The 57,671-nt window shown below is 34.2% G+C and carries 48 protein-coding genes, 1 tRNA gene and 1 pseudogene (1 of these 50 running past the window's edge); 24 read left to right on the forward strand and 26 right to left on the reverse strand.

All coding sequences use genetic code 11. The annotated features are described in order from the left end of the window. A partial coding sequence (locus EKL96_RS14490; RefSeq protein ID WP_126462670.1) for a Fic family protein occupies nucleotides 1-616 on the reverse strand: 616 nt, incomplete at its 3' end. 271 nt (nucleotides 617-887) lie between these two features. On the opposite strand from EKL96_RS14490, the gene EKL96_RS11935 reads away from it, so the two are divergent. Continuing rightward, nucleotides 888-1,733 carry an RteC domain-containing protein gene (locus EKL96_RS11935; protein WP_126462673.1) on the forward strand — a complete coding sequence of 282 codons (846 nt, stop codon included), beginning with the start codon at nucleotides 888-890 and terminating at the stop codon, nucleotides 1,731-1,733. Between the two features lie 95 nt (nucleotides 1,734-1,828). Here the strand turns inward: EKL96_RS11935 and EKL96_RS11940 are convergent, their stop codons facing one another. Then, nucleotides 1,829-2,068, reverse strand: a complete 240-nt coding sequence (locus EKL96_RS11940) for a hypothetical protein (RefSeq protein ID WP_126462676.1) — start codon at nucleotides 2,066-2,068, stop codon at nucleotides 1,829-1,831. A 425-nt stretch (nucleotides 2,069-2,493) separates the two neighbouring features. Between EKL96_RS11940 and EKL96_RS11945 the strand changes: the two genes are divergently transcribed. The 7 genes from EKL96_RS11945 (at nucleotide 2,494) to EKL96_RS11970 (ending at nucleotide 8,024) form a co-directional block, all read left to right on the forward strand. Continuing rightward, a complete protein-coding gene (locus EKL96_RS11945; RefSeq protein ID WP_126462679.1) occupies nucleotides 2,494-4,128 on the forward strand; it encodes an AraC family transcriptional regulator in 1,635 nt (544 codons plus the stop codon). A gap of 569 nt (nucleotides 4,129-4,697) precedes the next feature. After that, nucleotides 4,698-4,985: a helix-turn-helix domain-containing protein gene (locus EKL96_RS11950; RefSeq protein WP_039107836.1), complete on the forward strand. Its 288-nt coding sequence runs from the start codon at nucleotides 4,698-4,700 to the stop codon at nucleotides 4,983-4,985. A 142-nt stretch (nucleotides 4,986-5,127) separates the two neighbouring features. Beyond that, the gene (locus EKL96_RS11955; RefSeq protein ID WP_126462682.1) at nucleotides 5,128-6,066 is read left to right on the forward strand and encodes a transcriptional regulator; all 939 of its coding nucleotides are present in this window, start codon (nucleotides 5,128-5,130) and stop codon (nucleotides 6,064-6,066) included. Next, nucleotides 6,050-6,709: an ATPase gene (locus tag EKL96_RS11960; RefSeq protein WP_126462685.1), complete on the forward strand. Its 660-nt coding sequence runs from the start codon at nucleotides 6,050-6,052 to the stop codon at nucleotides 6,707-6,709. Before EKL96_RS11955 ends, EKL96_RS11960 begins: the two co-directional genes overlap by 17 nt. 100 nt (nucleotides 6,710-6,809) lie before the next feature. Beyond that, nucleotides 6,810-7,481 carry a hypothetical protein gene (locus EKL96_RS11965; protein WP_126462688.1) on the forward strand — a complete coding sequence of 224 codons (672 nt, stop codon included), beginning with the start codon at nucleotides 6,810-6,812 and terminating at the stop codon, nucleotides 7,479-7,481. 152 nt (nucleotides 7,482-7,633) lie between these two features. Further along, a complete protein-coding gene (locus EKL96_RS14600; RefSeq protein WP_255416347.1) occupies nucleotides 7,634-7,762 on the forward strand; it encodes a hypothetical protein in 129 nt (42 codons plus the stop codon). A gap of 52 nt (nucleotides 7,763-7,814) precedes the next feature. Then, nucleotides 7,815-8,024 carry a hypothetical protein gene (locus EKL96_RS11970; protein ID WP_126462691.1) on the forward strand — a complete coding sequence of 70 codons (210 nt, stop codon included), beginning with the start codon at nucleotides 7,815-7,817 and terminating at the stop codon, nucleotides 8,022-8,024. Between the two features lie 184 nt (nucleotides 8,025-8,208). On the opposite strand, the gene EKL96_RS14705 is transcribed toward EKL96_RS11970, so the two are convergent. The 8 genes from EKL96_RS14705 to EKL96_RS12010 form a co-directional block, all read right to left on the reverse strand. Further along, nucleotides 8,209-8,340, reverse strand: a complete 132-nt coding sequence (locus EKL96_RS14705) for a helix-turn-helix domain-containing protein (RefSeq protein WP_126462693.1) — start codon at nucleotides 8,338-8,340, stop codon at nucleotides 8,209-8,211. Nucleotides 8,341-8,536: 196 nt separating this feature from the next. Further along, entirely contained in the window at nucleotides 8,537-9,808 is a 1,272-nt protein-coding gene (locus EKL96_RS11980; RefSeq protein ID WP_126462696.1) for an ice-binding family protein, read from the reverse strand. A 276-nt stretch (nucleotides 9,809-10,084) separates the two neighbouring features. Further along, nucleotides 10,085-10,573: a hypothetical protein gene (locus tag EKL96_RS11985; RefSeq protein ID WP_126462698.1), complete on the reverse strand. Its 489-nt coding sequence runs from the start codon at nucleotides 10,571-10,573 to the stop codon at nucleotides 10,085-10,087. Nucleotides 10,574-10,764: 191 nt separating this feature from the next. Further along, nucleotides 10,765-11,682: a hypothetical protein gene (locus EKL96_RS14330; RefSeq protein WP_199739624.1), complete on the reverse strand. Its 918-nt coding sequence runs from the start codon at nucleotides 11,680-11,682 to the stop codon at nucleotides 10,765-10,767. Nucleotides 11,683-11,687: 5 nt separating this feature from the next. Further along, complete coding sequence (locus EKL96_RS11995; protein ID WP_126462701.1) at nucleotides 11,688-12,173, reverse strand: T9SS type A sorting domain-containing protein; 486 nt, start codon at nucleotides 12,171-12,173, stop codon at nucleotides 11,688-11,690. Nucleotides 12,174-12,178: 5 nt separating this feature from the next. Beyond that, complete coding sequence (locus tag EKL96_RS12000) at nucleotides 12,179-12,619, reverse strand: response regulator (protein ID WP_126462704.1); 441 nt, start codon at nucleotides 12,617-12,619, stop codon at nucleotides 12,179-12,181. Between the two features lie 257 nt (nucleotides 12,620-12,876). Then, nucleotides 12,877-17,163, reverse strand: coding sequence for a PAS domain S-box protein (locus EKL96_RS12005; protein ID WP_126462706.1), 4,287 nt, complete (start codon nucleotides 17,161-17,163; stop codon nucleotides 12,877-12,879). Nucleotides 17,164-17,189: 26 nt separating this feature from the next. Beyond that, nucleotides 17,190-18,539, reverse strand: a complete 1,350-nt coding sequence (locus EKL96_RS12010) for a sigma-54-dependent transcriptional regulator (protein WP_126462709.1) — start codon at nucleotides 18,537-18,539, stop codon at nucleotides 17,190-17,192. Nucleotides 18,540-18,943: 404 nt separating this feature from the next. Here EKL96_RS12010 and EKL96_RS12015 point away from each other — a divergent pair, with 404 nt between their 5' ends. The 4 genes from EKL96_RS12015 to EKL96_RS12030 all read left to right on the forward strand — a co-directional run bounded on the left by EKL96_RS12015 (nucleotide 18,944) and on the right by EKL96_RS12030 (nucleotide 21,927). Continuing rightward, entirely contained in the window at nucleotides 18,944-19,291 is a 348-nt protein-coding gene (locus tag EKL96_RS12015; protein WP_126462711.1) for a hypothetical protein, read from the forward strand. 199 nt (nucleotides 19,292-19,490) lie between these two features. Beyond that, nucleotides 19,491-19,781 carry a helix-turn-helix domain-containing protein gene (locus EKL96_RS12020; RefSeq protein WP_126462714.1) on the forward strand — a complete coding sequence of 97 codons (291 nt, stop codon included), beginning with the start codon at nucleotides 19,491-19,493 and terminating at the stop codon, nucleotides 19,779-19,781. 191 nt (nucleotides 19,782-19,972) lie between these two features. Beyond that, entirely contained in the window at nucleotides 19,973-21,220 is a 1,248-nt protein-coding gene (locus tag EKL96_RS12025) for a type II toxin-antitoxin system HipA family toxin (protein ID WP_126462716.1), read from the forward strand. A 161-nt stretch (nucleotides 21,221-21,381) separates the two neighbouring features. Further along, nucleotides 21,382-21,927: a hypothetical protein gene (locus EKL96_RS12030; protein WP_126462719.1), complete on the forward strand. Its 546-nt coding sequence runs from the start codon at nucleotides 21,382-21,384 to the stop codon at nucleotides 21,925-21,927. A 347-nt stretch (nucleotides 21,928-22,274) separates the two neighbouring features. Here EKL96_RS12030 and EKL96_RS12035 read toward each other — a convergent pair whose 3' ends face one another. The 7 genes from EKL96_RS12035 to EKL96_RS12065 form a co-directional block, all read right to left on the reverse strand. Further along, nucleotides 22,275-24,002: a hypothetical protein gene (locus EKL96_RS12035; protein ID WP_126462722.1), complete on the reverse strand. Its 1,728-nt coding sequence runs from the start codon at nucleotides 24,000-24,002 to the stop codon at nucleotides 22,275-22,277. Nucleotides 24,003-24,051: 49 nt separating this feature from the next. Continuing rightward, complete coding sequence (locus tag EKL96_RS12040; RefSeq protein ID WP_126462724.1) at nucleotides 24,052-25,341, reverse strand: MFS transporter; 1,290 nt, start codon at nucleotides 25,339-25,341, stop codon at nucleotides 24,052-24,054. After that, nucleotides 25,341-26,399, reverse strand: coding sequence for a glycoside hydrolase family 130 protein (locus EKL96_RS12045; RefSeq protein ID WP_126462726.1), 1,059 nt, complete (start codon nucleotides 26,397-26,399; stop codon nucleotides 25,341-25,343). The genes EKL96_RS12040 and EKL96_RS12045 overlap by 1 nt, the downstream gene beginning before the upstream one ends. 47 nt (nucleotides 26,400-26,446) lie before the next feature. Next, a complete protein-coding gene (locus tag EKL96_RS12050) occupies nucleotides 26,447-28,153 on the reverse strand; it encodes a hypothetical protein (protein ID WP_126462729.1) in 1,707 nt (568 codons plus the stop codon). Nucleotides 28,154-28,316: 163 nt separating this feature from the next. Beyond that, nucleotides 28,317-29,792 carry a RagB/SusD family nutrient uptake outer membrane protein gene (locus EKL96_RS12055; RefSeq protein WP_126462732.1) on the reverse strand — a complete coding sequence of 492 codons (1,476 nt, stop codon included), beginning with the start codon at nucleotides 29,790-29,792 and terminating at the stop codon, nucleotides 28,317-28,319. A gap of 23 nt (nucleotides 29,793-29,815) precedes the next feature. Beyond that, nucleotides 29,816-32,911, reverse strand: coding sequence for a SusC/RagA family TonB-linked outer membrane protein (locus EKL96_RS12060; protein ID WP_126462735.1), 3,096 nt, complete (start codon nucleotides 32,909-32,911; stop codon nucleotides 29,816-29,818). Nucleotides 32,912-33,123: 212 nt separating this feature from the next. Continuing rightward, on the reverse strand, nucleotides 33,124-37,332 hold the full coding sequence (locus EKL96_RS12065; RefSeq protein WP_126462739.1) for a two-component regulator propeller domain-containing protein: 4,209 nt from the start codon (nucleotides 37,330-37,332) through the stop codon (nucleotides 33,124-33,126). 424 nt (nucleotides 37,333-37,756) lie between these two features. On the opposite strand from EKL96_RS12065, the gene EKL96_RS14710 reads away from it, so the two are divergent. Then, nucleotides 37,757-38,071, forward strand: coding sequence for a helix-turn-helix domain-containing protein (locus EKL96_RS14710; protein WP_126462742.1), 315 nt, complete (start codon nucleotides 37,757-37,759; stop codon nucleotides 38,069-38,071). A 603-nt stretch (nucleotides 38,072-38,674) separates the two neighbouring features. Here EKL96_RS14710 and EKL96_RS12075 read toward each other — a convergent pair. The 9 genes and pseudogenes from EKL96_RS12075 to EKL96_RS12115 form a co-directional block, all read right to left on the reverse strand. Beyond that, on the reverse strand, nucleotides 38,675-39,922 hold the full coding sequence (locus EKL96_RS12075; RefSeq protein WP_126462745.1) for a site-specific integrase: 1,248 nt from the start codon (nucleotides 39,920-39,922) through the stop codon (nucleotides 38,675-38,677). A gap of 270 nt (nucleotides 39,923-40,192) precedes the next feature. After that, a tRNA-Ser gene (locus EKL96_RS12080) sits at nucleotides 40,193-40,280 on the reverse strand. A 167-nt stretch (nucleotides 40,281-40,447) separates the two neighbouring features. Further along, nucleotides 40,448-41,581 (reverse strand): 3,4-dihydroxy-2-butanone-4-phosphate synthase, encoded by a 1,134-nt coding sequence (ribB, locus tag EKL96_RS12085; protein WP_126462748.1) that lies wholly within the window; start codon nucleotides 41,579-41,581, stop codon nucleotides 40,448-40,450. A gap of 8 nt (nucleotides 41,582-41,589) precedes the next feature. Next, entirely contained in the window at nucleotides 41,590-43,023 is a 1,434-nt protein-coding gene (locus EKL96_RS12090) for an LptF/LptG family permease (RefSeq protein WP_126462751.1), read from the reverse strand. A gap of 8 nt (nucleotides 43,024-43,031) precedes the next feature. Beyond that, nucleotides 43,032-43,709, reverse strand: coding sequence for a LolA family protein (locus EKL96_RS12095; protein WP_231507367.1), 678 nt, complete (start codon nucleotides 43,707-43,709; stop codon nucleotides 43,032-43,034). Between the two features lie 43 nt (nucleotides 43,710-43,752). Continuing rightward, nucleotides 43,753-46,200, reverse strand: a complete 2,448-nt coding sequence (locus EKL96_RS12100; RefSeq protein WP_126462757.1) for a DNA translocase FtsK — start codon at nucleotides 46,198-46,200, stop codon at nucleotides 43,753-43,755. A 17-nt stretch (nucleotides 46,201-46,217) separates the two neighbouring features. After that, nucleotides 46,218-46,592, reverse strand: a complete 375-nt coding sequence (locus tag EKL96_RS12105) for a diacylglycerol kinase family protein (RefSeq protein WP_126462760.1) — start codon at nucleotides 46,590-46,592, stop codon at nucleotides 46,218-46,220. A gap of 10 nt (nucleotides 46,593-46,602) precedes the next feature. Continuing rightward, entirely contained in the window at nucleotides 46,603-47,100 is a 498-nt protein-coding gene (tpx, locus tag EKL96_RS12110) for a thiol peroxidase (protein ID WP_126462763.1), read from the reverse strand. A gap of 186 nt (nucleotides 47,101-47,286) precedes the next feature. After that, a pseudogene (locus EKL96_RS12115) lies at nucleotides 47,287-47,484 on the reverse strand (DUF6952 family protein). Between the two features lie 1,010 nt (nucleotides 47,485-48,494). On the opposite strand from EKL96_RS12115, the gene EKL96_RS12125 reads away from it, so the two are divergent. From EKL96_RS12125 to EKL96_RS12175, 11 genes are all read left to right on the forward strand, one after another. After that, nucleotides 48,495-49,292, forward strand: coding sequence for a sulfite exporter TauE/SafE family protein (locus EKL96_RS12125; RefSeq protein ID WP_126462766.1), 798 nt, complete (start codon nucleotides 48,495-48,497; stop codon nucleotides 49,290-49,292). Nucleotides 49,293-49,649: 357 nt separating this feature from the next. After that, nucleotides 49,650-51,050, forward strand: coding sequence for an MBL fold metallo-hydrolase (locus EKL96_RS12130; protein ID WP_126462769.1), 1,401 nt, complete (start codon nucleotides 49,650-49,652; stop codon nucleotides 51,048-51,050). Between the two features lie 11 nt (nucleotides 51,051-51,061). Continuing rightward, the gene (locus tag EKL96_RS12135) at nucleotides 51,062-51,379 is read left to right on the forward strand and encodes a rhodanese-like domain-containing protein (RefSeq protein WP_126462772.1); all 318 of its coding nucleotides are present in this window, start codon (nucleotides 51,062-51,064) and stop codon (nucleotides 51,377-51,379) included. A gap of 273 nt (nucleotides 51,380-51,652) precedes the next feature. Then, a complete protein-coding gene (locus tag EKL96_RS12140; RefSeq protein WP_126462775.1) occupies nucleotides 51,653-51,961 on the forward strand; it encodes a DUF202 domain-containing protein in 309 nt (102 codons plus the stop codon). Between the two features lie 67 nt (nucleotides 51,962-52,028). After that, on the forward strand, nucleotides 52,029-53,243 hold the full coding sequence (locus tag EKL96_RS12145) for an MFS transporter (RefSeq protein WP_126462778.1): 1,215 nt from the start codon (nucleotides 52,029-52,031) through the stop codon (nucleotides 53,241-53,243). Nucleotides 53,244-53,303: 60 nt separating this feature from the next. Further along, nucleotides 53,304-53,873 carry a TlpA family protein disulfide reductase gene (locus EKL96_RS12150; RefSeq protein ID WP_126462780.1) on the forward strand — a complete coding sequence of 190 codons (570 nt, stop codon included), beginning with the start codon at nucleotides 53,304-53,306 and terminating at the stop codon, nucleotides 53,871-53,873. Between the two features lie 102 nt (nucleotides 53,874-53,975). Beyond that, nucleotides 53,976-54,539 (forward strand): YeeE/YedE family protein, encoded by a 564-nt coding sequence (locus EKL96_RS12155; protein WP_126463080.1) that lies wholly within the window; start codon nucleotides 53,976-53,978, stop codon nucleotides 54,537-54,539. A 10-nt stretch (nucleotides 54,540-54,549) separates the two neighbouring features. After that, the gene (locus EKL96_RS12160) at nucleotides 54,550-55,047 is read left to right on the forward strand and encodes a DUF6691 family protein (RefSeq protein WP_126462783.1); all 498 of its coding nucleotides are present in this window, start codon (nucleotides 54,550-54,552) and stop codon (nucleotides 55,045-55,047) included. A 6-nt stretch (nucleotides 55,048-55,053) separates the two neighbouring features. Next, nucleotides 55,054-56,145 carry a c-type cytochrome gene (locus EKL96_RS12165; RefSeq protein ID WP_197037197.1) on the forward strand — a complete coding sequence of 364 codons (1,092 nt, stop codon included), beginning with the start codon at nucleotides 55,054-55,056 and terminating at the stop codon, nucleotides 56,143-56,145. Then, nucleotides 56,142-56,567: a DsrE family protein gene (locus tag EKL96_RS12170; protein WP_126462786.1), complete on the forward strand. Its 426-nt coding sequence runs from the start codon at nucleotides 56,142-56,144 to the stop codon at nucleotides 56,565-56,567. The genes EKL96_RS12165 and EKL96_RS12170 overlap by 4 nt, the downstream gene beginning before the upstream one ends. A gap of 85 nt (nucleotides 56,568-56,652) precedes the next feature. Then, nucleotides 56,653-57,671, forward strand: the 5' portion of a protein-coding gene (locus EKL96_RS12175; protein WP_126462789.1) for a bifunctional metallophosphatase/5'-nucleotidase. It continues 676 nt past the right edge of the window; 1,019 of the gene's 1,695 nt are visible here — the first part of the coding sequence; its start codon is at nucleotides 56,653-56,655; its stop codon lies off the right edge, out of view.

A 57,671-nucleotide genomic window follows, 5' to 3' on the forward strand; every position in this document is an offset into this window, starting at 1 on the left:
CTTCAAATGGATGTATGGTAACAAACCACAAATGGGCAAAAGCGGCCTTCAATACAGGATCAAAATCTTGATTTGAATTAAACCAATCTAAAAAAACATTCATTTCTGTAGGTACTTTATCCGCGCTTGGTGCTTCAAAATGTATAGTTTCTTTTCCCATTGGACCAGAAGTAACCTGCATGACATCGTCTCGCCAAGCTGCAGTTTTTATTTTATACATTCCACTTCGCCCGGTCGGGAAAAGAGCAGCATGCCATCCAAACAAACGATCATCACTTAAAGGTTCTTCATATCGTTGCGTAGCGTCCAATAGCATTTCTACAACACCTTCAACATTGCGTTCCGCAGGAACAGCACCGGCTATTTCAATACCTAAACGCCTTGCAATTGAAGAACGAACCTGTTCTGGATTCAATTGTTCTCCTTCAATTTCGCTCGACTTTAGTACGTCCAAGGTCAATGTTTTAAGCACAGTCTCCTCTTGCAATCGAAATCCAAGTCCTTGCATCACTCCAAGTATTTTGCCTTGCCTGTGTCTGACGGTTCCTAGCAGGGGCGTAATCACATCTGCATCCCAAGCGAATTTTGGCCAATCATTTTTTTGATGAACATACATATCTACCGCATTTTTGCGGTAAATATAAAACTTATTTACCGCAAATAAAAAAATATGCGGTGATTACTTTCATTTATCACCGCAATTATGCGGTAAATATAAAACTTATTCACCGCATTAGTATCAAAAAACAAAGTATGCAATTCGGGAATTTCACTATTCAATTCGGGAATCGAACACCACACCATTTGCAACCCAAGCAACCATCAAATAGATTTGCCTCCGGATTCAAGTACTGAATCAGTCAAATTGTAAATCTAAAACAGACCTAATGAAATTGTTTACTGAATCCTTGATGTCCCAATTAGAACAGCAATTACAAGTAATCTATCTGCAAACAGAAAATCCAATTCAATCGGCCGAATTAGCCATTAAAAGTAGCGTTACTGCCTTAGAGAGGCTAAAATCCTTTTTCATAAAATATAAATCGTTGAACAAGAAAGAAGAAATAGAGTTCTTTCGCGACATCAAGCCAAAGTTTGCGGCTAAACTCATTTACTACAGCGAAATATATACTATTGAAACCAACAAGCCATTGGGATCCCATAAAACAATAGCTAAATATTATAACTCAGAACTTTTTAAATTAAAAGTTTTCTTCAAACAAAACCAGGAATTTTACCGCTACTGCCGCACGGCTAACAACTGTCTTGACAGCAAATATTATATACGCGAAAAATACGATCTTAAATTAATGATGGACAGTGTTTATTTCCAAATAGACCATCGATTCGCAACCTCTCACGACTATAAGATGGCTCGCATAATAGCGAACGATGAAATAAAAAATTTTCTGCTGGAGCAAATGGAAAAACTAGAAAGAAAGCCAATAACAACACAATCGCCTTACCCACTCTATAAAAGCCTAAAATGGACAGGATCAAAAGTAGATCTGATAGAATTAATTTATGCGCTGCATTCAGAAGGCGTTTTTAATAATGGAGCCACAGGGCTCAAAGAAGTCATATCCTTTTTCGAGTCTTCTTTAGGAATCGAATTAGGGCAATTCAACAGGGTCTTTCTGGAAATCCGCAACAGGAAATCCGATAGGACAAAATTTATGAATACACTCAAAAACAAACTCATAATCCGCATGGATGATGCAGATGAGAATTGAAAAAGGCTGCTCAAATTGAGCAACCTTTTTGTTTTAATTGCAAAAAACTCATACTGTAATAATAATTACCGAAGTAATGCGTATAATTCTGATGTTTAGTCCGTACTTCCAGAACCATCAATAATATGGCCAACAAGTATTTTCCAGTCAGGATCAACAGCCATTGCTGGTTCCTCTGTACTAGTGTTAGCCGATAAACTTTCCGCAGCGAGCACTGTATCCCCTTTTTTGGGATAATAATGAATTTCATTCTTTGTATCTGCCTTGCTTATGGTATCGCCAGATACAACAGGTGTATCGGCGGTACAGGAATCAAGTGTAAATAGAACGCACAAACAAATTAATGTGCTAAGACCTGAATAGAATTTTTTCATCTTTGATAATGTTTTTAAATATTACTGATTACTTTTTTTCATCAGTTCATTTCTCCCGGGGTAATCTGAACAATGTTGGTGTTGGTTTTACTCATAACAAAACCGTTTGAATTCAGGGCAAAACTAGTGGGACGTTTCCTCCCTGGCAAGCCAACGACTGTTCAATTCGGGAATCTACTATACGCAATTCCCGAATTGAACACAGAACATTTTCCAATAAATAACAACTATCCAATGAGTTACATTCAAGAAAATAAAAAAATCCTTTACTAGGGTAATTCTTGCATGAATTAAGTTATTTTAGTTACATTTAGTGCATAGGAATAAATCACCATAGTAACTAATACTGAATTTTCTAATCAGTAAGCCCCCAATCTCTTAGGAATATGACGAAAAACTACTTGCTTATACTATGGGTATGCCTGTATTATAATGTCCAGGCACAACAAAATAAATTTGTAATTTTGGACAGTCTTTCAGCTAAAAACTATGAATATTTTAGCAACAACATACTTTATGAGGAAAAGGACAGTATCAAAGAAAGGTTGTATGCACAGTCATGGTTAGCTAAAGCAAAAAGGGAGAAAAACTTCGGCCAAATGGCGTTGGCTTATAAAGTTTTAATTTACAAAAACGATAAAAAGTTACGGCTTATATATGCCGATAGTATGGTGACGGCAGCTAAACGAACAGCCGATATCGAATTAATTGGAGCCGTTTACATGACTAGAGGAGCAGTGTATTATGACCGTAAAGAGCTCATGAAAGCACTTGACAACTACCTGTTAGCAGATGAATACATTTCAAAAACAAGCAACCAGTACCAAATTTACAAAATAAAATATGGCATTGCTCAGATCAAATATTACCTCGGGTTTTACGATGAGGCAATAGCATTATTCAAAGAATGTCTTGGCTACTTCAAGGAAGAAAATAGCCGTGCCTATCTGAATTCACTTCATTCTTTAGGGCTTTCTTACAACCGCATAGGTAAATATAAACTATGCACCCAGATGAATCAGTTGGGACTGAGTGCAGGTCTGCGCTTTAAAAACCTAGAAATGCAGTCCTACTTCATCCATTCCGAAGGCGTAAACCAATATTTTAAACACAATTATCCCGACGCAATAAAAAAATTGACAAAGGCACTGCCTTCTATGAAAGTGAATAAAGACTTTACAAACGAAACGACCGCCTATTTTTACATAGGTAAAAGCTACTGGGCTCAAAAGGCACAGGAAAAGGCACTACCCTACTTAAAAAAGATTGATGAAGCGTTCCAAAAACAAAAGTACATACGTCCCGATTTACGGGAAGCCTATGAACTATTAATTGATTATTATCAGCAACAAAACGACAAAGAATTAGAGTTATATTATGTCACAGCCCTTTCAAAAGTAGACCAAGTCCTAATTAAGGATTATAAATACCTTTCAGGGAAAATACACAAAAAATACGACACAAAAAATTTAATTCAAACTCAAAGAAACATTGAACACTACTGGACCATTATAATTACCATAATGACAGTAATCATTGCAATACTAGTGTACAGACATTATAAAAATAAAAGATTATTTGAAGAATTAATGAATCGCAAACCCGAAATCATCCAATCATTGGTTTCAAACAATACCAGTAAAGAACTCGGTATCAATCCAGAATTGGTTATTGCAATTTTAAAAAATCTAGAAAAATTCGAGCGCAATAAAAAGTACCTCGTAAAAGACATGAATTTGGGAAAAATGGCTTCATTACTAAACACCAATACGAAATACGCTTCAAAAATTATTGCACGTTACCGCGACAAAGGAACCGTCGAATATATCACCTATTTGAAGATTGAACATATTGTAGAATTACTAAAAAACGAAAACATATACCGCAATTACAAAAATAAGGCATTAGCTGACGAAGCTGGTTTCGGCTCCACCCAAAACTTTACACGAGCGTTCAAAAATCAAACAGGCCTCTCTCCCACCTACTTCATCAATAAATTAAGAAGTCAACAACATTCATAATAACAAGACATCATCTGAAATGTCCTTTATAGTTACCATTCCAAAAATCGTGCTAACGAATTAAGCGTTGGCCGAAGGGAGTGATCCTAGAGTCGAGTTATAGAGCAAAATCCAAATAAACTTCCACTTCTCCTCGCCCTTAAATACAAAGCATAGAAAACAACGAAAAAGTGAAATGGCAGCACTCCGCGAGTTGAGTCCTGCGGACTCAACTCGCGGAGTGCGGAATGGAACTTTGAGGTAGTTTTCAAGCTTTTTATTTTCAGGCTTGATTTTTTGTTTCTTTTGTATCAAGACAAAAGAAAAGAATTTCGTAATAAACAAAAAACGTGTAACAACAGTATAGGCTTAATTTTTTGTTTCTTTTGAAATCAAAGATTGACTAACTCCAATAAATTATTAACTCGTGAGTTATCAAGACAAAAGAAAAAATTTAATAAAAAGAAGTCAATAACCACAGCCCCTTCAAAATAAAAACCCATTTTTTCTTTCACAACTTGTGAACCACTTGTGATATAAAAACAATCAATTACAACAATTTTGCACCATAACAATATAAACCGAAAGTTATGGCAATCGAAATCCTTACCAAAGCAGACCTCTGTGAATTCCGTAAATCTCTCTTAGAAGATATTACAAAAATACTTAAAGGCACAAACGAGCAATCCAAAAAATGGCTGAAATCAACAGAAGTCAGGAAATTACTCAACATTTCTCCCGGAACACTCCAAAACCTTCGTGTCAACGGCACACTGACCTATACCAAAATCGGTGGAATTATGTATTACGACCAAACTGATATAGAAAAACTTTTAAACGGAAATAAAGTAAATGCCCTGCCTACCCTTTTCAAGTAAAGTCATTACAAGTAACCAAACAATCTGTCTAACCTAGACAAAGGAGGACAAGAGGACTTTATTCGAATTAGAGGAATAATCTCATTAACTCCTTACAACTTGTGGTTAATCAAACTGAACACTAAAAACTGAACACTATCTCATGAACTACATCAAACACCTCACCGGATTTTTCAATAAAATCAATTATGAACCCAACCTAAATCCAACGCACATTTCGCTCTATTTGGCACTTTTCCAATGTTGGAACGTAAATCGATTCAAGAATCCAACAGGCATTTCTCGGGAAGAAATCATGAAAGCCAGCAAAATCAATTCAAAAGCAACGTATCATAAATGCATGAAAGAATTAGAGCTTTTAGGGTTTATGGTATACAATCCGACATTCAATCCACACTCTTGCTCCAACATCATTATGATCAATTTTTCTGAAAAAGAAAAAACAATTTCAAAAATACCACACTCAACCCATTCAAAAAATGAACCCGTTCACAATTTGACCGAATCAAAAAATGAACAAGTCATTGAACAGGTAAATGAACAGCTCTATATATATAATAAAAAACAAACACCTAAAAACAATTTAAACAATACAAAAATAGATATAGAAAAAATTTCAAGAAATGAACCAGTTCAAAATTTGAATCCTTTGATAAATCCAAAAGAGAAAGAAATAAAAACGGAGACCGGTCAGCAAATACTTCCAGTATTCGCTGCTACCAATAAAAAACAAACTGAAAGCGGGCAGCAAAAAGAAAAAAGTTGCGCCAAAAAAGAAAAAGCTGTTGAACTCGATTTATTTTTTGAAACCACAGTGCCATCACTCGAAATGATACTGGAATACTTCTCTTTCAAGGAAAGCTCCCAAATAGAAGCCAATAAGTTTTTCAATTACTACTCCAGCATCGGTTGGCTCATAGGCGGAAAAACAAAAATGAAAGATTGGAAAGCTGCAGCAAGAAACTGGATGCTCAACACAGCTAAGTTTGCAACAAACACTCCAAAATCCGATTACAACGCCCAACCAAAACCGATGCACTTGCACACGGCAACCCAAAAAAAATATGACGAACCATTGTAAATCAGTCCATGAAACCTTCTTGGTCTACAAAGGTTTCAAAGTGTACAATTTCCAGAAATGCTTGGAATATTTAGAAAACCAAGGAAAAATAACCTATGGAAGTTCGTTTCATATCAGCGAAATGGATTACCCTACCATCTACAAATTGTTGATTTATATGATAAAAGATGAGAAAGCTGCCATAAACCAAAATATAGACTTAACAAAAGGCATTTTAGTATCAGGTTCAATTGGTTGCGGAAAAACATACCTAATGAACTTAGTACGTCCTTTTACCTATCATGCGTCTGAGTACAAAATAAAAACATGCAGGGAAGTCTCGTTTGAATTTGCCAAAAATGGTTTTGAAGCCATCAACTGCTACACGCTAAAGCAAGCCAGTCAATCAAAACTAACCGGTTATTGCTTTGACGATTTAGGTGCCGAACAGCAAATAAAGCACTTCGGAAATGATTGTAACGTCATGGCTGAAGTACTAATAAGCCGATACGAACAATTTGTCGAAAACAAATCCGTCACGCACATCACCACCAACCTTTCCGCCTCCGAAATCGAAAACAACTACGGCAACCGCCTCCGCTCCAGAATGCGACAAATGTTCAATTTGATAACATTTGATAGTAGAACGAAAGACAAACGATAAAGTCATTGCGAGGAACGAAGCAATCTTATCACTTTGCGTAAAAATTGTATCGAGAAGCAACTTTAAACTTTTCAAACCTTAAACCTTAAACTTTTCTATCATGAAAAAAATCAACACTTTCTGGAACTGGTTCCAAGACAACAATCAAACCATCAAAAACCTCATCAACGAAACCCCTAAAAACCAAAAACACATCAGCTTTTGGATAAACAAAAACCTCGGTTATTATTGCAAGGAAATTGACTTTATGATTGTATATCCGAAAACCGCCAACGGAAAATGCGAGCTAATTTTAACCGCCAACGGCAACCAAGAATACTTTAATCACGTAATTGATTTAGTCGACAATGCACCGCAATTGAAAAACTGGAAATTCACCGCTTTCATCCAACCAATCGAAAGAATTGACAAACTCATGAAGGGTCTTGATGAACCTTACATCTTCCATGAGATTTCATTAAAAGCCAGCGAACTCACATTTTTACCTGTTGAGTATCATGAATTATCACATAAGTTAGACATTGTAGTTTTTTTAAAAAGTTACAATTTGTATTGTGATACAAAGACGTTACAACAAGCAATTTTCATCATCATACAAGACATAGTAGGAGAAAAATCCCTATACCAAAACATCAATTTTGTGCAGTTGGCACAAGTACCGGATAACAAGGACGGGTTGATTCAATTGTACGATTTTCAATTGTTTCTGGACAATCTAAATAGTGCAGAATTAAATAATTATTTTCTCAAAATGTGGGAAACCGTAAAGTAAAACAAAACCTAAAGATTATTTTTGATTTGTAATGACACTATTTGGGTATCGTTTACATAATAAAACAAATTAATCTGTATGTTTTTTGTGTAGGTTATTTCTTTAAAAAAGCATAGTTTTACGTTTCGCAAAATAACAAAAGATAATAATAAATGTCTACAAAGTTTTTTACCAACCAAAATGCAAACACATTATTGAATAAATTCAAAGGAATTTTTGAACACAATACAGACATAGAGCATTTTGATGAACTAGTTGGGTATTTCCGTACCAGAATTTAAAAAGGCTTTGTTAAAAGCACAAGAAAATATAATAATACAGTACAAAATAAAGTTGAGTGCAAAATTAACACGCTGTGAAATTCTGTTTTTAGGTCAGGAAGAACCTTCTGTCGATTTGCAATTTATTCAGTATCTAAAATTCCCGCAAGAGGAATCCGCTCTCAAAAAAGCCATAATGCATCTGACGGAACAACTTATGGAAGCACTGGACCAAAACAGGGTAGTTATAGTATTGTCCGATGAAACAATAATGTTAGAATAAATCGGAGCCATTGACCCTAAAATTCAACTCTAATTCAGGGGATCAAATAAAATTCGCTGTAGGATTGTTTATTCCCAAAGCCGAAGTATGGTGTAATAGAAAACGTTTACACTCTTCTTTGGGTTATAAATCTCCAGCATAAACGGAACAAGAATTTAACAAATTGAAAAATGTAGCATAGGTCTTAACTTTTTTGTTTCACTTTTTGTAGGAATTCCAGTATTGAGGCAATATAACTTTTAGACTTGTTTTCGTTTAAAAGTGTCTCAATAATTACCCTTTCATTAAGGGTTAATCTTTTACGGGATTTTTCCATAATTCAACAAAGATAAAATTATCATTTGTTGCATTAAGTTATTTAATTCTTCATGTATTGTGCTTGTATTTCTAGTATTTGGATTAAAAAGAATAGGAGCAGAAGAACTATAGGCCCGTTAGTACCTAAAATTTTATGTTGCGTGAAATTTTTTCATGCTGAATTTTCTTTTATATTTTAAACGAGTACCGTTTGGTTAGTTTCCTACTCTAATCAATGTTAAAATTCTATTAAGAACACTTATTTCGATACCATCAGACTTTTGTTCATCAATTTTCCATCTCACATCTATTGTGTCATCCACTTCAATTTTAGAAAGGGCTAGTAATGAAATGTCCGATGGTAATTCTACTCTTGTTCTGCTAGAATAAGGAATTAAGACGCCATTTTTATAAAGGCTAAAAGTAGCCATATGATTAATGGGGGTAACAAGCGTAGTTGATCCTGATTGAAAGATAGTTCCATTTACAGTTGCAGTTGCAGCAAAGCCTGTGATGGCACCTCCAGCTGTTCCAATATCTCCATTATATACTGAAGCACCAGTATTGGCAACTCCACCTGAACTGGTAAATATTACGAAATTAGACAAGCTCCTAAAATTTATAATGCTATTGCCTGTTGGCAAAGTAAGTGTACCTTCTCCGAAAGAAATTGCTCCCAATGTCGTTAATAATCGTCCGTTTACTGTGGTATTAGCCCCTGCAACAGCAGCTCCATGAGAAAATAAGGTTCCTGAGATATTTGTACTAGCACCGAGACCAACTGCTCCATCGGCAATCCAAAAAACATTTTTTGCGGTTGCTCCGTTTGTTAAAATTACATTAGTACCAGCCCCTGTATTAAATGCTCCTGCATTGGCTCTAACTATAAATATAGGGTTTATTTCATTATTACCATTTAGAGTAAGAGTGCCGGCAATTGATGCCGCGCCCGATACATTATAAACTCCAGGAAGAAGCGTTTCCCCACTTCCAAAAGTAAGTGCATGGGTACCGGTTACAGGTATTGCCATAATATCGTTATAAATTAAATTTAAATCTGCAGCCGCAGTAGCAGTGCTAAAACCAGTTGTATAATTAGCTGCGGGGATGTTTAATTGCCCATTAAAATGAATAGAATACATACCAGCCTCTACTAGAGTTTTAGTCATGTCTGTAATTACTACATCTGTAGTTGAAGTAGTTGAAATAATTGAAGAAGCAGTAACAGAACTATAACCAGCGGTGTTAATCAAGCTCAAAGATGCTGCGGCAGTGGTAATTGTTTCAGTGTAGATTATTTTTGTTTTTACCGCATACAATTTATCATTAGCTATATCATAAATTTGTGTACCAACGCCTAAATTAGCACCAAAGATAGTTGTTGCGTCAGGTATTTTCATTAATACTGAAGGTGCAACCAGCGCCTGTGGCGCCTGTGCAAACATCAGGGAAGGAAAAAACAGAAATAAAATAATTAAGTTTTTCATTTTAATATAACATTTAGTAAATCATTTATTTGAACACTATCAAAAGCAAATAAAAAAAAGATTCCTCTCTTCGGAATGACAAGACTTTTGATAGCAAATAAGGGAGAGCTGGCCTTACGATGAAATTGGAACGCTCGCTCTCCCTATATAAACCAAAATTGTTATTCCTAACAAAGTGAGGAATCTAAAATTTGTATTCCTTTATAATAAAACTTTAAAAACTCAATCTATGCTTCTGCAGGATAAAGAAAATCATCCTACAGAAACATAGCAATATTAATTGTTAGTATAAGTATAAGATACTACAAATTTATCATATTCTGATTGAGCAGAAATAATAGTTAGAACCTTCTCAGAACTAGTATAATCAGTTGTTGGCCTCAATGCCGCTCCATTCATCATAACAGTTATCGAAGTTGTAGGTAGCAACGGGAGATATGTAAGTGTGTACGTTCCTGGTGTAGCGGCTGCTTCAAATGATTGAACAAAGTAACTGACATTACTGTTAATTTTTACCAAATAATCTATGGGTGATGCTGCGGTTAATGCGGCTAATGCAGTGTCAATTGATAAAGCAGAAGGAATTCCGATTTTTGCTTGCCATAAAGTACGATCAGACACAACATAAATTTGCGTTCCAGCAGGCAGATTTTGGCCAAAAGCAGTTGTTCGATCTGCAACTCTCAATTGGGCTGTTGGTGTAGTTTGTGAAAATCCTAAATAGGAAATTGCAAATAATGCGATTGTTAGTATGTATTTTTTCATAATTTTACTCAGTTTATCTATACCACTGCAAGATGTTAATTGTTTATTTACTTTGTGTCAAGGTTGTTTTTCATTACAAATAAACCAACCCTGACATTTGGTTTATTGGTTTTATTTATTGGTTTTATTTATTGGTTTTTCATTTGTTTTCCCCAGTTTTTCTATACCACTGCAAGATTTTAGGTTAATATTTAATTTGTAACTGTTAATTTATCGTTTTGCCTTGTGTCAAGAATTAATGTTAAAGTAGTAAGACCAACTCCTGACCATTGATTTTTTCTTAGTAAAGTTCCATTATAATGAATTTTAGAAAAAACACCCAAAGAGAATGTTAAAGCAATACTATTTTCCCCGTCAGAAACTAACTCTTTTTCAAAATATTGCATTCCACCTGCTGCTGCGGTTATCGTAATATTTGCTGTTCCGTCAAACGGCACACCGTTGATTGTTCTTGCGGTCGCAAGCGCTGTGGCTGTTCCTGCATTTCCGGTTATGGTTGTTTGGTCACCTGTGTTTGTATTGCTTGTATTTCCAAGGACAGTTTGTTGAGCATTGGTAACATAGTTTTTATCTGCAGAAGCAGCAATACTTGCTGTAGTTGCGGGAACAGCCGAAACATTTGCACCATTTCCTGTTAATAACCCAGTTTGGGTTGTTGTTGTGGCTACAGTAATTATATTTGGACCGGCAGCGCCAGTTGAGCCAGCCGTTCCGTTTGCACTAAACAAAGCATAGGGCACACTCATTAATTCGTTTGTACCAGCAATGGTGTAAGCGGTTCCGCCTGTTGGGTCGGTTTCTGTTTTTATAAAATAAGGACCAGTTGCCCAGTTGATACCCGAAAATGTACCTGTTATAATTGTACCTGTTCCAATTTCTAAACTTACTAAACCATTGGAGTTGGTGCTTGGTGTTTGGGTTTCTACATACACAGCTGTGCCAGTTGATGAACTCTGCAATATGCTAATTTGCATTCCAATAGGTGTTGATGTTATTAATGCGTTACTATTGTTACGAATTACGGCTTGGTAACTCATTTTTTGTGGGGCTTGTGCAAATACGCTTACCGTTAATAAAAGCCCTACTATGATTAAATATAACTTCGTCACAGTTTTTATTTTTTAATGATTTTAAATGTTTTTACTTCTTTGTTATTGTTGACCACTTTCAAAAAATAAATGGCACTTGGTAAATTTTCCATACCAATTGTTTCGGTGCTGCTTACTATTTTTCGGCTTTCAATTAATTTTCCGCTGATGTCGTAAAGTTGAAATCTCAAAGTTGAAAGTTCGGCGTTACCTACATTAAGCGTTAAAAAATTGGTAGTAGGGTTTGGGTAAGCTGTTAATTCCAATTTAATGGAATTGTCTTCTATGCCCAACACAATAGAAATTATGTAGGATTGTTGCACGCCTTGTGCTACCGAACCGTTTGTACCTGTATTGGTGGTATAAACAACTTGCCCTACCGAATAAGCAACTGTTCCTCCGCTTCCAGAAGCATCGCCGCCAGTGGCAGTGATTGCTTGTTGTGCTTGTGCTGTTAGTAGCCCAAAGCCTAACAAGAATAATATAACTATTTTTATTTTTTTAATGTTCATATTACTTATTCTAAAGAAGGGTCTAAAAATTCATTTTTAGAGATTTCAATAAAAGTTGAGGTCGCTTTTTTCATCGAACTAATTTTATTGATAATAAGTGTCATTTTATCGTACACTAAATTGTCTTTAATTATATAATCATAGGCTTCATACTCATGAGCATCAACAGCTATTTTAATATTTTGCTGACCCGAAACCATTATTACATAAATGCTAGGATTGTAGCGTTTTATTTTTTTTAAAACTTCTAATCCTGTTATTCCATCCATGTTGTGATCCAAGAAAATAATGTCTGGATTTTGATTTAGATTATTTAGGCAATCATTCCCATTACTGAAACATTTAATATTGCTGTAGTTTAGGTTTAACAAATATTGTTCGTGCATTTTTGCACAAAAAACATCGTCGTCTACTATAAAAAATTTGAATGAATTTTGATTTTGCATATTATCTAACTATATTGTTAAGATCTAATCCAAAAGCAAGCCAAAAAGTTAAGTAGCTTATTATAAAGGTTTTAATAAAATAAAATGGTTTATTTTTTCCATTTTTTGGAAAGTATTCCAACTTTTGAAAAAAGCAAAATGATTGCTTTTTTCTATCCATGCGTCAGAGCTGCTGGAGATTACGCATCGGTAAGGAGATTACCGCAATGCGTTCGCAATGACAGATATAGCTATTATTTTCAATAAAAAAGAAAACTTTATGCGTTTAATTCATTTTTCTGAAGTTGGGAAATTACAAGTTGTAATGTTTTTTTTACCAAGATATAAATAGTTGTAATTTGCCCTTTATTTTGTGTTTCTTTTGCTATTTTTTCTAAAGTTTTCATTTCACTCTGAATAGACAGAACACCCATATGATCGGTGCTGGGTCTAATTTTATGGATTAATTGGCTAATTTCCAGAAAATTATTTGATTCCAACGCTGCATCTATTTTTTCAATAGTTGCTATTGTTTGTTCCACAAAGACACCGACCATTTTAAGCACAAATTCATTGTTGTTTCTGCTCAAGTTTTGTAATGTCGTCAAATTATAAAGTTTCTCAATCGAAGCTGTTTCTGGAAATTCTGGTTCAGCAACGGATGTTATTTTGTTCACGGTATATTTTGCAATGGTTTCAATTAAAATGTCTTCATCAAAAGGCTTGGCGACATAGTCGTTCATGCCTGCTTTTTTGCATTTATCAATTTCTGTTTTAAATGCATTTGCGGTAAGCGCAATAATCGGCGTTGTAATATTTAGTTCGTTTCTAATAATTAGGACTGCTTCGATACCACCCATTATTGGCATTTGGATATCCATAAGAATAATGTCGAAGGTTTTATTTTTCAAAATCTCGACGGCTTCCAGGCCATTTTCAGCTTCGGTTACTTCGCAATTATAATATTGCAAAGAATTTTGGGCCACCATTCGGTTCAAATAATTGTCTTCAACCAGAAGAATTGAAATATTTTTTAATCTGATAACGGGTTTAACAATATCAAGGTCAACGGCATTTTCCTTGCTTGACTTGGGATAATTGAGGTATAGACAAATAGTTGTTCCCCTATTTTTTTCGCTTTCGATCTCAATTGTGCCGCCCATTAACTCGACAAGCTCCTTGGTGATCGGCAAGCCCAGACCTGTACCACCATATTTCCGGGTGGTTTCTTTAACTTCCTGCGAAAATTTATTAAAAATAGTCGAAACAAAGCTGCTTTCCATTCCTATCCCGGTATCCGATATCGAAATTTTTAATTTTTGGGAGAAAGTGCTGTCGTCAACAACTTCACAATTAATTGAAATACTGCCTGTACTAGTGAATTTTATGGCATTACCAACAAGGTTGTATAAAATTTGTTGCAGCCTCATAGCATCTCCTACCAATACATTTCGTATTTCTTTTGAAATAGTGATGTTAAAATCCAATCCTTTTTGTTTCAGCATTGGATGCAACACTGTTGTAACATTTGAAATGGATTTTTCAAAGACAAAATCTACAGATTCAAGACTCATTTCTCCAGATTCGATTTTTGAAATATCTAAAATATTATTGATGATGGCCAGTAAATGCTTGGAGGCTATGGAGCAGTTATTGATATAGTCCTTTTGAAGCCCGGTAAGTTCCAATTTATCTAATTCCCTTAAAAAACCTACAATTGCATTAAGGGGCGTTCGTATTTCGTGACTCATGTTGGCCAAGAATACTTCTTTGGCTTTGGACGATTTTAACGCGTTTGTTTTTTCTTTTTCAAGATCGGACTCCAATTTTTTTTGGTCTGTTATATCCAGATGAATTCCTATCGAACCTATTACATTTCCTTTGTTGTCGTAGTTGGGAGCTCCACTAATTGTCAACCATCTCAGTTCCCCTCTTTTATTTTTGATCGGGATTTGATAGATGTCTGAAACGCCTTGTTGTCTGAGTTTGATTTTGGAAGTAAGGATGTCCAAATTGTCTTGACAATCAAAAAAATCTATTAAATTTCTGCCTACAAGTTCGCTTATTTCGTAACCTATTATGGCGGCAAAACTCTGGTTTGCATATTGAATAATCTCGTTATTGTCCACTTCTATCAATCCCAGGTTCATGTGTGTTATTACGTTTTGGAATTTCTCCTCTTGAATTTTTCGAATATTTTCTGCTGCCTTTTTATCGGAAATATCCTGAATGAAAGCACAGAAAAAAGTTTCTCCATCTTGTGTCATAGGAGTGATGGTAATTTCGGTAAGGAATTCATCTCCGGCCTTATTTACTCCGTAAAGCTCTACTTGTTTATTCAAGAACTCAGTATGTCCTTCACTTAAATACTGGTATATGGAATTATCCCAAAGTTCTTTATTACGGGTAGGAACCATAAAGTCTGTAAAGACTTTTCCTAATACTTCCTCCTCTTTCCATCCAAAAACAATTTCAGACTGATGATTCCAAAACGTGATTTTCTTGGCACTATCGATAGTAACTATTGAATTTAGTGAAGAATTCATAATTAAGAGATTGCGCTCTTCACTTTGTTCCAATAGTTTTTGGGTTTGTACTTTTTCGGTAACATCGTTATATTTCCAGAGCTGCCCTTTGAATTCATTATCAACAAACAAGGGGATGTAATCGCGCTCTATAAAGTGATTGTCCAAGGTTTCCAGTAATTCTCCTATAACAAGTTTTCTATCAATTAATGTTTTATTCGTTTTTATAATTAAGCGTTCTGCATCTTTAAAAAACAATGGTGCCTCATTTACTGCATTTGAACCATCCGTACCAGCCAATTCCTCTGGTTTACTATCGATATTACGCATATCGCAATAGTGTTGATTAACAAATAACAGATTACGATTTTGATCTTCCATTCTTATTCCGGATCTAAGGTTGGCCAATATCGTTTTTAATAATTTTGTGCTTTGGGATAGCTTTTTTTCGGCTTCCTTCCTTTTGGTAATATCTTGAATAAAGCCACTGTAATAGCGTATGCCATCTTGAACAATTGGTGTTATGGAAGTTTCTCCATAAAATTCGTTTCCAGCTTTATGGAGTAAAGTTAATTCTAGCAGTTGATTACTATATGAATTTTTCTCATTTTTAGGGTATTTATCTATTACTTTGTTCCACGTATCCCGGTAGCGCGAAGGAATTAATAAATCAATCATGTTCTTTCCTAACACTTCCTCTTTTTTCCAGCCAAAAACAGTTTCGGCTTGTAGATTCCAAAAAGTTATTTTCTTGGAGCTATTGATAGTTACAATTGAATTTGGAGAAGAATTCATTATAAAACGGTTATACTCCTCGCTTTGTGTTAGCAACTCTTTTGCTTTTTTTTGTTCAGTTATATCACGGGCAATTGCGTAAATTTTTCCGGTGACAGGATTGGGAGTTGCGTGCCAATCGAACCACAAATAATTTCCATCTTTTTTGCGATACCTGTTCTCAAAATTTATAGTTTTAACATCTCTTTGCAGTTTCTTAATTTCTTTTAGGGTTAAATCAATATCATCAGGATGTACGAAACTCAGAAATTGACTTTCGAGCAATTCTCTTTCGCTATAACCTAATGCCTTTTCAAAATTTGAATTAATGACTTCAAAATAACCCTCCACATTTGCAATACAAGAAAAGTTAGCTGTGTTGTAAAAAAAATGTTTGTATTCCGTTAGTTTTTCTTCTGCTTTTTTTCGTTCGCTAATATCACGTCCAACTGCGTAAAGTTCTCCTGTTATTTCATCAGAAATAGCATTCCAGCTTATTGACGGGTAATCGCCATTTTTTGTTATAAACCGATTTTCGAAGTTTATCGTTTTTTCTCCTGTTGCTAATTTTTTAATTTCATTAAAAGTGGTAGTAACATCATCAGGGTGAATGAAGTCATAAAACGGTTTTGCAAGCAATTCTTCTATTGTCCACCCTAAAGTTAGTGTAAATGCAGGGTTAAGTTTTTTGAAATATCCATCAGTACCAGCCACGCATTTCAAATCAATTGAAAGGTTGAACATTTTTTCTAATTTATCCTTTTCAGCATTTTTTTTTCTAGATACAATTTGTGAAACTACTTCATTAGCCAAGAGTGTCAATACCCGCCTTTGGTCGGCAGTTAATTTTCTAGCTTTTCTATCAATTACACAAAGAGAACCTAGCGCATAGCCATCGGGATCTATTAATGGATACCCGGCATAGAATCGGATATTGGGTTGATCTGTTACTAAAGGGTTGCTTAAAAAACGTTCGTCCTTTGTTGCATCTTCAATTTCAAAAAAGGATTCATCATTAATTGCATATTGGCAAAAGGAAATACATCTTGGAGTTTCGGGTGTCTCTAAACCAATTTTAGATTTAAACCACTGCCTGTCCTTATCAATTAAAGTAATTAATGCAATGGGAACTCCGCATATTATCGATGCTAATTGTGTGAGACGATCAAATTCTTCTTCTGGTAAAGTATCAAGAATATTGTATTGAGCCAAAGCATCTAAACGAGCTACTTCATTTTGTGGTATCGGGAGATTTTTATTCATCATATTTAAAAGAAGTTGAATGATTACGTTTATTTGGCATTCTCAGAAGATTGAATTAAATTATAAATGGTTGATTTTCCAATAGCTAGCTTTTTTGCTGTTTTTAACACATCATTATTGTTTTTTTTTAAATAATGAGCTATAATTTCGGCAGTATATTCTTTTAAAGTTTTTTCTACAGATAGGAAAAAATCGGTGTTATGGATACTGTTGAAAGTAAGGTCATCCGGCAAAATCTTGTTGTTTTCACACATTACACACGCTAAATCGATAACCGCTTTTAATTCTCGAATGTTTCCGGGAAAGGGGTATCTTAGTAGTGTATCTTTAGCTTCTTTTGATAAGAATATAGGTTTCATCTTATTGTCTTTTGTAAATAAGTCAATAAAATATTTGGCTAATAACAACGTGTCATTTCCTCGTTCTCTTAGTGGTGGCAACTCTATGGGTAAACCAATAATTCTATAATATAAATCTTCTCTAAAAGTTCCATTTTTTACTTCTTGAGCCAAATCTTTGTGGGTAGCAATTATCAATCGAGCATCAAATTTTATTTTAGTAGTTCCGCCTAAACGAACCACTTCTCTTTCTTGCAAAACTCTTAGTAATTTACTTTGAAGATTCAAATCTAATTCGGCAATTTCATCCAGAAAGATTGTTCCTCCGTTCGCTTGTTCAAATTTTCCAATATTTCTGGTATTGGCTCCCGTAAAAGCTCCTGCTTCGTGACCAAAAAATTCACTTTCCATTAATTCTTTAGGTATTGCAGCCATATTTATGGCGATAAATGGCTTATTTTTCCTTTCTGAATTATAGTGAATAGCTTTGGCAACAACTTCTTTTCCTGTTCCGGTTTTTCCAGTTATTGAGACATTGATATTCGTATTAATAGCTTTATTTACTTTATTAAAAATTTTTTTTATGGCATCACTTTGCCCAATTATCGTTTTTTCGAAACTGTATTTTTGTTCTAATTGTTCTTTTAATTCTTCTACTTCGTTTACTAATAGAAGATTTTCTCTAATTTTAATGATTGCATTCCAAAGCAAGCCTTTTGTGTGTTCGCTTTTAACAATGTAATCTTTGGCACCCGATTTTAAAAAGTCGACAGCAACCTCAATATCATCTTGACCGCTTATGATAATAATTGGGATTTTGTTATTTGTTTCCTGAATCTTTTTTAGCAGTTTATCCCCTGTAATGTCAGGTAAACCAAAATCTAAACATATAATATCTGGCTTTAGATATAAATTACTGATACACTCTTTTCCGGTTTTAAAAAGATGTATATCAAAATCAGGATTTAGCTTCAAATGGTATTTTAAAGCTTCTCCAAAAAAAGGATCGTCTTCAATTAAGAAAATTTTTAAGGAGGTCATTGGGTATTTGTGTTTTGATAAGTTGGGATTTGGTTTACGTCAAAATTACAAAAAAAATAAAATTAAAATATTTTTTCAGTTTTTAATTGTAAAGTTTTAATTTAAATCTAAATATGGTTGTCCGTTACTTTATCCAAACTACATTTTACAAATGAAATTTAGCTCTTTTGTCATTTCGACCAAAGGGAGAAATCACATAACGAGAGCAACTGATGTGATTTCTCCTTCGTCGAAATGACAAAATAAAACGCAATGGAATTAGTAACGGATAGTCATAAATCCAGAAAAGGCGCTATTTTACGAATTGCGCCTTTTTAATGTAGGAGTTCAAGTCTTATAATCTGTCTTTTATTATAATTTTTTTGATATAATTTTATCATCTGAAATTTGCCAAAGACGGTTTAGTGAATACTCGTGTAGACAACTTTTATGAAGTATGTGGTCAAGCACAAAAATCTATTCATTGGAAACATAAAAAAGGAAAGGAATTCTTTGAACATCTTTTACGTAGACTAATAAAAACAAGAAGTGGTGAGGAAAGAAGTCGTTTAGAAAAAGGAACTAAACCTGATTTAGAAAGATTATTGACAATAGCTAAGAATAGTAAACCAATGAATTTTGAAGTTTTTATAGTTCAACCGAGCTTATCCATAACGAATACATCTCAAAGTATCTTAACATTACTTGGGGTAACCGAAAATTATTTAAAGGAAGTCGGAGACATTAACCTGAAAGTAATAGTAAACAAATAACTATTATATTTTATATACTTATTTCAAGCTATCCCAAACTGTAGCGGTATCTTTTTAAACAGTAACACTTCTTTCGGATGAATATAAAGCCACTCTTTGTCATTACTTTATTATCATAACAAATAAGAAATAAAAAACAAATGTTTGCTATTTAAAACATAAAGGCTATTTTTGTTCAGAATAACAAACATTTTAAAAAATGGCAACGAAAAAACAGACCGTATTCCCAAAGTATGACAAGATATTGGAGCAAATGGGAGAAAACATAAAAATGGCGCGTAAAAGAAGAAAACTCACTATGATACAGGTCGCGGAGAGAGCCGACATTTCAAGATCCACATTACACCTAATCGAGTTAGGAAACACAAGTGTGGCAATGGGTGCTTATTTCAATGTACTCAGAGTATTAGGCCTTCAGGACGATTTCCTAAAACTAGCTTCAGACGATGAACTCGGAAGAAAACTCCAAGACCTCGAACTTCTAAAATAAAACCACTCTACTTAACTCGCACTAAAATTCCCCTCCTTTGGAGGGGTGCCCAAAGGGCGGGGTGGTAAATTAATAATATAAAATGGCAACTAACAAAACCGACATATACGTTTACGCACATTTGCAATATTTGATTTTAAGAGGAGGACTGCCAGTGGCAGTCTGGTATAATCTCAATTTAACAATATAAGATGTCTATAAAAACTGAAATATACGTATATGCACATTGGAAGGGTTTACCTGAACCCAAGATAATTGGCATCTTATCAGCACAACAAGCTAAAGGCAAAAAAGCATTCAGCTTTGAATACAATAAAGACTGGATAAAATCAGAACAAAAATTCCTGTTAGACCCGGACATTCAATTATATGGTGGACCACAATACCCAAACAAAAAAGAAAACTTCGGAATCTTTTTGGACAGTATGCCCGACACTTGGGGAAGAACACTGATGAAGCGGAGAGCGGCGCAATGGGCAAAAGAAGAAGGAGAAAAAGCACCAACACTCTATGATATTGATTTTCTGTTAGGTGTTTACGATGAAAGTCGTATGGGAGCATTACGCTTCAAAATAAATCCGGAAGGAGATTTCTTAGACAACAACAAAACAGCTTCAACACCGCCTTGGTCATCCATTCGCGAACTACAAAATGCAGCTGCTAATTTTGAAAATGACGATGACAATGATGAGGTAAAAAAATGGCTATCTGTGTTGATGGCACCAGGTTCTTCACTCGGAGGAGCTAGACCAAAAGCCAATATCTTAGACAATGATAAAAGCCTGTGGATTGCCAAATTCCCATCCAAAACCGACACCACAGACAAAGGTGCCTGGGAATTCCTATCCTATAAATTGGCAATAAATGCGGGTATAGAAATGGCACCATGTCGTATCGAAAAAATAATGGGGAACTACCATACATTTTTCACAAAACGCTTCGACAGGGTAAACGGAGAAAGAATACACTTTGCATCCGCAATGACCATGACTGGAAACAATGAAGATACAATCCGGCACAATCCGGCAAGCTATTTAGACATAGCCGAATTTATTAGTAATCATGGAACAAATATAGTAGCTAACTTATACCAATTATGGCGCAGAATAGTATTTAACATAGCTATTTCAAACACAGATGACCATTTAAGAAACCACGGCTTTATCCTGACCAAAGAAGGTTGGATATTGTCACCAGCCTATGACCTAAACCCCTCAATTGAAAAGGATGGTTTGGCTTTAAATATCGATACCGATAATAACGACCTCGATTTCGAATTAGCAAAAAGTGTTGGAGAATATTTCCGCCTAAACAAAGAACAAATGGAAACCATCATACAAGAAGTACTCCAAGCAACAAGCAATTGGAAAAACATTGCTAGTGAAATAGGTATTTCAAGAGGAGAACAAGAATTGATGGTAAAAGCATTTAATTCCTGAACATCATTATGATAGAATCATCTTTCGACAAAATAATTACAACGTTAACCCGTTCGCGCGGAATTGCATTCCGTGCCCATTCCTATTAGCAAATGAACAATTACTCCAAACCAGAACGTTAGCGCTAATATTTCAGAACTTATATCTAAAAAGAAATTCATATGAACAAACAGGAATTTAATGACCTACAAAAAAAATTTGGTGAGGAAACTAAAAAAAGAAAGTTTCAAAAAGTCTTCAATTTCTTTTCAACTCTAATTTCTATTCTAGGAATAACAGTCATTTCGTATTACTTTCTCGAAACTCTTTTTATAAAAAATGACACTCAAAAGTTAAAAATAGAAAATCAAAATATACAACTTCAGGAGCGTATATCTGAGTTAGAGAATAGGCTGAGAACAAAAGATTCAACTATTTCCATTTCGTCACCAAGTGAAGAGCGAATTCAAGATTTGGAAAAGAAGATTGAGACATTGAATAATATTATTATCGAAAATCCTGAGAAGTCATTAACAATTCCACTTTTGAATAAAGATATTGAAAATATCAAAAAAGAAAACGAGTTACAAATTGAATTAATAAAGGATAAAGTTGAAACCGTTGTGGATTTAAATAAGTGGATTTTAGGCTTAATATTTTCGTTACTAATTACAATTGTAATATCAAACTTGGCCAAAAACAAACCGAAGAATAATCTGGAAGAATAAATACTACTACCACTAACAGCTATGCTCCTATGTAAAGCAATTAAAATTATCAACAACTTTTTTAAATTGAGAGATATGTTGGTGTTTCTCGAGTTTAAAATGCCGTAGGCTTAAGATAGAAAAAGTTATTATGATTTTTTCAATAATACCAGCTCTTCGAGGTCTTCTGACCTCGAAGCTATAGTAGTTATTTACTCGCTTTTATAATACAGTTTTAAATCAGCTCTTTGAAGTTTACTTACCTTGAAATATAAATAGTTACAGTTTTTCATAATTAGGTATTCAAATTTTAGTAAAAGTGGTGCCCGTAAAAAGAGCGTCATAATTCAAAACTTCCTATCAAAATTTTATTTTTTTTGTTGAAAATTATAATCTACAACAATTCCGTCAACCAACATCTTAGAACCTTCATACGTAATTGCTCCGCCTGAAGGGACACAAATAATAACTGCAGCACTTTCTGGGGCAATCTTTATTTTGGCCAACGAAGAAACCTTTCGAGCAACAAAACGTCCGGATACTGTATTATATAAATCTACTTTTTTTCCCTGCTCTGTTTGTATAATAACTTTTTTAGTATTGCTATGAGGATTGTAATATAAAAAAGAAGGATAGGCTTTGTCTTTAAAAAAATCGGTAGCCAATAAATTTAATTGTAGAATTCCACTCACATTTGTTGCTCGAATAATACTTCCAAAAATACCCACATGTCCGCTTCCATAAACACTAAATTGAGATTCTTGAGGATTTTCACCCGCTACCCATAGTGGACCATCTCCTTGCGCAACAGGCCCTTTTAAATTTTCATACGCTTTATAACTGGATTGTTGAATGATACCTTCATATCCGATAACTCCTTTAGTAACCTCTGCCAATTGTGGAATCGTTTCATGTTCATCAGGCATGTATTGCGGATAGAAAAATCGAGAAGCATTCGCGGCATTCAACATCCATTTACCAATTGCCGTGGCATACGATTGATTGTAACGAACCATTGGAACCATTGGCCAAGCCATATCATAGGTATTCATCAAAAAACCATATCCTCCGTGATCCACCGTACTTCCCACTGTTCCTGAAATATCAAATCCATTCCAATTGCCTACTAATACGCCCCAACCTTCCCGGCAAATGGCGGTTCCATCGAAAGTCCACTCCAACATCTTAGCAGTGTCGTAATCTTCCCCCTCTTCAGCATTTATTCGGGCGGACAAATAAGCACCAAAAGGCATTAATAATTCATAGGTTGGATTTATAGATTGAGATTGTAGTGCAGATAAGGCACTTTTGGCTCCTTTTAAATATCTTGGATCTCCAAACTTTTTATAAGCAGAATACAATACCCAGGCATGTCCAGCAGCTGCATCGGGTTGGGCACAGATGTTATTATTCATTGGTTTCATTTTACCGTAATCAAAATAAGAATAATTATAATTCCCATTCAATATCGAATCAGCTTTGAAGAATTTTTCAGCAATACTTCTCGCAATAACATCAAAACCAGGCTCGTTCGGATATTGATCATAAACAGCATAAAACAACAGATTTGGATAAATATCATACCACCAGTCTCTCCCATAACCTCCTCCTAACAAAGCAACCTCTGGACTAGTATTATTCATCATAATGTCCCAACCCGTTTCAGTATTAAAATAATTTTTCATCATACTGACATGATTCCGATTCTCTTGATTGCTTTTATCAATACCTACTAAACTAGCACCTAAAGTAGCTCCCATAGTAGCCAACGATTCGTGAAACATTCCTTTATTATTAGAAGGCCCTTGTCTTACATCGCCAACAGCAGTGTACAAACCAACAACATCTTGAGGAAAATTATTTTGGCTCTTGTCAATCCATACCAATGGCCAATATTTACCTTTAGCGTTGAAATCATATACGGTACTGTCAAAACGGACCGCCATTTTCTTATAATCTATTATTTGAAATGGTTTCGGCAAGTTGGGCATTTGATCTACACGAGCAATATTTTTTTGCTTTATTTGTGCTGAACCACTTAGTACGCAAAGGATAAAAAATAGACTTGTCAAAGTGATTTTGAAAATAGTATTCATTATTTGTTTGATTTAATTATAAATAAAAATTTATTTTTTGATTCTGTATTTAAACAATTTTCTCTGCAACTTCCTTCATAACTTTACTATCAATTTCAGGTTCATCTGGAGAAAGTAAATTTCCTTCTGCAATAATTTTTTTGGCGACAAAAATAGAACTCAACTGCAATACCGCTACAATTACAATTGCATATCGTAAGGCAATTTCGGTTGAGATAGTATAGGCCAAAACCAAAAAAGTACCTGCTCCCAAAAAGCGACCTGCAAATAATCCTGCCTCATGATTCAAAATATAAGCAAATTCTCCTCTTTTTTCAATTTTTGAAACAATATCGATTACCTTAAATTGGATTGGAAAATAGGCCAAATCCATCAGCGGTTTTGCAATCAATAATAATAAAATAAAAATAATAACACCCGTTTGATTGAATAATAATCCATTGACCACTGCTCCTAAAGCAAACAAAACGAGTCCTGCTGTAAATATCTTAATTCGGTCTGAAGGTTTTGCAATTCTTCCTATAACATACATAATTACGGCTGCAATTATGGCTCCAATGGATTGTGCTGTACCCAATGCTCCTTCTTTTCCTATCAATAACATGATTAACATGGCGGGGGCTGTTACAAGAAAACCCTGTACCAAACCTTTCAATAAGGATAATGACAACAACTTATACCAGAGTTGGTGAAATTTAAAAAACACATATTTTTTCTGTATTGGATTTTGGAACGTCCCCCTAAAACAAACTATAGAGGCAATGACAGTTACTAAAAACACAATTCCGGTAATGATTAAATAAGCAGTATGAATTTGTGCGGTATCCCCGCTAGATTCAATAAACCAACCTATAGTAATCGGAATGACAACAGCAATAATCGTGTAAAAAAAAGTTTCCAAACCATAATAATAATTTCGGTTTGTATCATTAGTTATGGCCAATGCCAAATAATCTCGGTTAGACCAATAAAAACCAAAAGACAATCCCATAGTAATTCCAGCAAATCCTATTCCTACTAAATCAAGGGTCTTCAAGGACATCATAATCATCATAGAAACACCACTGAGCATCATTCCAGCTGAATATAGTTTTCTAATGTTGAAGTGTTTTAATAAATAACCATTTAGTAAAAAAGTGAGTGGAATCCCTGCATAAATTGTCAGTTGATAAATAACCACCTTAACGGGATCATTGGAACTTCGCATTACATAAGCAGCCACAAAAATATCTATTACTGGTAAAACGATGGCATACACCAGATTTGTAAGTACTAATATTTGAAAATTGTGCGTCTGACTTTTAAAATGACCAATTTCGGTTTTTAGTTTCTGGAACATTAGTTAAATTTTAAAAGTGAATAAATGTCTTTGATCGAAAATTCTGCACCACAAACAAACTCATCGGAAGCACCATAATAAATAGTGATAGTATCTCCGTCTGACTGCACAATATGTCCGTTAGTAAAAACTACGTTTCCAAAAAAACCACTCAATTCATAACTTGTTGTTGGAACCATTATAGGACCTTCTGTTCGTGCAATTACTTTAGTAGGGTCTTCTAAATCCATTAAAAAGGCACCCAAACAATATTGATGCGAGGCGTTAGCCCCATGATAAATAGACAACCAACCTTTTTCTGTTTTTATAGGGGCAGCACCTGCACCCACTCTTTTACTATCCCACAACCCGGCTCTGGTTTTAATAATACACTGGTGATTTCCCCAGTGCAAACCATCAGGAGAGGACGTAATCCAAATATAGTTCCCACCAATATCCACACTGCTTGGACGGTGTAAGGCGTAATACAAACCATTAATTTTCGCATCAAAGATGGCACAATCTTTATTATGCGGAGGCAACATCATTCCATGCGATTCAAAATTTTTCCAATCGGTGGTAGTGCGTAAACCAACGCCAACACCATTTGGAGAAACAGACGTAAAGGTCAAATAATACTTTCCGTCCAATAAAGCGACACGACAATCTTCAATTCCAAAAGTCTCCAACATACCTTCGCCAACCAAAGGAGGATAATTTTCTGGTTCATGAAATTCGATTCCATCCTCACTACATACTAATCGAAGATGCGATAGTGTCGTCAAATAATCAACCCCTTTATAATTAATGACTCTAGCATCACTGGCGTCTAATTCAGGATCATTTGTTGGGATTTCAATAATTTGAATCGCCCCTGTTTCCGTTAGTATTGGAAACGAAATGATATTTTCTTTTTGTTTGGGTCTTTCAGCAACTCTAACCAAAAGCCACGTTTTTCCTTCAAATTGAAATACTCCAGGATTAAGCAAGCAGGTAATTTCTAGACCCTCTCTACTAGGAGGAAGAGCTGCCGGTGATAATAAGGGATTTTGTGTAAAACGTTTTGCGATATCGATCATTTTTTATAGTGTAATTGTGTTTTTAATTTAAATAGTGTACTTCAAAATTAATAATGGTAATCGATGATATTTGTTCCTGCGATAAGTGTTTTATTTTTCATGGATGTTTTTATTTCTGATGGCACTAATATGAGTGTCATAGCTGTATTTGCATTTAATTTGAAATTAAAATTTCCAATAACCTTTCGTCCAATATATTTTTTTGATACACTATCATAAATATTTACGGAACTGTTCCCTACATTAAAGGATACATTTTTTATTTCTTTATAAGGGTTGTAAAACAAAAACGTAGGCAATGCTCTTGAAGAAAAGAAATCGGTTGCATTACAGTTTATTTTCAGAATTCCTTCCACATTTGTCGTGTCAACAATTGAGGCCAACATTCCAACCCAAGCTGATCCATAAGGACACAAATCGGTAGCTGAGGAATATTGTTTCATCTGATCACCCAAAGCATAAGGACCTTCATTTGCCAATACATCTTTATAAACTTCAAAACCATTGCCATGATCTAAATCTTTGCGAAGACCCTCATAGCAAATCACATGGTTTGGATCTCCCTGCCATACGGCACTGGTTTGTCTGTTTTTTGGATGTTCATCGCTATAGAAAAGTCGACTGGAATTTGATAAATTCAAAATCCATTTTCCAATGGTTTTAGAATAAGAAGGATTATATTTTACAATTGGAACCAATGCTGCCGCTTGCGAAAAGGTGTTCATTGCGAAAGCATATTGTTCCTCTTTTTTTTGCCCCACTAAACCATCAACATCATATTGCCCCCATTTTTCAGCCATTACACCCCATCCATTACGGTCGGAGTTTTGCCCGTCAAAACACCAATTCAATAGTTTTATTTCGTCGTATTTTGTTCCTAATTCAGCATTCATTCGTACTGCCATGTATGCACCATAAGGCATCATGATCTCATAATAAGCACCTTCTTTTTCTGGTCGGTTTTGTAAATAATCCATACAGGATTTACTCGCTTGAAGATAGGAAGCATCTCCCCATTTTTTCCAAGCGGTAAATTCAAGCCATGCTAAACCCGCAGCTGCATCTGGCTCATGCCAAACACCGTTATAAACTCCCTTGTTAGTTTTAAAATCGAAAGCAGTGAAATTAAAATCAGGATATTTTTTTTCTTTGGATAATCTATTTATACAGACAATCCACTTATCGGCATTCAATTTCATGATGTCAGCGATTTCCTTTTTTTTAGGATATTGGTCCACGAGCATATTGAACGCCATTCCTGGAAAAATATCATACCAAAAGGTTTCACCTGTTTTTCTGTCAACAGAATTCATAACTAAATTTTCTCCGTTTTTAGTATTATAAAATTGTCGACACATTGATACAAAATCAATTCCGTTGTAATTACTTTTATCAATTCCTACCAATGACGCACCCAAAACAGAACCAATTACGGGTAATGATTCATAGCTAGACTGTTTATTCATATTTCTTGAAGCACCAACATAACTTGGAATCCCGAAAGAACGAATGGGTACATTTACTTTATTATCATCCCACCAAATTAATGGCAGAAGTGGTCCCTTAGCATTAAAATCATATAAAAGCGAATCTTGTTGCGCTGTTACTTTTTTCCAATCCTTCATCTTGTAGGGCGTCGGCATATTAGGCATTGCATCAACCAAACGAATTGAAATTTGTTCTGCGGCTTTTTGTGCATATCCTAATTGAAAAGTCGCCAGAGCAATAAAAAAAACTATTTTGCTTTTTATCATGTTTTTATTTTTTAATGCTGGATTATATTGATTCTCTGATTCCGAATAAAGAGTTATTTCATAATTTGTTTAAAAAAAGAAGCAGTAATTTTTAGTATTTAACTACTACTTCTCAATGGTACTAACTAACTAACTAACTAATTCGCTAACCAAACTTTATTGTCTAATATCCAGGATTTTGTATCAAAAGACCTGCAGAGGCATCAATTTCTGATTGAGGGATTGGATACAACATATGTCGGTCTTGAAAATTTTTCCCATGAGCGGTCATAACTGCTTTCGCAATTCCCCATCTTTTTAAATCCAGCATTCTTTGATTTTCAAACCCGAGTTCGGCTCTTCTTTCTGAAATCAACCAGCCTTTGACAACTGCTTTGTCAGAAGAATTAGCTCTGTCTAATAATGTGCCGCTTGGCGGAACTAAACCAAGTGCATTTACCGTAGTTCTGGCTCTGGCTCTTATTTGGTTAATTATAGCAATCGCCCCAGAATAATCACCCGTTTCGTTAAGCGCCTCTGCTTTCCAAAGTAAAGCATCGGCCATACGCATGTAAATTTTATTATTAGGTGCTTCATCATTGCCTTTATTCGTTCCATCTAAGCTTCCTAACATTTTATTTACATTGCGATTTGTAGTATTTACAGTATATAATTTTCGGGGATCATTAACCTCAAAGGAATTAAGAAAGTCTGTACTGGGAGCAAAGAATCCCCAATCTAATGGTGCACAAATTCCATTTCCTTTTCTGGGAGTCTGCACTCCTTGATGATTAAACGCAAAAATAACCTCCAAATCTGTAAACTCGGTGCTAAAACTATCAAAATAATTAGCATTCAGGCTATATCCAAGCGGAGTCAATTCGTTTACAAGAGTGATTACTTCTGCCCAGTTTTGTGTATACATTGCTGCTTTGGCCTGAAGAGCGATTACGGCTCCCTTTGAGACTCTCCATTTTTCAGTAGTTGAGCTGTATTTTGAATTTGGCAAAAGCCCTTTTGCCAATACTAAATCGGCTTTAATACTGCCCCAGACTAATGCTTTGTCAGCTCGAATGGCATTCGTAAAAGCTTCTTGATAGGTTTGAACAGGAGCCAAAATTAATGGCACGTCACCAAAATTAGTCACCAATGAAAAATAATAATAGGATCTTAAAAAATAAGCTTCTCCCAAGAGTTGATTCTTTCTTTCAGAAGTGATACCCGTAACAGACTCAATGTCAGATCTTGTTAAGAAACCAATAGCAATATTAGTTCTTTTGATTCCTTCATAATCATATTTCCATAATCCGTTTGGTCCGCCATTAGTAGAAGTAAAAGTATAATTATTGATATCATCCATCCAAGGCTGATCTCCGTCAGGATTCCATTTTTTTTCCATATCGTCAGAAGCAATGTCCTGCATTACATAATCATTTTGAAAAACAAGCCCTCCATTCCAATCCCATTGTGCCAAAAGATTTAAACTATTTGAAAGTAAGTAGTAGGATGAGTTTACCGAAAGCTCTACCGAAGTAAGAGTTGGAGTAGTATTTGCCTGCTTCAAAGTTGTTGCTCCTATGGGATCAGTAGTAAGCTCATCTTGGCAGCTAACTGCAAACAATAAGCTCATAAAGATTGATGCTATAAATATTTTTTTCATAATTTAATATTTTAAAAGTTGAATTAAAGTTGAACTTGAAGTCCCAAAATAAATGCTTTTGATTGAGGGTAGGTTCCTTTATCAATCAATGAAGTTGATTCTGGATCTAATCCTGTGTATTTTGTAATTGTGAAAAGGTTTTGACTTGAAGCATAAATACGTAAATTTTTAACTCCAACAACCTTACTATCAAACGTATATCCTATTTCAATATTTTTTAATCTAAGGTAAGAAGCATCTTCAACAAAAACACTGGAAACATTTCCTCCTCCATTATTATTGAAAGTAACTCGTGGTGTTGTATTACTGGTCCCTTCACCATGCCAGCTATCCAGCACCGAAACCATAGAGTTGAATGGACGACTATCGTAATTTAAAATTTGCTTCAAATCGTTGTAACGATCCACTCCTTCTACCCCTTGTAATAAGAATGAAATATCAAAATTTTTGTATTCTCCCGAAAATGAAAAACCATAGGTCATTTTTGGAATAGGATTTCCTATAATAGCTCTATCATCAGCATTAATCTGACCATCTCCATTTAAATCCTTGAACTTAATGTCCCCGGGCTGTGTATTATTTGAGTTTGAAAATAAAGTAGTATTTATTTCAGTATCGTTTTGATAAATGCCGTCAAATACAAGACCATAATAGGAACTAATGGCTTGTCCAACTTCCGTTTTTGTATGGGTCCCATCATCAATAATATTCTTCACATAAGTTTGAAGTTTATTCACCCTATTAGTTAATGTGGCAACATTTGCATTTATATTATATTTAAAAGCATGATCATTATCCTGAAAATTTAAACCAAGTTCAAATCCTTTATTACTTACAGCCCCTGCATTTACAATTGTACTTTCAATTACACCAACAGAAACCGCTGGCAAGTTTACCGATAATAGAATATCAGTTGTGTTTTTTTCAAAGTAATCCGTTGACAATGAAAGTTTATTTTTAAGGATACTCAAATCCAATCCAAAGTTAGTTTGAGTTGTAGTTTCCCATTTAAGATCAGGATTCCCGTATCGAATGATGTTGACTATTCCGCCTGTTGTTGAAACTAGAGTTTCAAAAGCATTATTCGGTATTTCCTGATTGCCTGATTGCCCCCAACTGGCTCTTAATTTTAAGTTAGAAATCCAATCTATTTTAGACATAAAATTTTCTTTTGATACTATCCACCCACCAGAAACAGATGGAAAATAGCCCCATTTATTATTGGCTCCAAATCTGGAAGAGGCATCAGCTCTCATGGTAGCAGTTGCAAAGTATTTGTTATTAAATCCATAAGTACCCGAAGCAAAATAAGATAAAAGAGCCCAATTGCTCGCTGAACCAGAACTATATGGAAAGGCTCTTATTACATTCCCATCGGCATCTAAAACACCTTGACCACCATAATCAAGATATCTGAAAGAGTCAGAAGTGTTATCAAAATTTTGTCTGCTACCGCCTATTGCAGCAGCATCGCTAGTAATGCTTTCCTGACCTAACAATAAATTGACGCTGTGCTTTTCATTAATTGTTTTTACATAGTTTAAAGTGTTCGTAAAAGTGAATGTCATACCTTGACCTCTATTTTCATCTAGTACATTAGGTCTATTATTTCTTCCCAGACCATAATAAGTATTATTGACATCACTGATATTAGCATCTCCAAAATTTTGAGCGAAATTTTTGTTATGGGTAAATTGAATATCAACACCCACATTACTTTTAAATTTTAAAGAATTATCTTTTAAGAAAGCATATTCTCCATATACATTTCCAAATGTTTGAAACGTATTTCTTTTGTCATCTGTAAAATGGACTATAGCAATTGGGTTTGAAGTAAATTCATAATTTTGACTCCATCCATTATCAGGTCCCGTATAGAAAGGTAAATCCGTATATGGATTGCTTGCAGAATAGGTGGGATCATTAATGTCTTTATAAACCCCTAATATTGGCGAACGCAATAAAGCATGGCGAATGATACCCGGTGCATCTCCACTGGAAGATAATTTGTCTTGTTTTGCATGGCTAATCTGGAGATTAGTTCCCACATTAAACCGATCTGAAACATTCGCATTAATATTTGCTCTAAAATTTACACGCTGGTATTTATCATGGTTTTCTACTACAATTCCATCCATTCCAAAATAACCTCCTGAAATTAAGTATTGCAAATTTTCAGAACCTCCACTAATTGAAGCTTGGAAATTTTTTGAAATCCCAGTTGTAAACAATTCATCCTGCCAATTTGTATTGGCTAAATCACTTCTGCTTCTGTCTGCTACATAAGGGCTAATTGCCGAGGAAGAATTCCCTATAGTATTATGCCAAGCCTGATCTTTTACCGTTAAGTATTGATCTGTATTTAACATTTTAGGGAGATTCGTTGCAAAATGAAGTCCCGAGTAATAATCGGCACTAATTGTTGATTTCCCTTTTTGTCCGCTTTTGGTTGTAATAACCACCACTCCTCCAGCAGCTCTTGAACCATAGACTGCTCCTGCGGCGGCATCCTTCAATACCGTCATCGATTTCACATCCGATTGATTAAGAAAAGAAATATCGCGAGTAGAAACGCCGTCAACAACATATAAAACATCGTTATTTCCTAATGTTCCTTCTCCTCTTATTCGAATTTTAATACCATCACCAGGAGCTCCCGTATTTGCAGCTACAAAAACACCAGCTATTTGTCCTTGTAAAGCTTGTGCCACATCGGGTACTTTTGTTTTTGAAAGGCTCTCCATATCTACCATAGAAACGGCACTACTTATGGATGCCTTTTTTTGGCTATTGTACCCAACTATAATTACTTCATTTAAAGAATTCAAGTCTTCTTTTAGGGTAATAATTAAATCTGTTCTTCCTGATACAGGTACTTCTTGGCTTAGATAGCCAAGATAACTAATGACAAGGATAGCGTTAGAATTCACTGTAGAAATGGTAAAACTACCATCAATATCAGTTACCGTTCCTGTTGTTGTTCCTTTAACGATTACATTTACTTGTGGTATGGGACCATTTTTATCTGATACAATCCCTTTTATGGTTTGGGCATACAATGCACTCCCTGATAATATGGTCCAAAGTAAAAACAAAGTATAAACAGTACTTTTTTTCATGATAAGAAAGTATTAAATTGATTATTAACTAGAATATTTTTTTTCATGTTCATAAAAATTAGGTTAATTAAATGCATTAATGGTTTTTTGGTTTATAATTCATAAATCATTTTATAAAATTAGCAGGAGGACACATAGAATTATGTACACTATTTCATCAAAAGTGTACACGAATCAAAAACGCATTGATTTACAGATGTTTAAAATAATAATTAGTACTTAGCTTTGTACTTAAATTGATAGTTTTTTGGAGTGCTATCATACATTTTTTTAAACTCCCTGTAAAAATAGGAACGATTATTAAAACCTGATTGGTAGCATACTTCCGAAACCGTCAATACATTTTTACGCAAAAGTTCTGCAGCATGTTTTAAGCGTATTGTCCGAATTAAATCTCCTGGTGTAAAACCAAAAATCTGTTTTATTTTTCGATATAATTGAGAACTGCTAATACCTAATTCTTTTTCGATGAATAAACTTTGAAGATTCTCATTGTCAATATTTTTTCGAATTAACTCAATTACCTTTTTCACAAAGTCTTTTTCTTCCTTTTCTATGGGAAGATTTGTGAGGTTCTCGATAAGAGTATCCTGAGTAAAATATTTATGTATTTGTTCTTTTTCTTCCAGCAGTTTTTGAATTCGGATTAAAAGATGATCTGGATGAAAGGGTTTTGGAATATAAGAATTAGCACCGCTTTCAATTCCTTCAATTCGTTGTAAAACCGAATCTTTGGCAGTAAGCATGATAAATGGAATATGACAAGTCTTAATTTCTTTTTTTACTTTTTCACAAAGTGCTACGCCATCCATAAAAGGCATCATTATATCGCTAATAATAAGATCCGGAATTTGAATTTCAAGAATATTCAACGCTTCTAAGCCATTATAGGAGACAATAATTCTATACTTTTCTCCTAGTAATTCATTCAAAAAGAGATGAATGTCTTTTTCATCTTCAACAATTAATATTGTTTTACGATGGTCTTCCAGAATTGTAAGAGATGCTATTTTAGGGTTTATAGTATCCGATATCTTAGGATTTTCTTCCAGAATATTTTTGAGATGGTGAGAAATCAAAATAGGGCTTAACTCTGTATCCAATTCTTTTTCACTAAATACTTCTTTGCTGCAAGGTAATAGAATCGTAAAGATTGTTTTTTCATTTGCAATGCTTGAAACAATAATTTCGCCTCTCAAGACGGTAACAAGTTTTTTAATATAAGCGAGCCCAATACCGGTTCTAAACAGATCATTATCGGTTCCTTTATTTGTGTCAGAAAGAAAAAATCGATCAAATAAAGAATCTAATTTTTCTTGCGAAATTCCTTTTCCTGTATTAACTATCGTGATATTTAGTCGTTTTGGATCCCCGTCCTCAATATGAAATTTAAGGTCAATTTTACCATTAACTGGGGTATATTTAAATGCATTTGACATCAGGTTAAACACTATTTTCTCAATTTTATCTTTGTCAAACCAAGCCAACAATTCAGACGGAATATCCAGATGGTAATTAATATTTTTACTGAGCGCCCATTCATCAAATAGTTCCGCAATTTGTTCTACTAAATTCACCAGATCAAACTCTTTTACACTTACTTCTAAATAATCATATTCGGCTTTTCTAAATTCGAGTAATTGCTGTGTTAAGAACAGTAATCTTGAAGTGTTTCTCTGAATCATCTGAATAAACTTCTGATTCTTTTCACTCAAATTTGTCGTTTCAGACAACTTTTGTATGGGACCTACAATCAAGGTCAAAGGCGTTTGAAACTCATGGGCTATATTAGTAAAAAAGGTAAGGCGGTTTTCATGTAGCTCTTCTTCCCGTTTTCTAAAAAGAATATTTTGGCTCAAAGATTGGCGTTTCTTGTAATAACTGAGTACAAACAAGATGAAAAGCACAGCCAATACAGTATAAATTACAAAGGCAAGATTCGATTGCCAGAGAACGGGTTTAATTCGGATGTCAATTGCATGAACCGGATCACTCCAAACACCGTCACTATTAGACCACTTTATCCACAGGGAATAATTCCCTCTGGGAACATTCGTAAAGGAAATAATTCTTCGGTTATTGATTGTATTCCATTCCTTATCAAATTTTTTCAGTTGGTAGGCATATTGGCATTTTTCACTGTTAATATAAGTTAATGCGGCCAACTCAATATCAAAAAAGTTTTGATTATGATCTAAAACAATAGACGGATGTGTATCCGAATCAGGCGAAATAACCAATCCCTGATAATAGGGAACTGCTTGGTTTTGTCCACTAATTTTATCAATTAAAATATCAGGAATTACAGAGGATTCTTTTATATTTTGAGGAAGAAAATAATTAAACCCTTTTATTCCTCCCATAAAAATAAAATCTGATTTTGGATCTTGGTAAAATGCTCCATCAGCAAATTCATTGTTTTGCAAGCCTTCATTTTTAGTGTAATTGATAAACTTTGATTCTTCTAGAACAAAGTTGGACAGTCCAAAATTAGTACTTAACCATAGATTAGATTTCGAATCCGAAACAATCCCATGAATGGTGTTATTTGGGAGACCTTGATTGGTAGTATAACTTTTAAAAATAGCCCTGCCATCGCTTCCTAAATGATCTAAAAGATTTAAACCAAAACTGGTTCCTATCCAAAGCCTATTTTCTCCATCTTTTTTCAAACTCAATATATCATTATTGGATAGGCTTTTTGGATCACCTTTTATGTTTTTGTAAGTTTGAAATTTTTCTGTTATTTTGTCAAAAAGATTCAAACCTCCCAATCGGGTTCCTATCCAAAGTTGGTTCTCCTTCTCGGGTACTATGGAGTAAATAATATTACTGCTTAAAGCATTTTTTTCTTTATTATCAGCTTGGTATATCTTAAACTGACTTACTTTCAGGTTTTCTCCAGAACGCTCAATTTTGCAACGAATCATCCCATAACCATTCGTTCCAAGCCAAATGAATCCTTTTTTATCCTGATAAATGGCATAAACAGATTTGAAATAGTGGCATTGTTCCTTTCCCAGAATTTCTGACCAACTGACTAATTTTGATTTTGCCAAGTCGTAAACAGTAATTCCATTTCCATCGGTTCCTATAAAAACAAGCCCATCTTGTCCTTTGCATAAAGAAAACACCGCATTATTAATAAGGCTATTGTTTTCGTTAAAATTTTTATATTCTAACGTTTTATCCGGATTTTGATAAAAATTAGGAGCCAATCGAAACAGTCCTTTTCCTTTTGTTCCTACCCAAAATGAATTTCCCTTTATTTCTAAAAATGCCCTCACAATACCACCATCCAGTTCAGGAATTTGTGTTTTTGAAATTAGATTGAATGGTTTTTTAAGCGGATACATTTTAAAAATTCCATCCCCATCAGTACCGGTCCAAATCACATTTTCACTCCCTTGAATCAAAGCAGTCACTTTTTGATTCTTGAGATATTTCAACCAGGGTTTAGTGAAGACATTTCCCAAACTATCAATAATACGATAACCCGAATGGCTAGATAAAACAAGACCCTCAGGCACATGACCAATACTGTTTTCTATATTTTGTACTGGAATTTCCTTGTTTTTTTTATCCGACATGGAATGTAATATAACTTTCCCTGAGGTCGGAATAACAACTATTTTCTGATTAGACATTATTTCAAACGTTCTAATATTGACAGAAATCAAGGCTGTTTTTGAAATTATTTTTCCGTTTGCTTTGGCATTCTCAATAGACAAGGAATAAAGTTCTTGATCTTCAAACAATACGATCAAATCGCCCTTAGATGTAAATTCCATTTTTTTAACGGATTTTCTAGGAAGATTTTTAGAACTTAATAATTGAAAAGCCGTACCGTCGAAATAACCAATTCCCCAGTCTTTTACGGCACAAAAGACTTTTTTGGATGGATCAAGTGCCATATTGAATTCTGATTCCGATAATGGAGGGCTATTCTTTCTGGAAAAATAATAACGTTCAAAACGATCCGTTTTTTTGTTATATTGATTAATTCCGTGCATTGTCAAGATCCAGATCCTACCCAAATCATCTTCGTCTACTTTAAGAATGACCTGATTACTAAGGCTATTTTCTTTATTAATTTCGGGTCTGAAAATTTTGAAATTAGTCCCGTCATATCGGTTTAACCCATCCCAAGTCCCAACCCAAAGTAAATTTTCAGAATCTTGAAAAATAGTATTCACAGAGCTATTGGAAAGTCCCTTAGTATTATCAAGTTGCTCTAGAGAATATTTTAAATCACCTCTCCTAGAAGAATCTAGTAAGGACAAATTGATAGTGTCAGTTTTTGATCTTGCTATTAATGGACTAACTTTTTTTGAATCGTCCAAAGATGCTGATTCCTCTTTCTTGTTACAGGCAATAAATCCCATAAAAATAAAACCAACAACTATCTTTCTTATTTTCAATTTGGCAAATCTTTTTTTTAATTTATAATGATAATATTTACTTTAGAATAAAAAGATTTTTTTTGAATATGAGTAGCACAAATATTCAAAAGGGAATATGCTTAAAAACATATATCTAAAATAAAACATACCGAAATCGATATAACTAGGTGTCCAAATGTACACAAAAAAGAAGAAATAGAATAAGATAAACGCTAAAACACATACTATTTAGAAGGGAAACTTTGGATATCCTATTATTAATCTCAGTTTAATCAATTCATCCAAAAGCCTTATGAGTATAATTAATGACAAAAATTTAAATAATATTAAAATGAAGTGAAATTCAAAATTGAAGGTGAAGATGAAAACACAAAAAAATAATAGATTATTTAAGAGGAAAAGATTTTGAAGATGTTCGATTGAGTGGGAATCTAATAAAGGAATGGTGAGGTACTTTCGTAGGCATATTAATATTAAAAAAATAAGAGAACTGAAAAACTTAACACGTGATTTTGTTGCTGCAGAATTAGAAATGAGTACTAGTGGCTATGGAAAAATTGAACGAGGTGAAATTGATTTAACAATTTCGAGAGTTGTTCAAATTGCAGAAGTTTTATCGGTCTCTGTTTTCGATATACTATTTTTTGACGCGGAAATTTTTTTCATAAAAGATAATATTCCAATTGAAGTTAATATTAGCAAGAATTATGTTGAAAGAAAGAAATATACTATCCCGAACATCCGAATAAAATGCTAAAAAAACAGAATTAATTATTTTGACTGCCTTTCTAAATCGGCCACATGTGTATTTTTATATTAAAGCCACTACTTTTTAATCCTCTAAAAAGAGTTTGAACCTGCCACTTTATTTATAATAAACCATTGTTTGTTCGGGTTTATTGAATGAAACAATAATTAAAAACTCCATTTTTCCGTTTCGGTCAATGGTTTTACTCCCTGAAAGATAGCGTTTTCGGATAATGATAAAAATTGCCTGTTTTCAAATTATTGAACAACCAAAAAGCCTTAATCTCTTCCTGTTTTTGGTACGAATAAATTTTGAAATTATTTCTGATTCTGATGTAATACCAAATGTTGTTTTGGTTTAAAAACGCTAACCATTTTCCCCCGACAAACTCTCTATCAGCCAAAAGACAATCTACACTTTCCTTGCCGAACCAATTAGCTAATTCATAAAAACTACATATATTGTAAGTCTGCCATATCATTTCGCAAGAATTGCGCATTCCTGACGTAGCATTATTTCATGATCTGTTTTCTTATAATTTGTTCTGAGGTTATATTTCATGTCTTCGAGTTTTATGCTAATATTTTATTTTTTTTATAAATAATAGAGCTTCTAATTGGTCTTATTGATAATTTTATAATTGTTGCAGTTTAACATTTTGTTCCTTAAAATCATCATATCTTCACTCACTTTTTTATCTAATATTTTAGCGTAGTGTTGCGTCGTTCTTATGTTTTTATGACCAAGCATTTTACTCACACTTTCTATGGGAACGCCATTTGTAAGGGTTACAGTCGTTGCAAAAGTATGTCGAGCAATGTGGAAGGTTAAATCTTTTTTAATGCCGCAAACGTCCGCTATTTCCTTCAAGTAGCTATTCATTTTTTGGTTGCTTAAAACCGGTAATAGTTTATCTTCATTTATGCATTGTGGGTGATTGGCATATTTCAGGATTAATTCTTCCGGAATCGGGAGGAGGGGAATGCGAGAAGCTGTCTCTGTTTTTTGTCGATGGGTGAATATCCATTTCCCGCCATCGATACCCATACTGATGTTTGATACCGTTAAGTTTTTGACATCTATATAAGCCAAGCCAGTAAAGCAGCTGAAAACGAAAATATCTTTTACCTGGTTTAATCTTTCGGTTGCAAATACTTTAGAATAGATGTCCTGAACTTCTTCTTGCGTTAGGTAATCTCTTTCGACTTCACGAATTTTTGATTTATAGTTTGCAAATGGATCCTTATCTATCCATCCATTTGAAATACAGATTTTGATTATTTTCTTGAAGTTCTTAATGTATTTAACTGCCGTGTTGTTGGCGCATTTACGAACACTTCTCAAATAGAATTCATACTCTGTTATGAAAGAATGGTCTATTTTATTGATTTCGATATCGGAAATGTTATATTTCCACTGCAAGAAGTCTTTGGTGTGCTTGAGTGAGGTTTTATATCGCTCTAGTGTTCCTGGTGCGTATTCAAGTCCCAAAAGCTCTTCTACTTTCCGGTTGTGTTCTTCGAATATAGGGACGAGCATATGTTGCTGTTCTTTAATGCCGAGAAGTCTATTTTTAAAAACTTCAATTGTGAGGAGTTCGTTGCTGTGTATTAATTCCATTTGGATGTCGAATATTTTTGATTTCAGTAAATCAAGGTATTCATTTAATGAACGAGCATTCTCGGTATTGCCTTTCATTTTTGACAGCTCAGGTGACCATTTAGTAGAATCTATAAATTTTTTGGTACTGAACTCCATTCGATTTCCATCTACAGTTAATCTTACATAGATAGGAAGTTGACCTGCAGCATTAGCTTTTGTGCTCTTCGCATAGAAGTGTAATGTGATTTTAGTTTTCATAGTGGTAACCTTTTAATTAGTATTCAATTTAGATTTCTAAAGGATATCAAACAAGATGTTTAAATAGTGGACTAGTGATAAACTAGCCATTGAACAGGTTGTTTGAAATTTTCAAGTTGATTTAGCGAGACCCTGATTTTTGAATTATTGTAGGGTCTCGATTTTGCCTCTTAAAAGATGAGATTAGATGAATAATTTGAATATGTCGTAAAAGCAAAAACCCCGTAAATCATAAGATTTACGGGGTTTTGATACCATTTGTTTTTCTACTGGCGGAGAAAGAGGGATTCGAACCCCCGGACCTGTTACAGTCAACAGTTTTCAAGACTGCCGCATTCGACCGCTCTGCCATTTCTCCAGTAAATTGCTTTCATTATCTGATTGCGAGTGCAAATATAAGAATCTTTTTTGGTTATACAAATCTATTTTTTTTAAAAAAAGGTCTATTAGATGTACTTATTTTTAATTGTTTCATTTTCTTTACTTTAGCATTTAATTTATTTGAATAAATAAATTATTGTTTTTTTAATAACTGACGTATTCTGTTATTTCTAGTCCGTAACCTATCATTCCTACTCGTTTTCCTGGCTCTGTATTGGATACTAATCGGATTTTTGAAATATCTATATCATGAAGTATCTGCGCTCCGATTCCAAAGTCTTTACTGTCAATTTTAATTTTTGGGGCTTTTATTTCTCCTTCAGCCTGTAAAATTTTAAGCTCTCCAATACGATTCAATAAATTAACAGATTGCATATCTTGATTGATAAACACAACAGCTCCCTTACCTTGTTCGTTAATCACTTTAAACATGGCATCAAGTTGCTGGTCTGCATTATCAGTCAAAGTTCCTAACAGATCATTATTGACTTGCGAAGAGTGTATTCTTGTTAAAATTGGTTCCCCTAAATTCCAAGTCCCTTTTGTCAATGCAATATGGATTTGTTTGTTGGTCGTTTGTTGGTATGCTCTTAAACGAAAGGTACCAAAACGAGTTTGTATATCAAAATCATCTTTCTTAATAATTAGGCTGTCGTGCTGCATTCTATAAGCCACAAGAGCTTCAATGGAAACTAATTTTAGATCGAATTTCTTAGCTACTTTTACCAATTGAGGCAATCGAGCCATAGTCCCATCTTCGTTCATAATCTCTACAATCACACCTGCAGATTTAAAACCCGCTAATCTGGCAAAATCAATTGCGGCTTCCGTATGACCAGTTCTTCTTAGTACGCCTCCTTGTTTGGCAATCAATGGGAAGATGTGCCCGGGTCTTGCTAAATCATGTGGTTTGGTATCAGAATTGGCTAAAGATAAAACTGTTTTTGCTCTATCTGCTGCTGATATTCCAGTGGTCACTCCGTTTCCTCTTAAATCAACCGAAACAGTGAAAGCAGTTTCCATTGGGTCGGTATTATTGCTTACCATTACATGTAGGCCTAGCTCCTTACAGCGGCTTTCTGTTAATGGTGCGCAAATGAGTCCTCGGCCGTGTGTGGCCATGAAATTAATCATTTCGGGTGTTACTTTCTCGGCTGCTGCTAAAAAATCACCTTCATTTTCACGATCTTCATCATCAACTACGATAATAATTTTTCCTTGACGAATAGCTTCTATCCCTTCTTCAATTGTGTTGAGTTGTATATTATTTGTAGTCATTTGTACTGTTAATTTTGTGATGGAAATATTTTTTTTAATATTTTTTGAAATGGAGCCAGAATAACATCCACATTTATCAATCCAATATCATTTGTAGCTCTATAAGTTAGTATAATTGCTAAAGGGGATAATAGTATCGAGGACAACCAGGCACCTAAAAAAGGTGACATTTCATTTTCCTGAGCAATTCTTTTGCCAAAAGAGTTTATGAAGTGAAAGGTTATGAAAATTAAAATTGCAAAAACTATAGGTAGTCCCAATCCTCCTTTTCTAATAATTGCTCCCAAAGGGGCACCTATAAAAAACATTAGAAAACATGCAAATACAATTACAAACTTATCATAAAAAGCAAGTAAGTGTTTATTGATATTTTTTTGTTTATTTTCTAATTCGGTTTTAGAGGTATCAATTGAATACACGGTACTACTAATAGTACTTGTCGCTATTCTTAAAATTTCTATTTGTTGCTCTTTAGTGTACAAGGATAAAATATCTTCAGGAAAGGAGTTTTCTATTTTGAACTCCTTTCGTTTAGTATTGCCAGGAATCCGTATTCGTGCATTGCTATTTTCCGAAAATGAAATAATATCATTTTTTAAATTTTTATTTAACGAATCCAATGTATAGCTTAATTCATTGACAGTAAGCATAGTATTAGTATTCGCAACGCTTTCGTCATTGACATCTACATTATTAAGTTCTGATAAATCAATGTTGATAATATGTTTTTTAAACGAACTTTTGATAAAAGGCATTTTACTGCGATCCTCATATTTTTCTGGAACTATGTCTTCGTAGTAAAAGCCATCATTTAACACTAATTGTAAAATGCTAGATTGTTCACTACTTATTAATTCGCCATCTCGGGCTTTAATAACTGTTTTACTCCCGTCACCAACGTTTGATTTTTTATGAATAGTCACACCTGTAAGGATGTTTCCGTTGTCACCTGTTTTTTTATTTACCTTAATGTTATAAAAACCAACATCACTAAATTGTCCTTCAGCTATTGCCAAGGCTGGTTTTACTTGTGCAATATTTTTTCTGAAATTGATAAATTTATACTCCGCATAAGGAATCACATTATTAGAAAACAGAAAAGCTACTATACTTAATAAAATTATAAATACCGTTAAGCTTCTCATGGCTCTTTGCAAAGAAATTCCAGAAGATTTCATTGCCGCAAATTCATAATTTTCTGCTAAATTACCAAATGTCATTATGGAAGACAGTAATATCGAAAGGGGAAGTACTAAAGGCACAATCCTAGGCATTGAAAATGCTAGGAATTTTATGATCATGAGTAAATCTAAATCCTTTCCTGCTAATTCAGCTATGAATAACCAAACGGTTTGAAGTATAAATATAAAAAAAAGAATTACAAATACTGTGGTAAATGTAGTCAGGAATGTTTTTAATAAGTATTTGTCGAGAATTTTCACCTAATAAATTAATCTAATTTGTTGATGTAGTAATTTGGATATTTACTGCTTGCAAATGTAAATTGATTTTTTGACAAAGGTTGGTTGGTTTTGAAAGAATTAACCGTTAATGTTGTTTTTGTCCCTTTTTTTCCTATTTCAATCAAATTGTAGATGTGTTTCGTTTGTACATCAATTCCTAATAACACCTCTTTTCTTTGGTCTTTAGAGTTAAACGGAATCAACTTTATATACTGAATTTTTCTACCTCTGACATTTTGTAAAACATCCATATTGTACTTATAACCAGTATTGAAAAACGTTAACATTTTAGAAGGTGTAATTGCATTGTCATCTTTATCATTGACCGTTGAAATTGTAATCTCCTCATCTTCAGGAACAATAGTATAGGCTTTTTTTCCGTCATAAATTTTAGTTACTCCCATGAAATTTAAAACGTATTGATTGCCTTTCATGGTAACATTTCCTTTACTTTCCTGATTAATGTTTTCTTTTGTATTATTCAAAGAATACTTAAAATCAATTATTATAGTATTGTAGCTTTTGACTTTTGCAGTAACTTGGTCTAAAAGATTTTTTGCTTTTTTATCCTGAGCTTGTATCGAAAAACTAAAAAGTAATAAAGTGGTAATAAAAATAAGTCTTTTGCTCAAGTTCTTTAGATTGCTTTTTTTGAATGGCTTCATTTGTTCGCTTTTACTTGAGTTTTGAATCTTTGTTTTCATGTTGTTAATTGTTTTGTTCATTGTTGAAAAATTGATCAAGAGAACTTATATCCAGAATGTTTACACTGCGCGCTTTACTTCCTTCAAAAGGGCCTACAATTCCTGCGGATTCCAATTGATCAATCAATCGGCCCGCTCTGTTGTACCCTAGTTTTAGTTTTCTTTGTAACAATGATGCGGAGCCTTGTTGTGCATTGACAATTATTTCGGCTGCTTCTCTAAACAAAGTATCTCTATCAGAGATATCCATATCAAGATTAATGCCACTTTCTTCCCCAATAAATTCTGGAAGTAAATAAGCGGTAGCATATGCTTTTTGACTACCAATGAATTCCGTTATTTTTTCTACTTCTGGTGTGTCTATAAAGGCACATTGTACACGTACTACATCATTTCCGTTAGTGTATAACATATCGCCACGCCCAATTAACTGATCTGCTCCTTGTGTGTCAAGAATGGTCCTGGAGTCAATTTTTGAAGTAACTCTAAAGGCGATTCGGGCAGGAAAATTAGCTTTTATCAAACCTGTAATTACATTTACCGAAGGTCTTTGAGTAGCTATAATCAAATGGATTCCTATGGCACGCGCTAATTGTGCCAGGCGAGCAATAGGAACTTCTACTTCTTTTCCGGTAGTCATAATCAAATCGGCAAATTCATCTACTACAAGAACGATATACGGTAAAAATCGGTGGCCATTTTCTGGATTCAATTTTCGGGCTTTAAATTTATCGTTGTATTCTTTAATGTTTCGCACCATCGCGTCTTTCAACAAAGAATAGCGATTATCCATTTCTACACACAGGGAGTTTAAGGTATTAACTACTTTTGCATTATCAGTAATAATTGCTTCATCCATGTCTGGAAGTTTGGCTAAATAGTGTCTTTCAATCTTATTAAAAAGGGTCAGCTCCACTTTTTTAGGATCTACCAAAACAAATTTAACTTCTGCGGGATGTTTTTTGTACAAAAGGGAAGTTAAAACAGCATTTAATCCAACAGATTTTCCTTGTCCGGTAGCACCGGCCATTAATAGGTGGGGCATTTTAGCTAAATCAACTACAAAAGTTTCGTTCGAAATGGTTTTTCCAAGAGCTATAGGTAATTCCATTTCGGCTTCTTGAAATTTAGCGGAACCAATAACACTTTTCATCGAAACCATCGTGGGGTTTTTGTTAGGAACTTCAATCCCTATGGTTCCTTTCCCAGGAATAGGGGCAATGATCCGAATGCCTAATGCCGAAAGTGACAGCGCAATATCATCTTCTAGACTCTTGATTTTTGAAATTCGAATTCCTGCTTCCGGAACAATTTCATATAAAGTAACTGATGGTCCAACGGTCGCTTTGATCTGTGCAATTTCAATTTTGTAATTGCGAAGCGTATCTACAATTTTATTTTTATTTTCTTCTAATTCTTCCTGATTGATAGTGATTCCTCCCGTAGAATATTCTTTTAATAGGTCAATCGTAGGAAATTTATAATTGGATAAATCCAATGTTGGATCAAATAATCCAAAATCAGCAACTAATCGCGAGGCTAAATTTTCTTCAATTATATCCTCTTCCGGAGCCGTTTCTATTACAAAAGTATCAATTGGAGCTGCTAATACCTCTGGTTTTGCTATTGGTGTGATTTCCATAGCGAGAGGCTTGGCAACAGGTTCCCGGTTAATATTCGATGCGTTGCTTATTGTAGGTTTTAATGCTTCTTTGTTAATTTCAAATTGATTACCATTGGTTTTCAAATGAATACTGTCCTCTTCTTCGGTTACGGCAAACTCTTCTAAATTATAACCACTGTTCTCCTTTTTGATGGGACTGGCTGTTGCTAAATCAGTCTTTAATTCTTGTTTTGTTTGATCAAAAAAGGATTGGATTTTTTCTGGTGAAATTTTAATTTTGAAAATTACATATATAATTAACCCAAATAATAAAATCAATAAAGTGCCTGTTTTTCCAATGTAATCTTGTGAAAAAGAATTCAATTCATAACCAATTACACCTCCTAATTCAGGTACTGAAGTAGCAAAAAAACCAAACAAAACTGATAAAACGACGCTCACAAATAAATCCCAAAACCAAATGTTTTTTAGTTTTTTTAAAGGTAATCCTACTATTAAATATATTCCAGTTAAGAAAAATAACCGGACAAATATAAATGCAGCAACTCCAAAACCGTTATAAATTAGCAAATCAGCTAAAAAAGCGCCAAATTTCCCCAACCAATTTTGAACAATTTCCGTACGATCCGCAATCGCATGAACTGCGCTTTGATCTTCTTGACCGTAAATGTAAAAGGAAACAAAAGCAAATAATAAAGCAATTGAAAACAATACTAACAGTGAGCCAAAAACAATTTTATGTTGTTTAGTCACCCTCCAAGGACTATTCTCCGGAGTTTTAGAATCATTTTTTTTGTTTAAAGGAGGTATTTTTGTTGTTTTTGCCATTCGAGTTGTACTAATTCTTACAGGAATTTTGGTGTATAAATAATTAAACCGATTGTTATTGCTGTTAAAGCAGCAAAAAAGACCGCTCCTGCGGCAATATCTTTAATAAACCCAATTTTTTCATTATAATTGGGATGGATAAAATCAGCTACTTTTTCTACAGCCGTATTCAATCCCTCAATGCTAAGAATTAATCCTATTGCCAGAGTTTGAAACAGCCATTCTGTTTTAGTAATACTAAAATAAAATCCAGCAATAGTCAACAGTATGGCTATTGAAACCTGAACCATTATACTGTGTTCTGTGCGGATCAATTTTAAAGCGCCCTTAAATGCATAAGTGACGCTTTTTAATCTTCCCGTAATGAAAGTGGTATCTTTTTGAAACTCCATTAAGATGAAATTAAAGTACAGCTAAAGCCGCTTCATAATTTGGCTCGTCTGCAATTTCAGCCACTTGTTCCGTATGGGTAACTATTCCGTTTTGATCAACAACAATGATTACTCTGGAATGCAATCCGGCCAGAGGGCCATCAGTGATTTCTAAACCATTTACTTTGCCAAATTCACCACCTTGAAAATCAGATAAATTAATGACATTTTCAAGTCCTTCAGCACCACAAAAACGTTTTTGGGCAAAAGGCAAATCTCTAGAAACACATAATACAGTTGTATTTTCTAAAGTACTGGCACTTTCGTTAAATTTTCTCACGGAGGCTGCACACGTTCCTGTATCTATACTTGGAAAAATATTTAAAACTAGTTTTTTACCTTGAAAATCACTAAGCGAAGCTACAGAAAGATCTGTTTTAACTAATTTAAAATCAGCTAATTTAGTCCCTATTTTTGGTAATTCTCCTGAAGTGTGTATTGGATTTCCTCCTAATGTTATTAATGCCATAATTTTGTTTTTTTAATAAGGTTCAAAAGTATGAAAATTATTTAAGAATAAGACCTCAAACAGGTGTTTAAAGTTTCCATTTTTACCTCTTATGATAAACCCGCAGGTACTGCTGTATTCTCTTTTATTGAATAAAACACACACACATTGTTAAGTACGTTTTTAAAATATTGAATATGATTTATTTTATTTGTCGATAGAATCTAGTACTCGTTTCATGAAAGTATTTAAAGCTTCTTTTTTATCAGTTCCGGTTTTTACCAGTTTGCTCATCTCTAAAGCACCTTACATAGTAGAAATTAATTCGCCTATCACATCTAGTTCTTTGTATTTCAAGAATGAAATTTCAGTCATTGCCTCAAGAACTTCTATAGTTTCAATGATATAATCTTCATCATTTTCTGAAGCTAATTTTTTAAATTTTGGTAATTAAATCCTGTGATGTATCTTCGGTTAATTCGATTAAAATAAGTTTGTTTTTTAAGGTTGAAAGAGGCAAAGGTTCAAAGCGACAATGCATGAATTTGTGCAACAAAAAACCTTTGTTGCTCTGAATCTCTGAACCTTTATATCTTTATTTGAATTAATTTAGTACACAACAAAAACATATATTATTGAAATTCAACCAAATAAAGGTCCTGTAATTTGCTGAAAATACTGATATTTCGTGCGTTATAGAATTATCACCACATAATTTTTATAGTGAAGAATACCAGTCTTGAGGGTAAAGACACAGAGCTTATTTCAGTTTTACAAGATCATTTCAAAGGAGAACTCAATTTAGCAAGGGTCAAGCTCATTTGTTTATTCATTACGGCTTTATGCAAAATAAAGACAATCAATTATGATAAGTTAGCATCTGGATTTGCGACAACTGCTACTAAAAATAGCTCTTATAGAAGAGTGCAATGATTCCTGAAGGAATTTGTCTTTCCCATGAAAATAGTTTCTTCTTTGATATTCAATTTATTACCAGCTAAATCCGATTTGGTATTGGTGCTAGATAGAACCAATTGGAAGTTCGGATTTTTGATTAATGATTCTTGATTTCAGATGTGGTAGAACCCTTAAGATCAAATTTATCTCTTTTATTTACTTTATAAATAATACCATTTGCTAAACTGTTTTTATTTTCTCCTATTTGAATCATTCAGAGCGCTACCTACATAGAAAACAAGAAAAAAATTGCTCAAGAATAAAGACAGCTATGCTTTTATTTCGTCTGTAGCCTGTTGATACTCTCCCGTTCCGGAACTGTAAACAATCCATAAGAAATTGTCATTATAATTACCCTAAAGGAATTTGAATTTTAGAAAAAAATTTTTTATATGTGATAAATGTTACTGAATGCAAAAATTTAACAGACAATCTTTGCAATCATAAATTTTACAATTATGGAATATATTGGTTATTTTTCGTCAATACTCATTGGAGTTGCATTAGGGCTCATTGGCGGTGGAGGCAGCATTCTTACCGTACCTGTTTTAGTCTATTTATTTACAGTTGAACCCGTGATTGCAACTGCATATTCATTATTTATTGTTGGCTTGACAAGTGCGGTAGGAAGTGTTGGCTATTTCAAAAAAGGTTTGGTTAGCATAAAAACAGCTATTGTTTTTGGTATCCCATCAATTATCTCCGTTTTTACAACAAGAGCAATAATAGTTCCTGCAATTCCTAAAGAGCTGTTTTCTGTGGGAAATTTTATCTTGACTAAAGACCTTTTTTTAATGCTGTTTTTCGCTGTTATAATGATTATTGCTTCTTATAGCATGATTAAAAAAGACAAAAAACTCGCTTCTGAAGAACCACACGAACAAAAATTCAATTATCCGCTTATACTTATAGAAGGAACACTTATAGGAATAATTACCGGACTTGTAGGAGCTGGCGGTGGTTTTTTAATTATACCGGCTTTGGTTATTTTGAGTAAACTTCCTATGAAAGAAGCGGTTGGGACTTCATTAGTAATCATTGCTGCAAAATCTTTAATCGGTTTTTTCGGAGAAGGTGGAGAAAACGTTATTGATTGGCAATTCTTATTTACCATTTCAGCATTTGCAATTGTTGGAATTTCTATTGGCACAGCATTATCCAAAAAAATTAATGGCAACAACCTGAAACCCGCTTTTGGCTGGTTTGTTTTAGTGATGGGGATTTATATTATTACTAAGGAGTTATTTCTAAAATAAAATTATTGTATAACAAAAGTCACGTTGATACAGAAGCAATTTAAATAAATTTATCTTCTTATTACTAAAACAAATCCAAAAACAAATGGCTAATCAATATCAAATATTAATAATCAAAGGTCGAGGTAATTCAGTACTTTTTGTTACTCCACAATTGCTTATTAAAAAAATTTAATCAACCAAAATCAAATTATACAAGAGAAGCGGCAAAAATTGTATCTACGCGCCACGACATTCATATTAATAAAATACTACAATTACAGTTATAAAATACTTGTGTAACATATGTCACCATTTTTAATAAATGTAATCTGTAATTTTGGTTTCAAATGAATAATAAACTTAAAAATAAACGATATGTATTTTCAACACATTTACGACAAGAGTCTTGCTCAGGCAAGTTATTTTATTGGCTGTCAAAAAGCAGGTGTAGCCGCAGTTATCGATCCTAAAAGGGATGTTGACACCTACCTTGAAATTGCCAAGCAGAACAATATGAAAATTACTCATGTTTTAGAAACACACATTCATGCTGATTTCCTCGCTGGTTCCAGAGAATTAGCAGCTTTGACGGGAGCAGAAATGTACCTTTCAGCGGAAGGCGGATCCGATTGGAAATATGAATTCCCTCATGTTGGCATTAAAGATGGTGATGTTCTGAAAGTAGGAAACTTAAAAATAGAAGTAGTTCATACACCAGGACATACTCCGGAAAGCATCAGTTTTCTGCTAACCGATACGCCTGCCAGCGATGAGCCTGTCATGTTGTTCACCGGTGACTTTGTATTTGTGGGAGATGTAGGAAGACCTGATTTACTTGAAAAAGCAGCAGGAATGAAAGGAACACAGGACATTGGTGCTAAACAAATGTATCAATCCATTACTAAATTCGATGCATTACCTGATTATATTCAAGTATGGCCAGGTCATGGAGCAGGCTCTGCTTGTGGAAAAGCACTAGGAGCCGTTCCAAGCACCACTGTAGGATATGAAAAAATAAGAAACTGGGCTTTTCAGCATAAAAATGATGAAACTGGATTTGTAAAATATTTATTGGAAGACCAACCGGAACCGCCAAAATATTTCGCGATGATGAAAAAACTAAATAAAGTAGATCGTCCGCTTCTTACAACTGTTCCAAAATTAAAACAACTGGATTATAGCGAGTTAACAGCAGCTTTAGAAAAAGGAATCAAATTGATTGATGCAAGAGATAAAACGGAATTTTCTACAGGATTTATTCCGGGAAGCATCAACATTCAAGGGAATAATTCATTTGCCACTTGGGCAGGATGGTTTCTTACGTATGAAGAACCTTTTATGTTGCTTGCCGATGAATCACAATTAGATGATTTGACTAGAAAACTAATGCGAATTGGATTAGACAACATTCACGGGTACATTCCTTCTACGAAAATATGGGAAGAAAATGGCGGTTCTTTGGAGAAAGTAAATCAAATTACAATAGAAGAATTTAAAGCCTTACAACAAGAAAAAGATGTTCAAGTTGTTGACCTTCGTGGTGTTGCAGAATACAATGCAGGTCATATCAAAGAAGCTGATAATGTATTTGTAGGTACTTTAGTAAATAATCTGGACAAAATAAGTAAGGATAAAAAAGTATTAATCCATTGCCAAGGTGGTGACAGGGCAGCAATTGCCTATTCATTATTAGCGCGAAATGGGTATAAAAATGTGCTCAACTATTCTCCTGGAATGAATGAGTGGATGAGCCAAAATAATCCTATTGAATACTAAAAACCTCAATTATGTTCGGAATTTTTAAAAATCTGTTTTCAAAAAAAGACACCACACAAATGGAAAAATTAATAAACGAAGGTGCTTTCTTAGTAGATGTTCGCACACCGTCAGAATTCGCAGAAGGTCACGTAAAAGGTTCAACCAATATTCCTTTGGATCAAGTGGCGAGCCAATTGGAAAAATTCAAAGAAAAAGATCATATTATTGTTTTCTGCCGTAGCGGTAATCGCAGCGGTCAAGCCAAAATGATTTTGGAACAAAATGGTTTCAAAAACGTTACAAATGGCGGTACTTGGCAAGATGTAAACGAAGCGATAAGCAAATAAACAGCTGTTGTTTTAAAAATAGTGTATGCAGTTTAAAACAAGAAAAGTAGTTGTTTTAAACTGCATATTTATTTATTCAGCAATGAAAATTAGAGGACAATAAAAACACTTTGATTTTATTCTACTTATAAAATACTGAAAAAACATTTGATTTTTCAAATTCATTTAAATAAAGAAGTAAATTTGATAGTGCTTTTAGAAAAAATTTTCATTTTTACTCTTCTACGAAACAAATACAACTAAACTACTTTTTGCACTTAATTATAAAATAATATGGAAACAAAAAAAGCAGCAAACAAAGACTTAATTTTAAGAGAAAAATTAGCATTGCAACGGACTGTATTGGCCAACCAATCTACTTTTCTTGCCTTTTTGAGAACGTCAATGTATTTTTTGATTGCAGGTTTAAGTTTGAGAAATCTGCTCAAAATTGAAAATAGTTTACTGATTGAAATCGCACTTTTTATCACTTCATTTATCATTTTTGTTTTTGGGACAATCAACTATTTCAAGCATAAAAAATCCATCCTAGAAAATAAAAAACACATAGGTGACTACCAATTAGAATATTACAAATTATAAGAACTTATACTTTTTTATTCCTAACTTCTTTTTCAAACGAAGATTTTAAATTCATAAATTACATCAATTGAAAACAAATACAACCAAACTTGGACTGAAAGAAAATTGGAAACAATTTACTATTTTGGTTATTGTCAATGCCTTTGTCGGCGGGATGATAGGAATGGAACGAACCATTATTCCAAAATTTGCTGAGATTGAATTTGGCATTGCTTCAAAAACGGCTATTCTCTCTTTCATCATTGCCTTTGGAATTACAAAAGCCATTACCAATTATTTTACGGGCAAACTGGCGAACCGTTTCGGAAGAAAAAATTTGCTTTTATTCGGTTGGATTCTAGCCATTCCAATTCCTTTTATTTTAATTTATGCAGAATCTTGGAACTGGGTGATTTTTGCCAATATTTTATTGGGAATTAGTCAAGGACTTACCTGGAGCAGTACAGTGGTGATGAAAATTGATTTGGTTGGAGAAAAAGATCGTGGACTTGCGATGGGACTCAACGAGTTTGCCGGTTATTTTGCCGTTGGATTAGTTGCTTTTCTGTCAGGCTATATTGCACAAAAATATGGCATTACGCCCTACCCTTTTTACTTGGGAATTGGGATTTCGATAATTGGTTTTTTATTGACTTTGTTTTTTGTGAAAGACACCAGAGTATTTGTTCAAAAAGAAAACACAACGAATAAAACTGAAAAATTAGATAATATTTTTCTCGAAACCACTTTCAAAAACAAAACATTAAGCACCATAACACAAGCAGGATTAGTCAATAACCTGAATGACGGCATGATTTGGGGACTTTTACCTATTGTGTTGCTTTCTTTGAATTATGATTCACAGAATATTGGAATTATAACCGCCATTTATCCTACTGTTTGGGGTTTTGGACAATTGGTAACCGGAAAAATGTCTGATGTTTATTCGAAAAAAAAGATGTTGTTTTGGGGAATGTTACTTCAGGGAATAGCGATACTTTTTATTCCTTTTGCTGCAGCATTCTATCAGTTGGCCGCAATTTCAGCATTTTTGGGTTTAGGAACGGCGTTAGTCTACCCCACCTTTTTATCTGCCATCGCACAAGCTACAACTCCACATCAAAGAGCTGAAAGCATTGGCACATTCAGACTTTGGAGGGATTTAGGATATGCGATAGGCGCCATTATTTCAGGAATAACAGCCGATTTATTTGGTGTAAATTATGCCATTGTTCTAATCGGTGTCATCACCATTGTATCATCACTAATTATTGAAATCCGAATGCCGAAAGACTCTTTATAAAAAACAACCCGCTAATTTTAATCTAAAATCATCTCTTTTTAGAGAATAATAATTAAAAAAATGGAGCCAAAAAAATCAAAAAAATCGACTGTTCAAAATATTGTTTTTATCGTATTAATAGCACTACTTCTGTTCAGTCCGTTGGGCACTTTTGTAAAAGTAGAACTGAATCGATTAATTGCTTTTTCGCCTAAAACAATTGCCGTTATGGATCAAAAAGAACTGTCAACTTATCAATGGCAATTAAAAGACGCCACCGGAAAGACGGTGTCATTGGACGCATACAAAGGTAAAATAGTATTCATTAATTTCTGGGCCACCTGGTGTCCACCTTGTATTGCCGAAATGCCAAGCATTCAAAAATTATATGTTGATTATCAAGACAAAATAGTCTTTTTGTTTGTGACAACGGATTCCTTCGAAAAGGCAAATGCTTTTATGATTAAAGAAAATCTGACGCTTCCTGTGTATCAATCGGTAACCAATCCTCCATTAGAAATGGAATCGGCGACAATTCCGGCAACCTATATTATTAATCAATCAGGAAATGTAATCGTAGCCAAAATTGGAACAGCAAATTGGAATAGTGATTCGTTCCGAGAAATGCTAGACGAGTTATTAAAAAAATAAAATTATTGTCATTTTTTACTTTTTTTTTCTTGTGTGACAAAAGTAACACAACTACTCATTTATAAATATAACCTTTGTTGTAATAAAAAAATAAATATGGAAATTTTAGAATTAATCAAAGAACCTTGGCCTTGGTACATTGCAGGTCCATTAGTTGGACTTACGGTTCCGGCTTTGTTAATCATTGGAAACAAATCATTTGGTATTAGCGCCTCTCTACGCCACACTTGCGCCATGTGCTTACCGGCAAATATTACGTTTTTCAAATATGACTGGAAAAAAGAAATTTGGAATATGTTTTTCGTTTTCGGTATTATATTAGGTGGTGTGATCGCGTACAGCTTTTTGTCAAATCCAAATCCAATTACTATTGATGGAAATCTAAAAACCGAATTGGCAGGCTACGGTATAACTGAAATTTATGGAATGTTACCGGAACAATTGTTCTCGTGGGAAAGTTTATTTACACTCAAAGGCTTTTTTATGATGGTTATTGGTGGCTTTTTTATTGGTTTTGGTTCTCGCTATGCGGGAGGTTGCACCAGCGGTCATTCTATTTCTGGTTTGTCTAATTTACAAATGCCATCGCTTATAGCAACATGTTGTTTCTTCATTGGCGGATTGATTATGGCAAATGTTATTTTACCATTTATTCTTTCACTTTAAATTACAAATTATGAACATTAAAGATCAAAATACAGATTTCGAAACGCGTTCTTTAGATACGGTTTGTATCAACGAGAGCCAATTAGAACACAAATGGCATCACAATTTGAAATACTTAATCATAGGTGTTTTGTTTGGTATTGTATTTATAAAATCCGAGGTAATCAGCTGGTATCGCATCCAGGAAATGTTTCGTTTCCAATCTTTTCACATGTATGGTATCATAGGAAGTGCTGTAGTGGTGGGGATAATTTCCGTTTTCATGATAAAAAAATTCAATATTAAAACCATTTATGGCGAAAAAATTGAATTTCATGACAAAACTTTCAACAAAGGCCAAATTTATGGTGGCCTTATCTTTGGATTGGGTTGGGCAGTAACAGGAGCTTGTCCTGGACCATTATTTGCACAAATTGGAACGGGTGCCACAGTGATGATTGTTACTCTGTTTTTTGCAATAGTGGGAACTTGGGTATATGGTTATTTTAGAGACAAACTGCCTCATTAATACCTTATGAATCCAGAAAAACAAAATATCATTCCATTTAAATCGCTCGTAAAAAGGCTAATCTATCTGTTTATAACCATTATCTTCCTGGTAATGGTTTTCTTCGTCGGTTTGTTTTTCAATACCACAATTACCGCTTCGTTTCAAAATAATGATTCAAATCTCGATTCTCTTTATATCGATGCAAAGAAAAAAGTGATTTTGCAAAATGAAACGGCAAAATTCTGGAAAGCGGCTGACATCGCTCTGATTAAAGATTCAACTTTAAAACAGGAAGTAGAATATGGCAAAGATCTAATTGCGCATACGGCAAAATATTTGGGTCCAAATGGCAGTGTCAAACCAATTACTAATGGAATGAATTGCAACAATTGCCATCTGGATGCCGGTACAAAGCCTTGGGGAAACAATTATGGTTCCGTATATTCGATGTATCCAAAAATGAGAGCCCGAAGCGGGCAAGTAGAAGATCTTTATAAAAGAGTCAACGATTGCATCGAGAGAAGTTTGAATGGTCAGCCTCTGGAAAGAGATGAAAAGGAAATGAAAGCCATGATCGCGTACATTGAATATATTGGCAGTAATGTACCTAAAGGGAAAGAATCGAATGCCTCGGGAATTTATGATCTGGAATATTTAAATCGTGCTGCCGATCCCCTAAAAGGAAGCGCATTGTATAATAAAAAATGTGCCAGTTGCCATCAAATGAATGGTCAGGGAATTTTGGCCGAAGATAAAAAGGAATACACCTATCCGCCACTTTGGGGCAAAAATTCATATAATAACGGCGCAGGATTGTTTAGAATCAGTCGGTTTGCCGGCTATATAAAATACAATATGCCATTGGGTGCATCTTATGAAAGACCTCAATTATCCGATGAAGAATCTTGGGATATTGCTGCTTATGTAGAAAATCTGGAAAGACCGTCGAAAGATTTAAGTCAAGACTGGCCCAATATTACCAAAAAACCGGTGGATCATCCTTTTGGTCCATTTTCAGATTCATTTACGGAAACCCAACATAAATTTGGACCTTTCAAACCAATAAAAGCCGAAAAAACGAAAAACAAAAAAAACAATCTTAAAACTCCATTATGAAAAACCTAACGCTTTCATTTATCCTGGTATTTATCATGATTTCCATTGGCACATTGGCACAAAAAAAAGCGCAAAACCACAAAATCGTTTTTCAGTTTACCAATGCTACTGATACTTTGCAACAAAAAGCAATTGTAAACCAACTAAAAAATCTAACGACATATTGGCCAAATGCCAAATACGAAGTAGTAATTCACAGTATGGGTTTACCATTTGTAATGACTGCAAAATCAAAACAATTAGAATCCATAAAAGCGCTACGGGCAAAAGGAGTTCGTTTTTTAGTATGCGAAAACACAATGAAAAGTCAGAAAGTAACCAAAGACCAATTAATCTCCGAAGTAGAATATGTGCCGGTTGGAATTGCTGAAATTGTAGAAAAACAAGAGCAAGGCTGGAGCTATATAAAGGGAGGATTTTAAATACCAGTATCGATTATTTTTAGCAAAATAAAATGAACTACCGTATCAAAATCTGTTAAAAAACAAACCTAAAAACCTAAAAAAGATGAGCAATAACCGAAGAAATTTCCTGAAATCAGTAGGAACTTTAAGTCTAGGCGCAGTGATTATTTCACCTATTTCCGTTATTGCAAATACAACTGAGCCCACAGAAAAAAACTTGAATATAGCAATCGATGGTACTAAACCGCAAACAATTACTATTCTTCAAACCACTGATGTGCATTGTCAGATTCATCCGCATGATGAGTTATTTTGGGAAAATGGGAAAGCTGTTTTTAGAAAAACGGGCGGTTATGCCTACATGGCAACTTTACTGAAACAACTCAAAAAGAAAAACCCAAATACGTATACCATTGACACCGGCGACATGTTTCAAGGTAGCGAATTAAGCGTAGAAACTACCGGTGAAGCTTTTGTTCCCATTTTAAATGCATTGAATTACGACTTATATCTTCCCGGAAATTGGGAGGTGATTTATGGAAAAAGAAAGATGCAAACGTTATTAGGTTCCCTTGATGCACCAAAAATTTGTACCAATATGTATCATGACCTGGGCAATGGAAAACGTGGGGAACTTATTTTTCAACCGTATACTATTTGGCATGTTGCCGGAGCAAAAATTAGTTTTTTAGGATATACTGATCCATTAGTACCGCTAAGACAAAGTCCCAATTACAGCAAAGGTATTATCTATACTGATCCTGAAGAAAATCTGGCGCATTATGTGGATGTCCTTAGAAATCAGGAACAATGCAGCTATGTACTTATAATTGCACACTTGGGCCTGTCCCAACAAATAGCATTGGCAAACCGACCGGAATGTGAGGGTGTAAACTACATTTTGGGTGGCGATACACATGAAAGAGTGCGCAAACCAATTGTTTGTAAGTATTCAAAAGTGGTTGAACCGGGAGCTTTTGGTTCGTTTATTGGAAAATTAGATTTAACCATTCTCAACGGAAAAGTCATTGAGGACAACTATGAACTACTGGAAGTTGACTCTCCAAAAATAAAACCGGATGCAACAATAGAAAAATTATTAATAGAAAAAGAATTCGTTTA

The organism is Flavobacterium sp. LS1R10, assembly GCF_003968825.1.
GTDB lineage: Bacteria > Bacteroidota > Bacteroidia > Flavobacteriales > Flavobacteriaceae > Flavobacterium.

Coding starts and splice junctions, on each gene's coding strand:
- EKL96_RS11945 (WP_126462679.1), top strand. CDS start 2,494: ATGACGAAAAACTACTTGCTTATACTATGGGTATGCCTGTATTATAAT.
- EKL96_RS14705 (WP_126462693.1), bottom strand. CDS start 8,340: ATGGAAAAATCCCGTAAAAGATTAACCCTTAATGAAAGGGTAATTATT.
- ribB (WP_126462748.1), bottom strand. CDS start 41,581: ATGACTACAAATAATATACAACTCAACACAATTGAAGAAGGGATAGAA.
- EKL96_RS11995 (WP_126462701.1), bottom strand. CDS start 12,173: ATGAACATTAAAAAAATAAAAATAGTTATATTATTCTTGTTAGGCTTT.
- EKL96_RS12140 (WP_126462775.1), top strand. CDS start 51,653: ATGGAAACAAAAAAAGCAGCAAACAAAGACTTAATTTTAAGAGAAAAA.
- EKL96_RS12055 (WP_126462732.1), bottom strand. CDS start 29,792: ATGAAAAAAATATTTATAGCATCAATCTTTATGAGCTTATTGTTTGCA.
- EKL96_RS11960 (WP_126462685.1), top strand. CDS start 6,050: ATGACGAACCATTGTAAATCAGTCCATGAAACCTTCTTGGTCTACAAA.
- EKL96_RS11965 (WP_126462688.1), top strand. CDS start 6,810: ATGAAAAAAATCAACACTTTCTGGAACTGGTTCCAAGACAACAATCAA.
- tpx (WP_126462763.1), bottom strand. CDS start 47,100: ATGGCATTAATAACATTAGGAGGAAATCCAATACACACTTCAGGAGAA.
- EKL96_RS12030 (WP_126462719.1), top strand. CDS start 21,382: ATGAACAAACAGGAATTTAATGACCTACAAAAAAAATTTGGTGAGGAA.
- EKL96_RS12165 (WP_197037197.1), top strand. CDS start 55,054: ATGAATCCAGAAAAACAAAATATCATTCCATTTAAATCGCTCGTAAAA.
- EKL96_RS14710 (WP_126462742.1), top strand. CDS start 37,757: ATGGTGAGGTACTTTCGTAGGCATATTAATATTAAAAAAATAAGAGAA.
- EKL96_RS12005 (WP_126462706.1), bottom strand. CDS start 17,163: ATGATGAATAAAAATCTCCCGATACCACAAAATGAAGTAGCTCGTTTA.
- EKL96_RS12000 (WP_126462704.1), bottom strand. CDS start 12,619: ATGCAAAATCAAAATTCATTCAAATTTTTTATAGTAGACGACGATGTT.
- EKL96_RS12050 (WP_126462729.1), bottom strand. CDS start 28,153: ATGATAAAAAGCAAAATAGTTTTTTTTATTGCTCTGGCGACTTTTCAA.
- EKL96_RS12135 (WP_126462772.1), top strand. CDS start 51,062: ATGTTCGGAATTTTTAAAAATCTGTTTTCAAAAAAAGACACCACACAA.
- EKL96_RS12075 (WP_126462745.1), bottom strand. CDS start 39,922: ATGAAAACTAAAATCACATTACACTTCTATGCGAAGAGCACAAAAGCT.
- EKL96_RS12060 (WP_126462735.1), bottom strand. CDS start 32,911: ATGAAAAAAAGTACTGTTTATACTTTGTTTTTACTTTGGACCATATTA.
- EKL96_RS11950 (WP_039107836.1), top strand. CDS start 4,698: ATGGCAATCGAAATCCTTACCAAAGCAGACCTCTGTGAATTCCGTAAA.
- EKL96_RS12045 (WP_126462726.1), bottom strand. CDS start 26,399: ATGATCGATATCGCAAAACGTTTTACACAAAATCCCTTATTATCACCG.
- EKL96_RS12025 (WP_126462716.1), top strand. CDS start 19,973: ATGTCTATAAAAACTGAAATATACGTATATGCACATTGGAAGGGTTTA.
- EKL96_RS11985 (WP_126462698.1), bottom strand. CDS start 10,573: ATGAAAAAATACATACTAACAATCGCATTATTTGCAATTTCCTATTTA.
- EKL96_RS12040 (WP_126462724.1), bottom strand. CDS start 25,341: ATGTTCCAGAAACTAAAAACCGAAATTGGTCATTTTAAAAGTCAGACG.
- EKL96_RS11955 (WP_126462682.1), top strand. CDS start 5,128: ATGAACTACATCAAACACCTCACCGGATTTTTCAATAAAATCAATTAT.
- EKL96_RS12160 (WP_126462783.1), top strand. CDS start 54,550: ATGAACATTAAAGATCAAAATACAGATTTCGAAACGCGTTCTTTAGAT.
- EKL96_RS12100 (WP_126462757.1), bottom strand. CDS start 46,200: ATGGCAAAAACAACAAAAATACCTCCTTTAAACAAAAAAAATGATTCT.
- EKL96_RS12105 (WP_126462760.1), bottom strand. CDS start 46,592: ATGGAGTTTCAAAAAGATACCACTTTCATTACGGGAAGATTAAAAAGC.
- EKL96_RS12150 (WP_126462780.1), top strand. CDS start 53,304: ATGGAGCCAAAAAAATCAAAAAAATCGACTGTTCAAAATATTGTTTTT.
- EKL96_RS12125 (WP_126462766.1), top strand. CDS start 48,495: ATGGAATATATTGGTTATTTTTCGTCAATACTCATTGGAGTTGCATTA.
- EKL96_RS14600 (WP_255416347.1), top strand. CDS start 7,634: ATGTCTACAAAGTTTTTTACCAACCAAAATGCAAACACATTATTGAAT.
- EKL96_RS12020 (WP_126462714.1), top strand. CDS start 19,491: ATGGCAACGAAAAAACAGACCGTATTCCCAAAGTATGACAAGATATTG.
- EKL96_RS12010 (WP_126462709.1), bottom strand. CDS start 18,539: ATGACCTCCTTAAAAATTTTCTTAATTGAAGACGATCCTTTTTTTGGA.
- EKL96_RS12035 (WP_126462722.1), bottom strand. CDS start 24,002: ATGAATACTATTTTCAAAATCACTTTGACAAGTCTATTTTTTATCCTT.
- EKL96_RS12170 (WP_126462786.1), top strand. CDS start 56,142: ATGAAAAACCTAACGCTTTCATTTATCCTGGTATTTATCATGATTTCC.
- EKL96_RS11980 (WP_126462696.1), bottom strand. CDS start 9,808: ATGAAAAACTTAATTATTTTATTTCTGTTTTTTCCTTCCCTGATGTTT.
- EKL96_RS11935 (WP_126462673.1), top strand. CDS start 888: ATGAAATTGTTTACTGAATCCTTGATGTCCCAATTAGAACAGCAATTA.
- EKL96_RS12130 (WP_126462769.1), top strand. CDS start 49,650: ATGTATTTTCAACACATTTACGACAAGAGTCTTGCTCAGGCAAGTTAT.
- EKL96_RS12095 (WP_231507367.1), bottom strand. CDS start 43,709: ATGAAGCCATTCAAAAAAAGCAATCTAAAGAACTTGAGCAAAAGACTT.